This window comes from Marinobacter sp. Hex_13, assembly GCF_001566815.1.
GTDB lineage: Bacteria > Pseudomonadota > Gammaproteobacteria > Pseudomonadales > Oleiphilaceae > Marinobacter > Marinobacter salarius.
In genome coordinates this window covers 57,672-105,943 of the sequence record NZ_LSMM01000078.1, presented here as the reverse complement: position 1 = coordinate 105,943, position 48,272 = coordinate 57,672, and the positions used below count along the sequence as shown (strand labels likewise).

Below are 48,272 nucleotides of genomic sequence, written 5' to 3'. Positions count from 1 at the left end.
GCAGACAACATCGGGAGCGTAACCCGACGCATACAAAAAGCAACATTGAAGGCCGGCCGCAGCACGGGTTCCGTGCATCTGCTGGCGGTCAGTAAGACGCGCCCGGCCGACGAGCTTCGCACGGCTTACAGCGCCGGCCAACGGGCATTTGGTGAAAACTACGTTCAGGAAGCTCTGGACAAAATGGAGGAGCTGAAGGAACTGGACGCCATCGAATGGCACTTTATAGGCCCCATTCAATCCAACAAGACCCGCCAGATTGCCGGGGCATTTGCCTGGGCACACAGCGTTGACCGACTCAAGATTGCTCAGCGCCTGAACGATCAGCGCCCTTCCACTCTCCCGCCGTTGAATATCTGCCTTCAGGTGAACATCAACAATGAGGAGAGCAAGTCCGGTTGTACCCTGAAGGATCTCACCAACATGGCAGACGCCATCGAAGAGATGCCAAATCTCTCGCTCAGGGGGCTGATGGCGATTCCGGACCCGGATCAGCCCGAGGCGGAGTTACGCTCAAGTTTTCGCAAGTTGGCCAATGCGCTGAAGCACATGCGCCAGGAGGCTCCCGGCTGCGGTCCGCTGGACACCCTCTCCATGGGCATGTCCGGCGACCTTGAGATGGCCATTGAGGAGGGCGCAACCTGGGTAAGAGTCGGTACCGCCCTGTTCGGGCCTCGGTAACCGGAAGCTGACAGGCCCAGATCCTGTTATCATCAGCGGCAGACTGACAATTGACCACTACTGATCCAAACGTGGAGTGAACCTTGAGCACATCACCAACGATTTCGTTTATCGGTGCCGGCAACATGGCCAGCGCCATCATCGGTGGCATGCTGGACAGCGGCTTCAAGGCCGCCAACATCTGGGTCAGCGCCCCCGATGACAACCATCTTCAATCCATCCGCAAACAATTTGGTGTCAGCGTCACCACCGACAATCGTTACTGCGCCGAGCAGGCGGACATGGTGGTTCTGGCGGTGAAGCCACAGGTTATGGCAAGTGTTTGCTCAGACATCGCCCCGGTGGTGCAGAACACCCGCCCGCTAATGGTGTCGATCGCGGCCGGGCTGGAAGCTTCCACCCTGGACGAGTGGCTCGGTGGCGGACTGCCGCTGGTGCGCGTGATGCCCAACACGCCATCGCTGGTTGGTAAAGGGGCTGCCGGGCTCTATGCCAATGATCAGGTCAAGGAAAAGCAGAAGACCATGGTGGAGTCGGTCTTTAACAGCATTGGCTCGGCGCTCTGGGTGGAGGACGAATCCCTCCTGCATGCAGTGACTGCACTTTCTGGCAGCGGCCCCGCCTATTTCTTCCTGATGCTGGAAGCACTGGAAGAGGCGGCCACCGATGCCGGCATTGCCGGCGAGACCGCACGCGCACTGGCAATCCAGACCATGGCCGGCGCCGCCGAAATGGCAGGACGCAGTGAACACGACCCCGGCCAGCTCAAACGCAATGTCATGTCTCCCGGTGGCACCACAGAACAGGCCATCCAGACCTTTGAAGAAGGTGGCATGAGAGATCTGGTCAAAAAGGCCTACTCAGCCGCTTACAAGCGCTCCGGGGAAATGGCCAAAGAACTCGCCAATAAACAGTAACCAATAACGGGAGACACGGCTTCATGCTGGCTGACATTCTGATCACCATTCTGCTCATTGCCTCGACGTTCTACCTGACGATCGTGCTGCTGCGCTTTTTGCTGCAACTGGCCAGGGCGGATTTCTACAATCCGATCTCGCAGTTTGTTGTGAAAGCCACCAACCCGCTGCTGCGTCCGCTTCGCCGCTTTATTCCCGGTTGGGGCGGTATCGACGGCGCAGCCCTGGTGCTGGCGGTCATCATCCAGGCGATCACCTTTTTCCTCATTCTTGTGGCCCTGAACAGCAGCATACCGGCGATCAACCCGCTCACCCTGCTCAGCTGGGCTATCCTTAACGTTCTTGATCTGATCGTTAAGATCTACTTCTGGTCCGTCATTGCAGTCGTGGTCGTCAGCTGGATTGCGCCACAAAGCGGCCACCCTGCTATCCAACTGGTTGCGCAGATCACCGAACCCGTGATGCGCCCCGTACGCAATGTGATGCCATCCATGGGCGGCCTGGATCTGTCCCCGATTATCGTGTTCCTGATCCTCAATGTGGTTTCGGTGGTGATCGACCACATGAAGGTAGCCGCCGGCATGGGCTCCATCGTCGGAATGTAGACCACCTCTCAAAAACACATTCCGTTACATATCAGGACAATAAACTACTCTCACCTGCAGCTGGTTCATCTATCTGAATCAGCTGCACTTTTTTCCTTCTACACGTCGCCCTGCTATACAGACCCGTGATCGCCGCCGCAGATTTGCCGCGCCAATGCGGTAACATTAGCTATATTTTTGGCACAACTTTAACCAACCAAGATCCAACGCAGTCGCCCGGAAGTCGCGCAGAAGGATGGTCCGATGAACAAGCAAGGAACCCTGTCGCAGCAGGTAGAGGCCTACCACGGCTGGAAAAAAGAACTGATCAGGCAGATCGGTCGCTACCGTCTGTGGCTGCAGGACAACAACCTGTTTTCAGACGATGTCAGCAACCGCATTCGTCACGGCCTTGAGCTGCTGATCGAAGACGAACTCACCATTGCTTTCGTGGGTGAGTATTCCCGCGGCAAGACGGAACTGATCAACGCCCTCTTCTTTTCAGAATACGGCCAGCGCATGCTGCCATCCCAGGCGGGCCGCACCACCATGTGCCCGACCGAGCTGTTCTTTGACCGCACGTCAAACAGCAACTACCTGTTGCTGCTCCCGATCGAAACCAGGACCGGCGAGCTCTCCCTGCAGCAACTGCGCAAGCAGCCCGAACGCTGGGTCAAACACGACCTGGACGAGCGCGACCCGGAAATCATGCGGGAAGTTCTGGCGGAAGTGGCTCGCGTAAAGAGCGTCACTCCGCAGGAAGCCCGCAAACTGGGCTTCGACGAGGACATGCTGGAGCATGACCGCAACAAGCCGGGTAATGTCGTGGTGCCGGCCTGGCGCAACGCCCAGATCAGCATTCGCCATCCGTTGTTCGAACGCGGCCTGCGCATACTGGACACCCCGGGGCTCAACGCTCTCGGCTCAGAGCCAGAACTGACCATCAGTATGTTGCCTCGCGCCCACGCCATTATCTTCCTGTTGAGCGCGGATACCGGCGTCACTGCCAGCGACATGACGATCTGGAAGGATCACATCGACACCGAGCACGCCGACCACCGCGCTGGCCGATTCGCAGTGCTCAACAAGATCGACGTGCTCTGGGATGATCTCCAGGGCGAGAAGCATACCCAGGAAGCCATTGACCGGGTGCGTAGCTACACCGCCGACCACCTCGGCATGCGCCAGAACGACGTGATACCGCTGTCCGCCAAGCAAGGCCTGCTGGCCCGGGTCAAAGGCAACGAAGAACTGCTTGAACGTTCGAACCTCGCCCAACTGGAACAGTTGATCATCCAGCGCATCCTGATGCACAAGGAACAGCTGATTACACAGAGCCTGATCAACGACCTGTTGGGCATGCTGCAGAACAGTCAGGCCGCCATGCAAAACCGGCTGGACGCACTGGAAGAAGAGCTGCAGGCCTGTTCTGGCGTCACCATGGACACTGACGCACTGCGGCGCCTGGCCGACCGCGCCCAGCGGGACTATGACTTCTACTACAAGAAGCTGATTACGCTCCGGTCCAGCCGCCGGCTGATGGATTCCCAGGGCGAGATGCTCAAGGGGCTGGTTAGCGAGGATCGGTTTGAGTCCCATGCCGAGAAAGTCCGCCAGAAGATGTCGAAGAGCTGGACCACTGCCGGCATGAACCACAGCATGGATCATTTCTTCGAGCTGCTGGAAAATGATCTGAGCAACCTTCTCAGCGAAGGGCGGCTGGCCGAAAAAATGGTGGGCGCCATCTACCGCCGCTACAACGAAGACACCCGGGCCCGTCACCTGGAGCCAATTCCATTACGGGCAGGTCGTCACGTTATTGCCATCCGCGAACTGCGCAAGAAGGCAAAACGCTTCCGCATCAGCCCCAAAAATCTGTTGACGGAGCAGTCGCTGCTGGTCAGGCGCTTCTTCAACGTGATGGTGGGCGAAGCCCGAACACTGCATCTGCGCGTGCGGGCCGATGTCGAACGCTGGCCATCGGAAGCACTACTACCAATCATGCAGTACTCCATGGAACAGAAGCAGTTGCTGGAGCACCAGATCCGCCGCCTCCGGGACATGGTTCGCAGCGACCGCGACAGCCGGGCCGAACGCGAACGACTGCAGAACACCATCAGCGATCTGACACGCCAGCTTGAACTGGCTGACGCCATGCAGCGGCAAATCCGTAAACCAGCACCCACTCTGATCCAACAGAAGGTGGTCAACATTTCCGGCGCGGTCTGACCGGCGCCGGAAATGGCGGTTGCAGCCATGCAGGCCGGCCTTTAAACTGCTTGGCTGGCAATCGCCTGGCCATATCAGTTAGGCCTGCACTTACATGCAGGTTTCCGCCCGGCCATTGCCTGAAACGTCTTCCAGATAATACGGACTGAATCAGGAACCTGTCGCGCCAATGCCCGATCCCTTGCCAACGGATTCTGTCGGGATAGTCACCCCACAGACACTGCACTTCGATACACCGATCACTCTCGCCTGCGGTCAGACGCTGGAGAGTTACGATCTGGTGATTGAGACTTACGGCAAGCTGAATGCGGATGCCACCAACGCGGTATTGATCTGTCACGCCCTCAGCGGCCACCACCATGCCGCCGGTTATCACAGCAAGGAAGACCGCAAGCCGGGATGGTGGGACAGCTGCATTGGCCCCGGCAAGCCCATCGATACCAACCGGTTTTTCGTTGTCAGCCTGAACAATCTGGGTGGCTGCCATGGCAGCACCGGACCCGGCAGCGTCAATCCGAAGACCGGCCAGCCCTACGGCCCTGATTTCCCGGTGATCACGGTACGCGACTGGGTCCACAGCCAGGCGCTGCTGGCCGACCGGCTCGGCATTGAATGTTGGGCCGCCGTGGTGGGAGGTTCCCTTGGTGGTATGCAGGCACTTCAGTGGAGCCTGGACTACCCGGATCGTTTGCGTCACGCCGTGACCATTGCCTCTACCCCACGCCTGAGCGCCCAGAACATTGCCTTCAATGAGGTGGCGCGACAGGCGATTACGTCCGACCGTGAGTTCCATGACGGCCGCTACTATGAGCACGACACGTTACCGCGCCGGGGCCTGATGCTGGCACGCATGGTGGGCCACATTACCTACCTGTCCGATGCTTCCATGGGCGAAAAATTTGGCCGTGAACTGCGGGACCAGGCCTACAAGTTCGGCTATGACGCAGAGTTCCAGGTGGAGAGTTACCTGCGTTACCAGGGTGAGCGCTTCTCGGAGTCATTCGACGCCAATACCTACCTGCTGATGACCAAGGCTCTGGATTACTTTGACCCGGCCTACGAGCACGACAATGACCTGGCAAAGGCGCTGCTCCGTGCGCGCTGCGAATTCCTTGTCGTGTCGTTCAGCACCGACTGGCGGTTTACCCCGGCACGGTCCGAGGAATTGGTGAATGCCATGATCGCGGCCCGCTGCAAGGTCAGCTATGCCGAAATCGACGCACCCTGGGGGCATGACGCCTTCCTGATTCCCACACCACGTTACACCGCCATCTTCCATTCCTACATGGACCGGGTCGCACGGGAGGTAGGTGCATGAGAACAGACCTGAAAATCATCGAGCAATGGATCAGCGCCGGCAGCCATGTACTGGATCTGGGCTGCGGCGACGGCACCCTGCTGGACTACCTGCAGCGGGAAAAAAGTGCAACAGGGTTTGGCCTGGAAATCAATCCGGACCATATCACCACCTGCATGGGTCGCGGGGTGTCCGTCATTGAGCAGAACCTGGACACCCAGGGCCTGGGGAACTTCGAAGATCACTCCTTCGACACCGTGCTGATGACACAAGCCTTGCAGGCGGTCCGGCGCCCGGACATGGTCCTCGATGAGATGCTTCGCGTGGGCCGCGAGGGCATCGTGACCTTCCCCAACTTCGCTTACTGGCGATTGCGCTGGTACCTGATGCGCCGGGGTCGTATGCCTGAATCCGAAACGCTACCGTATAAATGGTACAACACCCCTAACATTCACCTGTGCACCTTCAAGGATTTTGAAGCCCTTTGCTTCCGCAAGGACGTCCGGATACTGAACCGCACGGTGGTGGATGGCGAGCACCAGGATCGCTGGCTCAGCCGTCTTTGGCCCAATATGTTGGGGCAGATCGCCATTTACCGGATAACCCGGGAGGAATCATGACCACACATAGTCACAATCGCTGGCAGGCGTTGTTGTCACTCGCATGCCTGGTTCTGCTGTTTACCAGCCAGAGCCATGCCGACTCAAAGGATTTTGGTGAATTCGAAGTACACTGGAGCGTTTTCCCAAGCACCTTCCTGGCCCCTGAAATTGCCCGCGAGAACAACCTTAATCGCAGCCGCGGCATCGGTATCGTCAACATATCCATCATGAGGGAAACCGAGGATGGCGGCCTGGAGCCGGTATCAGGCCAGGTGGAAGGCAAGGTCATGAACGATATCCAGCAGGCCCGGTTCCTGGCGTTTCGACGCATCCAGGAAGGCAACGCTGTCTATTTCATCGCCGAATACCAATACAGCAACGCCGAGTTGATGACCTTCCAGATCACCACCCGCCCCACGGGCGCCAGACAGGATCTGCCCATCCGTTTCACCCACACACTGTTTAACGACTGATGACTAACGCCACCAACAGACTGGTCATTGCCAGCAACAACAAGGGCAAGATCGCCGAACTCACAGACCTGCTCGGCCCACTCGGGCTGACGCCCGTAGCCCAGGGTGAATTGGGGGTTGGCGAGGCGGAGGAGCCAGCGGTCACCTTCGTGGAGAACGCCATCCTCAAGGCACGCCATGCCGCCCGGATCACCGGGTTGCCGGCCCTTGCGGATGACTCTGGCCTGGCGGTTGATGCCCTCGGCGGGGCACCCGGCGTCCGTTCGGCCCGTTACGCCGGTGACACAGCCAGCGACGCAGACAACGTCCGGGCACTGCTCGACGCGCTGAAAGACGTTCCCGAGGGCCAACGCACGGCCCAGTTCCACTGCGTACTGGTCTACCTGCGCCATGCCGATGACCCCACACCGGTGATCTGTCATGGCCGCTGGCCAGGAAGCATCCTGCCAGAGCCCCGGGGTGAGGGTGGTTTCGGGTACGATCCGGTGTTCCTGGTACCGGAAACCGGCACCAGTGCCGCTGAACTGCACCGCGCCGAAAAAGGCCGTATCAGCCACCGTGGGCGGGCACTGGCGCTGCTTCTGGATCAGTTGGGGAAAGAGCCGGGGTGACCATGACCCCGACGCACGACACAGCGGTGAGCACCCTGCCCCCGCTAAGCCTGTATATTCACGTACCCTGGTGCGTGAAAAAGTGCCCTTACTGCGACTTCAACTCCCACGCACTGACCGGCGACATTCCCGAGAACGACTATCTTGATGCAATCATGGAGGACCTTGCCGGTGACCTCGCATTAATTCAGGGGCGCCCGATCGAAACCGTCTTCATCGGCGGCGGCACACCTTCGTTAATGTCGCCGGACTTCTACAACATACTGTTCGACCGGCTGCGCACTCACCTGTCGTTTACTGACGATGCCGAGATTACACTGGAGGCCAACCCGGGCACAGTGGAACAGACTCGCTTTAACGGCTTCCGTGGCGCCGGCATAAACCGGCTTTCACTGGGCATCCAGAGTTTCAACCCCATGCGATTGAAGGCACTGGGGCGCATCCACGATGACAAGGCAGCCCACAGGGCTATCGAGGCAGCCCGCAATGCCGGCTTTGACAACTTCAACCTGGACCTGATGCATGGCTTGCCGGGCCAGACACCGGCAGACGCCCTGGATGACCTGCGGGCGGCCATGTCGTGGCAACCCCCGCACCTGTCCTGGTACCAGCTGACCCTGGAGCCCAACACCGAGTTCTACAGCCGCCCACCCCAACTGCCCGACGACGACCACCTCTGGGAAATCCATTGCCAGGGTGCCGACTACCTGCATCAGCAGGGGTTCACAGACTATGAGGTGTCGGCCTGGAGCCGACCCGACATGGAGTCCCGTCACAACCTGAATTACTGGATGTTCGGGGATTACCTGGCGCTGGGCGCCGGCGCCCACGGCAAGGTTACCTTTCAAAATGGCGAGATCCGGCGTTTCTGGAAAACCCGTCAACCCGAAGCCTACATGAACCGCATCGGCAGCCGTACCGCGGGGAGCCAAATGGTCGAACTGGAAGAAAGGCCACTGGAGTTTCTGATGAATGCCTTGAGGCTGACGTCCGGTGTGCCGGAAAACCTGTTCACAGAGCGTACAGGTTTACCGTTGAGCAGAGTTGCGGTAAAACTTGAGGCGCTAAGAAAAGAAAACATGCTGGAACCGGGACGGATACAGACCACGGAACTCGGACAGCGTTACCTGAACAGTCTGCTGGAGCGCTTCCTCTGATGTCACTGCCGCGCCTTATGACCCTGTTGCCCAAACGGCTCAACCTGAGCCTGGCGGCCACCGCCGTCCTGTTGCTGGTCCTGGTTGTGGTCAATCAGCCCCTGCAGACCGGTTCGGCTCCCCAGGGCATCGTCAGCCTTCAGATGGCCGCCACGGCGGACCAGTCCATGGCCATACTGCGCAGCTGGCGACAGGACGGCATGCTATGGGCACAGATATCCCTTTGGCTGGACTTCCTGTTTGTACCCGCTTACCTGGCCACGCTGATTTTCCTGACCAATCACCTGATGCGGGACCGGCCGGGCATTCGGGAACGTAACGTGGCACGCTGGGTGAAGGCCCTGTTTGTGACCGCGGGGGCCGGCGATCTAACGGAAAACATATTGCTACTCAATAACATGGACCCGCCCACGGATATGGTCAGCCTGTCCGCCACGCTCTGCGCATTGGTGAAATTCACCGGCCTGATGCTGGGCTGCGCCGGATTGGTGATCATTCGTGCCGCCCGGCGCCATCCGCTGGCCCACGAGTAGCAACTTCCGTCAGCGTACCGACAGCCTAGTTGGTGCGGTAAAACACCAGATCCCAGACGCCGTGCCCCAACGTCTCGCCCCGTTTCTCAAACTTGGTGATCGGGCGGTCTTCCCGGCGCGGTGAATATTCGCCGATATCCTGTGAGTTCGCAAAACCCTCGGACTCTCCCATGATCTCCATCATGTGTTCCGCGTAGTTTTCCCAATCGGTGGCCAGATGCAGGATCCCGCCCACGCGCAGTTTATGGCGCAGGCGCTGGACGAATTCGTGCTGGATCAGCCGGCGTTTGTGGTGACGTTTCTTGTGCCACGGGTCCGGGAAAAACACCATCACCCGGTCCAGCGCTGCATCGGGCAGGCACCGGTCGATCACATCGTTGGCATCAATGGCGTAGACACGAACATTCTCCAGCCCCCGGTCTTCAATCTCTTTCAGCAGTGCACCAACCCCGGGCAGGTGCACTTCCACGCCGATGAAGTCCTGCTCCGGTGCCGCTTCCGCCATGTCTGCCAGGGACTTGCCCATACCAAACCCGATCTCCAGGTTAAGCATGTTGTCCCGTCCAAAGATCTGGCGTGGGTCAATCATGCCCTGTTCACGGGTCAGGCCGTATTTGGGCCAACTGCGGTCGTAGGCCTTTTTCTGGCCTTCGGTCATCCGCCCCTGGCGCAGCACGAAACTGCGTACGCCACGGCGGGTCGTCACGGGTGAATCGCCGGAAACATCGTTGTGATCAGTCATCTGACGTCCTCAACCGCCCTGTGCGGTTTTCCTTCAATGGGTTATGGCGACAGTTTACCAGAGGCCGCCCAGCGGACTATACCGAAACCTGCGCATTCCGGGTCTGCTGCCGGTCCAGCTTGCGGTAACCCAACGCCTCAACCAGATGGCCATTGCCAATGTGGTCGAGGCCGTCCAGGTCCGCCAGGGTCCGTGCCACCCGCAGGATGCGATGCAATGCCCTGGCAGAGAGCCCCAGCCGCTCCATGGCGGCGGATAACATGGCCTCGCCTGCTGCATCCACGCGGCAGTGCGTCTGCAGCTCACCGCCACTTAACGCGGCGTTTCCGGATCCTCGCTGCATTTGCCGCTCGCGGGCCTGATACACCCGATCCCGCACAACCGTGCTGGACTCACCCCCACCGTCACGCTTCATCAGCACTTCCCCGCTCTGAACCGGCACTTCCACATGCAAATCGAACCGGTCCAGCAGTGGCCCTGATATCTTTGCCCGATAACGGAGCACCTGCGGGGGCGTACACTGGCACTCAATCGTCGGATGCCCCAGATAGCCACACGGGCACGGGTTCATGGCCGCCACGACCTGGAAGCAGGCCGGAAAAGTCACCTGCCTTGCTGCGCGACTGATGGCAATCTCGCCGGACTCCATGGGTTCCCGCAGCACTTCCAGCACCCGGCGCTCGAACTCTGGCAGTTCGTCGAGAAACAACACGCCGCGGTGCGCCAGGGAGATTTCTCCGGGGCGCGGACTGCTACCGCCACCCACCATGGCAACCGACGAGGCAGTATGATGGGGCGCGCGGTAAGGCGGCCGGCACCACTCTCCGTCCCGTACGGGAAGACCGGCCACAGAGTGGATGCTTGCTACCTCAAGCGCAGATTCGGTGGTTAACGGTGGCAAAATACCCGGCAGACGGCTGGCGAGCATGCTTTTACCAGTGCCCGGTGGACCAAACATCAGCAGGTTATGCCCGCCGGCGGCGGCGATTTCCAACGCCCGCCGCGGCACGCTCTGACCATGCACGTCCGCAAGGTCCGGACCGGCGTTCACGCCCGTTTCCGGCACCGCTGGCGGTACCGGGGAAATCCTTGCCCGATCACACAGGTGTTCGCAGACCGTCAGTAAATGGCCGGCTGGCAACACATCGTCCTGGCTGGCCAGTGCGGCTTCCGCGGCATTGGCCTGGGGGATCAGCAACCGACGCCCCTCGTTGCGAGCTGCCAGTATCGCCGGGAGCACACCTTTCAACGGTCTCAGCGCACCATCCAGGGAAAGCTCTCCCACGCATTCATACTGTGCGAGGCTTTCCGCCGGAATCTGTCCGGAAGCGGCAAGAATGCCCAGGGCAATGGGGAGATCGAAGCGGCCGCCCTCCTTGGGCAGGTCCGCAGGAGCCAGATTGATGGTGATTCGGCGGGCGGGGAATTCAAAGCCGGCGTTCATCAGCGCACTGCGAACACGCTCCCGGCTTTCGCGAACACCCGTTTCGGGGAGCCCGACGATGGACAGCGCCGGCAGGCCGCCTGACAGGTGGACTTCAACGGTAACGGAGGGTGCTGAAACGCCAATGCTGGCGCGGGTATGGACAACGGCAAACATGACAACCTTCCATGGTTATAGGTGATAGCGGCCTAGCCGCCTGACGGGCGTCCTGCCGGTCAGTTATTCGGGAACTGCTTTTCCAGGTCAGCCACGCGCTTTTCCAGCGCTTCGACCTTTTCGCGGGTTTTCATCAGTACAGCTTGCTGGGCATCGAATTCTTCTCGGGTGACCAACTCAAGGCGCGACAGAACCGTCATCACCGTGGCGCGGGCCTGAGCTTCAAAGTCCTCACGGGCGGCACGGGCCATATCGGGAACGAACTGGCCGAACTGTCCCTGAAGCTGGGAAAAGAAATCCTGTGGACCTTTCACGAATCACCTCTCAAAATCACCGGTCAAAATCGCTGCGCTGGACTATACCTCGTCCTCGGCGGGCTTTTCGTCGTGCCTGAACGACGGTTCGGAGTGTAACACTAATGCCTCCCCTGCCATACTGTGGCCGTCGACAGTATAATGTGGCTCAGGCACCCCTAATGCTTGCACCGAGTTCGTGCATCATTATGGTTCGCCCAAGACAGACAAGCCCCGAAATGGTGCGACCTGACGATCCATTCTGGATCAACAGACAGCCAACTGTCTGATAGTTATATTATTTTTTGCGTTGGCACACCCGATGCTAAAAGCCTTGTACGCAATCCGCACAATTGGTGTGCGAGGTGGCAGCATCCCGACCTCAACAACGGGCCGAAGAGTTCCAGATGTTGAGACGGCTTTACCAAGGAGAAAGCAATGAAACTTGTGACAGCGATCATCAAGCCTTTCAAGTTGGATGATGTCCGTGAGGCACTATCCGAGATTGGCGTACAAGGCGTAACGGTCACTGAAGTCAAAGGCTTCGGTCGCCAGAAGGGTCATACCGAACTCTACCGAGGCGCAGAATACGTGGTGGACTTCCTGCCCAAGGTCAAGGTTGAAGTTGCTATCGGCGACAACCTGCTGGATCAGGTCATCGAATCCATCACCAAGGCAGCCAACACCGGAAAGATCGGTGACGGCAAAATTTTCGTGACCGAACTGGAACAGGCGATCCGAATCCGAACCGGGGAAACCGGCGAAGAAGCGGTCTGATCGAAGACTGATCAACCAGACAGCCAACGCAAAAAATTTATAACTTGAAAAGCCTCGTGCGGAGGGCTTCACATGGAAAGCAATCTTAATCATATTTTTGAACTCCAGTATGCACTGGATACCTTCTACTTCCTTGTCTGCGGTGCTCTGGTCATGTGGATGGCCGCGGGCTTCTCAATGCTTGAAGCAGGCCTGGTGCGTGCCAAGAATACCACCGAGATCCTGACCAAGAACGTTTCCCTGTTTGCTGTAGCCTGTACCATGTACCTGATCTGCGGTTACGACATCATGTACGGTGGCGGGCTCTTCCTCAGCGGCGTTACCACGGTCGCTCAAATGGACGACGCGGCGATCGCCGGAGTCCTTGCCGCTTCCAACGAAGCCGGTTTTGGTGAGATGGGGGAATACGCCGGGGCTTCTGATTTCTTCTTCCAGGTTGTCTTCGTTGCAACCGCCATGTCCATCGTTTCCGGTGCCGTGGCCGAGCGCATGAAGCTCTGGGCCTTCCTGGCTTTCGCCGTTGTCATGTGTGGTTTCATCTACCCGATGCAGGGCTCCTGGACCTGGAACGGCGATGCCGTATTCGGTATCTATGAACTGAGCTACAGCGACTACGCTGGTTCCGGCATCGTACACATGGCGGGTGCCGCTGCGGCTCTGGCCGGTGTCCTGCTGCTGGGCGCCCGTAAAGGCAAGTACGGCGCGGATGGCCAGATCAAGGCCTTCCCGGGTGCCAACCTGCCGCTGGCGACTCTGGGTACCTTCATCCTGTGGATGGGCTGGTTTGGCTTCAACGGCGGTTCTACCCTCAAACTGGGTGGCATCGGCGTTGCCAATGAAGTGGCCAACGTGTTCCTGAACACCAACGCGGCCGCTGCCGGCGGCCTGATCGGCGCTCTGATAGTAGCCCGCATCATGTTCGGCAAGGCTGACCTGACCATGGCCCTGAACGGTGCATTGGCTGGCCTGGTTGCGATTACCGCTGAACCTGCCGATCCCTCGCCTCTGCTGGCAACCATTATCGGTGCCATCGGCGGCATCATCGTGGTGTTCTCAATCGTAACACTCGACAAGATGCGTATTGATGACCCGGTCGGTGCCATCTCCGTACACGGCGTGGTTGGTATCTGGGGTATCTTCGCGGTACTGCTGTCCGACGCGGACGCGACCTTCATGGGGCAGCTCGTGGGCATGCTCACCATCTTCATCTGGGTCTTCGTCACCAGCCTGATTGTATGGGGCATCCTCAAGGCGGTCATGGGTATTCGGGTGACCGAAGAGGAAGAGTACGAAGGTGTGGATCTGTCCGAGTGTGGTATGGAAGCCTATCCGGAGTTTGTCAGTTCCAAGTAAACCGGCCTGAAGGCCCGAAAGCAAGGGCGCCCATTGGGCGCCCTTGCTATTTCTCCTGAAAACCGTAGAATTTTGTGGCCTCAAACCGCATTGCAAAACAGCGAATCCTCGACCCGGCGCAAGTACCGTAGCAGTTCCATTTCAGCCTCCTAACTGCTTTCAAAAGGCCCCTTTAGCGCCCCTTCGCGAGTCTGGAAGTACCATGCGCCATTGATCAATTCAAATCTTTCGAATCGGAACCAGTTGCGCTCTGCTTCCCTTGTCGAACCGTCATCAGTGACCTCCTTCTCCATGCGCTTCGCAATCGGGCAACCGTTGCCCGATACCGGCAAGTGTAGTCAGAGGTATCGCGTTGTCTAATTTTCGACCTATTCTCCAACGGTAACCAATACCAACGCCACCACCGGCCAGCAGCCCTCACTTACGGTTTTAACAAACATGGGAGTCTGAAGAGGTGAATTACCAGCCTTCTTTTGGTACACCGTGTTTTTCGATGTAGTCGCTGTGTTCTTCAAGGTAGTTACGGGTGCCGACTTCGTAATTTGAAGCGTCCCCCTCCACCTCGTTAGCTTGCATTCGGCCTACTTCAATTTCATTGCCAATCTGGTTATTAATCCAAAGAACCATCTGCCCCCCGGGCGCCAAACCGATAGTCAGCATATCCCGTGGCCTGCTGAAGGTTCCCAGGCTGGTAGTATAAGTTGCGTGCTCGCGCATTTTTTCTTCCAGTCCCTCTGGCAGTGAAAACACGCGTTCGTAAAACTTTTGTTCAGCAAACGAGAACCAGCGTATACCGATATAGTCCGGGAAAGGCTGCGCTGTTCCTCCTTTGCCCCTAGGGCCACTGGGCCCTTTCCAGCAACACGCAACACTTCCCACCGGCATACGCCAGTGTCTTATGCCGGAGGCTTCAAGTTCCAGGTGCTCAACCCAGACTTCATAGTGCTTGGGTGCCCCTACACCCACATATGCCTTAAAAAGGCTATCAGGCCCAGAGGCACACCCCGATAGCATCAAACCAATGAGGAGGGCAAGCATGAATGTTATACGGCGCATATTACGTCTCCGGCTGATTGTTATAGACGATACGTTTCCGTTCAGGCGCAGGCCGGAATGGCGAGAGGAACCTGGCGTTCGAAAATGGGAGTTCGGAGCTCACGATGGTGTCCCCAATCAAAAACTCAAGCAGGTTGTAATGATCCGAATGATGCACATACCGCTGTTTTACCAGCTCCTTTTGCAGCGGCGGCAGTTCAGGCAGGTTCTTGCCCAGCGAGATATGCTCCCATAGTATCCGGTACGCTAGGTCGAGTTCTTTCGGAACTTCTGCGGCATTCTTGGCAGTACGAATGTCCTTCAATGGAACGCCTGCTCTTTTCGCCAAGTGATACATGCAGTGAAGATAAACCCGCGATAGCTCGCCGCGCACCTGCCGGTGCAGTTTCAGGTCGAGGCCCACTTCGCCATCCGGAACGGGGTGCTCGCGCACTGTTTTATGAATCCCGAGGCTGGCTGGCTCGCCCGTTGTCAGGGGTAGGCTGCGAGTCCCGATCCAGCCCTCGGCTTCGGTCACCCCTTTGAGGGTTGCGAGGTTGTCCCACTGCGGTGTCTGCTCCGGCCAGGCCGTAGCGCTGCCGCCAATGGTCAGTTTAGGCGAAAGCATCAGTTCCTCGGTCTGGCTATCATGGTAGCCGCCACCAATATCGGAGTGCGCGCCGGGCACCATGATTTCTCGGAAGTTGCGGGGAAGTGAACCATCCGGATTGCAGAGGCTGTTAAGCGCAAAATTTTCTCGACACTCGTCAACGGCCGTGAACTGTACAGCGGTGGAGACGGTGGCCGGGTCCAGGTACAGGTTCACCGGCGTGTTACGAGCATTGCTTGGAGAGAGATCGCCACCCGTGATATTTACGATGCCGGCGACGGTATCAAACAACCCCACAAAACGAATGGTAACTCGTTCCGGCCATTGAATACCCATGGCGGCCAAAGACTGTCCCAATTCGCCATCAGAGCCCTTGGCAATTTCATTCGCGGCATGGCGGGCGGCTGCGCCTCCCCTGCTAAAACCAAACAGATCAACTGTTAGCTTTGCGATAGGCCTTTCGTTAACCAGTATGGCTATGCGCTCTGCGACCTCAGTGAAACCATTTTTTACTTGCTCGGTGACACCCGTTTCACCAAGACCGGTTGTCATACCTTCCAGAGAATCCGGAGCTCCGGTTTTCGATCCTGCTCCCGGCGCATACACCGAAAAACTCTGGTTGATCATTGTTTCCGCCTCATTTTCGACCTCGGGATATAGATCCCGCAACTTGGCGACATTGCTGATCTCATTGGCGTAACTACCCCCCAGCAACAAAGCCAGCCGCCGTTCACACTCGGCATCGTCAATCTCGCCATTGCTGTGCGGCACGAGGCATGTCTCTTCCACCTGCTGCCGGTAAATCTCAATATTACCGGCATTGTTCAACGTGCCATCGGTGAAAATGCCCACTTCAAGATGAACCGGCTTTCTCTGTTCTTCTTTCTTTGCCTGACCGTTCTCGGGTGTTTGGGCTAGCGAGGCAGCGGGCACAAGGGGCGCAACCAACGCTGCTGTACCCAGCGGCAGGGTGGAGCGTCGGTCGGCTTCCTGTTTCGCCAGGTAACGCTCGTCGGCGCGGCGGTTGGTCATGGTGCAGTCAAAACCGCAGACGTTCATATGGCCGACACCGCCCGCCCCTACGTGGCTGATGATTTCAGGGGTGACTTCCCACTTGTTGAGAGACTCAATCTGGTTGCGAAGGCCCGGCCCGCCACCATCTCTCTTTAGGCGCCAGAACCCGCCGTTGGGGTGATCACTGTCCGTTTCCCAGACAACTATAGGCGATAAGGGCTTGCCTCCAATCAGAAACAGATGACCGTCCCTGAGCTCACGCTCCAGTGCTTTGACGCTCATTTCCTTTCCACTACGGTTTCGGGGCACGTCGGAGACAGGATGGTCAATCAGTTCGGCTGCATATGAGGCAGCGAAGAAAGGGCTTTCAATATAGGGCAGGTCCCGGAGTTCAAGCTCCAGGCGGGATTTTACTTTCATTGGCAGCGTTCCTTTGCGGCCGGTGTATTAGGCCCGCAAAGGTACTGACTAAAGCAGGCGCTCTCCTTGAGGGGCGGGCATGACCGCCACAAAGCCAAACTCTAATCAAAAACCGGGCGGCGAACAACGGCGCCCGTACCACCTTCAGAAATTCCTTGCCCCTGATGGCCTCCTAGCCCTCGCTCGACATCACCTCATCTTCCAATACATCCACCATGAACTGCGGCATCGCCAATGCCCCACGGTGGATGTCGGCGTTGTAATAGCGGGTCACAAACGGCCGCTGATCCGCGTCTTCCTCACGGAAGTACACCACCGGCTTTTCCTTACCCGCCATAGTGCAGCTCCACCAGCCGGTGGGATACACCGGTTGCGGGAACGGCAGGGTGCGGACGTGGTCGAAACCGGCCTTTTTCATGTCGTCGTGAATGGTTTTGATGATGGTGTTGGTGTGCAGCAGCGGCGATTCGCTTTGCTGGACGATGATGCCACCGTCGCGCAGGGCGATCATGCAGTCGCGATAGAAGTCCAGGGCGAACAGACCTTCGGCGGGACCGACCGGGTCGGTGCTGTCGATGATAATGACGTCGAGACTTCCGGGCACCGCATCGCGTATCCACTGGATGCCATCACCAAAGAAGAAGTTGGCGCGGGGGTCGGTGTTGGACTCGCAGAGTTCGGGGAAATACTGTTCCGAGAGACGAGTGACACGTTCGTCGATTTCCACCTGCCAGGCCTCTTCCACACCGGGGTGCTTGAGGACTTCTTTCAGGGTTCCACAATCACCACCACCAACGATGACCACTTTCTTCGGGTCTTTATGGGTGAACAGGGCCGGATGAGTCATCATCTCATGATAGAGGAAGTTGTCTCTGGTGGTCAGCATCACGCAGCCATCGAGCACCATCAGGTTACCGAAGGTTTCGGTTTCCCAGATTTCCAGTTTCTGGAACTCGGTTTGTTCTTCGTGCAGCTTTTTCTTTACCTGCAGGGAAAAGGCGGTTCCCTGGTCCTGGAATACTTCGGTAAACCAGCCATCGTTCAGTGCAGTCATGTCGTGTCTCCGGATGTGCGCGTTGAGCCTGTTCGTATTGAGGGTATTGTAGGTGCGTAACCACCACACCTAAAGGACTATCATTACCCTTGGGCCGTGTTTTTCGGGTGTTGTTCTTTTAGCGGGGCGGTGGAATCCATACAATGAGCGCCATAAGCCGGCCCGTTGCCGGCTGCGGATTCAGCACAGGAAAGCCCCATGAGCGAACCAACCCTCAGCGCCGCCCACAAGGTGTACAACATCGCCCACTGGAGCGATGGCTATATTGATGTGAATACCCGTGGCGAGGTACTGATAAGACCCGACCGGGGGCACAGCGGCGAGGACATCAACCTGCCTGACCTTGCCCGCTCCCTGGTCAGTGAGGGGGTTCAGCTTCCGGTGTTAATCCGATTTACCGATATTCTCCATGATCGGGTCAACAAACTGTGTGGCGCGTTTAACAAGGTCGCTCGCGAACACGGCTACCAGGGAGGCTACACCGCCGTCTACCCGATCAAGGTCAACCAGCAGCGCCGGGTGGTTGAGGAACTGCTCTGCGCCGAACCGGCCGCCAGCGACAACCAGATTGGCCTCGAAGCCGGCAGTAAGCCGGAGTTAATGGCGGTTCTGGCACTGTCGCGCCAGCAGGAGTCGGTGATTGTCTGCAATGGCTACAAGGACCGCGAATATATCCGGCTGGCGCTGATCGGGCAGAAACTGGGGCACCGGGTGTTCATTGTGGTGGAAAAACAGTCCGAGTTGCCGCTCATCCTCGAGGAAGCGCGCCGTCTGGGAGTGACTCCGCTGATTGGTGTGCGCGCACGGCTGGCCACCATCGGCAAAGGCAACTGGCAGAACACCGGCGGTGAGAAGTCGAAATTCGGCCTGTCCGCCAGCCAGGTGCTGGATGTGGTTGAGACCCTGCGCCGTGCCGGGGCCCTGGAATCCCTTCAGTTGCTGCATTTTCACCTGGGGTCGCAGATTGCCAACATCCGTGACATCCAGACCGGACTGCGGGAGTGTGCCCGTTTCTACAGTGAATTGCGCCACATGGGGGCACCGGTAGGCACGGTCGATATTGGCGGTGGGCTCGGCGTGGACTACGAGGGCACCCGCTCACGCAGCAGTTGTTCGATGAATTACAGCGTACACGAATACGCTTACAACGTGATTCATATCCTGCAATCGGAGTGCGATCGGGCGGGTATCCCCCATCCCAACCTGATCAGTGAATCCGGCCGTGCGCTGACGGCTCACCACTCGGTACTTGTGACCAATGTGATTGACCGGGAGATACCCGACAAGCGTCCGCCTGAACAACCGGTCAGTGATGCCCCGGCACCGCTGCAGGATTTGTGGCGCGACCTGGAGAGCCTGCGGGATGAGGCATCGCGCCGTTCCCTGGCTGAGATCTACCACGACGTGCTCCACGCCATGGCGGATGTCCACACCCAGTTTGCCCACGGCCTGTTGTCACTGGCGGACCGCGCACGGGCGGAAACGCTCTACACCACCTGCTGCCGGGCTCTGAGAAAACAGCTGAACTCCGCGAATCGCGCGCACCGGGAGATCATTGACGAGCTCAATGAAAAACTGGCGGAGAAGCTCTTCGTGAACTTTTCGCTGTTCCAGTCACTGCCGGACGTGTGGGGTATTGATCAGATCTTCCCGATCATGCCTGTGAACGGACTGAATCGCCCCCTCACCCGTCGTGCGGTCATCCAGGATATTACCTGTGACTCCGACGGGCGAATTGACCGGTACGTGGACGGCCAGGGCATCGAAACCACCTTCCCGCTGCCTGAAGAGGCGCCGGAAGAACCCATGCTGATGGGCTTTTTCATGACCGGTGCCTACCAGGAAATCCTCGGTGACATGCACAACCTGTTCGGCGACACCCACTCGGTGGATGTACGACGCAACCCCGGCGGCGGCCATACCGTCAGTGAGCCGATCCATGGCGACACCGTGGCCAAGGTGCTGCAGTATGTGAACTTCGAACCCACTGCCCTGCTTCGGGCCTATCAGCAGAAATTTGCCGCCAGCGGATTGCCGGAAGACATACAGACGAGCCTGCTGGAAGAACTGGAGAATGGCCTGGGCGGCTATACCTACCTGGAAGAGTAACCCGGATCAGGCCCTGCTTGCGCGCCAGGCTGAGGGTGACAGCCCCTCCCACTTGCGGAAGGCACGGCCGAAATTGGACGGGTCGCTATACCCCAGGCGATAGGCAATGTCATCGATCCCGAGGTCGGTGCGCCGAAGCAGCTCCAGTGAACGCCGGTGGCGGATGTCATCAAGGATGCCCTGAAATTTCAGGCCTTCGGCACTGAGCTGACGGCGCAGCGTCCTGGGTGACACACCCAGTTGCGCTGCCACGGAATCAATACCCGGAAGCCGGCCATCCCGTACCGATTCCAGCAACCGCCCCACGCGCTCGGGAATCGATGTGGTCGCCTCCAGCGATCGCATTTCCTCCTCGCATTGCGCTTCTGCTACCCGACGCGCCACAGGATTGGACAGGGAAATTGGCAGTTCCAGAAATTCCTTGCGAAAACGGAGCTGATTGGCGCCGGCGTCAAACCGGATACGATTGCCGAACAGCGACTCATAGGCCGGGGCATACTCCGGTGGCGGATAATTCAGTCGACAACTTCCACCATCAAGCAGGCGGCGTCCGAACAGGAGCAGGTTCACATCCATAAGCGAGGCCAGCACCACTTCTGCGTTGAACCAATGCAGATCATCCAGGGCGTGCACGATATCGAGTTGCAGCACAGCGTCGCTGCCCTCGGTAAAGAAACTCAGATTCATATACACGAACCGGATACGGAAATACTTGATCAACACCGTAAGAGCCTGGCCAATGTTGTCACAGCTGATGGCGGCCTGTGACAGGGAACCGTGGGTAGTGAACTTCAGGCGCTTGCCATATTCCAGCCCCAGGGCCGGGTCGTGACTCAATGCCAATGCCGAGCGACAAAGACGACTGAACTGCTCCACGGTGATGAAGTTGTCGGGGTGCCCCAACATGGCCGGACGAATATCGGCCGAGCGCAGCAACTCGGGACGCGCAGCACCCTTCTCTTCCGCCAACTGGCAAAGGATATCGGCGTAGTGGGCGCGAATAACGGGCAGATTGCCGGTCTTTCCGGGAGCATTCATGTTGGCCAAGCGTTCCTGAATAAATACCTGCAAAAGATTAGCCGTGATGATAGCGGTCGGCAATCTCCCTGCAGACGACACCGAGCGGCGGAGAAGCCAGCCAGTACAAGTGGGAAAAAATACCGCCCAACAGATCCGCCTGCCCATCGCCCCCGTAAATATCGTGACTGACAAACCCGGGGCGAGTGCATAGAATGATGAACACAACAATGCCAAATCATGCGACTGTCAAGGAGCGTCCGGTGTCCACACTGGATCAGAAGCCAGCACGAGCCGAGGGCCGCAAGGACCCCTGGAGCCAATTGCTGGAGAAAGTGGGAAAGAACCAGGATCGGCAGGCCTACCACGCTTTGTTCGAGCACTTTGGTCCTCAGATCAAGTATTACGCCATGGCCAATGGCATGGCGAGTCACGCCGAGGAGCTGGTACAGGAGGTTTTCGTATCGATCTGGCGGCGCTCCTGCTTGTACGACTGGAGGAAGGCAGCCGCGTCGACCTGGATTTTCACCATCGCCCGTAACCAACGCATTGACATGCTGCGCAAGATGAAACGCACGAGTGCGGAGATGCCGGTTGAAACGGAAGATCTGTGGCAGATTCCCGGCGAAAACGAAGACGAGCCGGTTACGTCGCTGCACCGCCTGATGTCTGAACGTCGCGTGCGAGAGTCCCTCAGCCACCTGCCGGAAGAACAGATTACAGTAATCGCCAAGGTCTACATGGAAAGCAAGTCACACCAGATGGTGGCGGACGAGCTCAACATACCGCTAGGTACCGTAAAAAGCCGGGTACGCCTGGCACTGAACAAACTGAAAGTGATTTTGCAGGACCAGAACGTATGACACGGCACCATCCAGACACACTTACCCTGATGGAATTCAGTGCAGGCAACCTCAGTGAGCCCCACGCACTGTGCATTCGTCTCCATCTGGACCAGTGCCCCCATTGTCGCAGCCGTGTGGATACGCTCGACAGCCTGGGTGCCGTCATGATGGAAAGTCAGCCCCAGGTCGGTGTTTCATCGGACATGTTTGACGCTATCCTGTCACGCATAGACAGCGAGCCTGACATGACGGAGACCTACATCAGTACACAAGCCAAGCGCATGAGCCCTCTTCAAAAGTTGTTGGGCGACGATCTCAACTCGCTGCCCTGGAAACGTCAGCTCGGCGATGTCAGTGTGCTGGATATCAGCGAACGGTTTCCCGGCCAGAGCGAGCAGGTGGTGCTTCAGAAACTGGCCGCCGGTGGGAAGGCACCCGCGCATACCCACAGAGGGAGTGAAACCACGATAGTTCTTCAGGGTGCATTCTCAGACCAGAAAGGTGTGTTCAACCAGTGGGACTTCGTGGTACTCAATCAGGAAGACGAGCACAAACCTGTGGCGGTTGGCTGCGAAGACTGCATCACCCTGTCGGTGCTCAGCGCACCGGTTAAATTAACCGGCACGTTCACTCGCTTATTGAACCCCTTTATACGCTGAGGCGGATGGACCGGAAACTGTACCGGCCTGGCCGAAGCCTTGGCCGAAAATGACCGGCCTTTGTCAGTTTGTGACCTTCCGGACGACACGTTGATAAACGATACTGATTACGTTGATTAGTGTCTCTGAACTAGTCCGGCCCACCCCCCGTCGGGTTGGGCACTTGCTTACAGGCCACGCTCTTGCGTGGCCTTTTTTATGCCTGCTCACTTCACCCCATGAATACGATATCCGACGACTGATTAGAGACAGCCGGCAGGGCTGGGTTACAATCGTGACTTTTCTCCGGAGATGCAGCATGACGGGTGACGACTTCCATTTCCGCTTCGGCGGTATCGAACGACTCTATGGCCGCCGGGCACTGGAGCACTTCCGTCACGCTCACATTGCCATCGTTGGATTGGGTGGCGTGGGCTCCTGGGCGGCTGAAGCCCTTGCCCGCTCCGGCGTCGGCACCTTGACGTTGATCGACATGGACGATATCTGCGTGTCCAATACCAATCGCCAGCTCCACGCGCTTAGCGGGCAATACGGGCGCACCAAGACGGACGCCATGGCAGACCGTTTGCGGTCGATCAACCCGGAGGGTGACATTCGGGTCCATTTCGGGTTCCTGAACACGAAAAACGTCGATGAACTGATTACCCCGGAGATGTCAGGGGTGGTCGATGCCATCGACAGCGTCAAAGCCAAGGCCGGGCTGATTGCACACTGTCAGCGTCGCAAGATTCCATTGGTGTGTGCTGGCGGCGCCGGCGGTCAGATGGACCCGACCCAGATCCGCGTCAGTGACCTGAGCAAAACCACACAGGATCCATTGTTGGCCAAGGTGCGTAATACACTCCGTCGGGAGTACGGGTTCTCACGCAATCCCAAACGGCGTTTCGGAATTGAAGCCGTGTACTCCCTGGAACAGCTCACGTATCCTGCAGGGGACGGTGAGGTTTGCCTACAGAAGCCTGCCACCGAAGGCCCGGTCCGTCTGGATTGCGCCTCCGGGTTTGGTGCTGCCAGCCCCGTCACCGCCAGTTTTGGTTTCTTCGCGGCGGCGCGGTTGCTGGCTCGCCTGGCACGCAAGGCCAATTCCGACAAGACGGCAGACTTTCCTGCAGGACTACAGAATTAAACCCATACTTCAACGGAACTGACCCCATTATGACCGTCAGCACTGTCTTTCTCCTTGCCTGTATCGGTGTGCTCTCCCTGTTTTGCCAGTGGCTCGCCTGGCGGGTTCGCATGCCGGCCATCCTGTTCCTGCTGGCCGGCGGCATTGCCGCAGGGCCGCTGCTGGGATTTCTGGACCCCGAAGTCGTGTTTGGAGACCTGCTGTTCCCGGTCATCTCCCTGGCCGTTGCCATTATCCTGTTTGAAGGCAGCCTGACGCTCCGCTACGACGAAATACGTGGCCATGGCAAGATGGTTCGCAATCTGATTCCCGTCGGCTCCATTGTCACCTGCATCATTGGTACCCTGGCCGCCCGCTGGATCCTTGATGTGTCATGGGAGGTGGCCCTCCTGTTTGGCGCCATATCCATCGTCACCGGCCCTACCGTCATCGCCCCTCTGCTCCGATCTGTGCGACCGGACGCAAAACTGGCCAACATTCTGCGCTGGGAGGGCATCATCATCGACCCAGTGGGCGCCCTGCTGGCGGTGCTGGTCTTCGAGGGCATTGTGTCCTGGGGCCAGGGCAACGTGTTCAGCCACTCGCTGTATATTTTTGGCAAGACCCTTGCAGTGGGTTTCCTGATTGGCGCTGTCGCGGGCTGGCTGAACGGCATTGCGTTGCGCAAGCACCTGCTGCCGCAATACCTGCACAACGCCGGCACCCTGACGTTCATGCTCGGGGTCTATGCCCTGTCGAATGAAATGGCCCACGAGTCCGGCCTGCTGACGGTCACTGTGATGGGCATCTGGATGGCCAACATGAAGCAGGTCCCCATCGACAGCATCCTGGAGTTCAAGGAATCCCTGAGCGTGCTGCTGATTTCCGCTCTCTTCATTATCCTGGCAGCACGGGTGGAGTTCGAAGCCATCGCTCAACTGGGCTGGGGGCTGGTGGCCGTGTTGGCGTTGCTGATGCTGGTTGCACGCCCGGCAAGCATCTTCCTGTCGGCCATTGGCACCAGTCTCAACTGGCGCGACAAACTGTTCCTGAGCTGGATCGCCCCCCGAGGCATTGTAGCCGCTGCCGTATCCGCCCTGTTTGCGTTTCAGTTGCAGAAACTGGGCTACGAAAGCGCCGGAGCCCTGGTGCCACTGATATTCATGCTGATCATCGCCACCGTCACCCTGCAGAGTCTTACCGCGAGGCCTCTGGCGAGGCTTCTGAAGGTCGCCGAGCCGGCGGAATACGGCTTCCTGATTCTCGGTGCCAACCCGGTGGCCCGAAAAATCGGCCTGGCACTGAAAAAGCTGGAGGTCCCCGTTACCCTGGCGGACACCAACTGGGAGAACGTCAAACAGGCGCGCATGGAAAACCTCCAGGTGTATTTCGGCAACCCCGTGTCGGAGCATGCGTCGACCCACCTGGATCTCACCGGCATTGGCAACCTGCTGGTTATTTCCCCTTACAAGCACATGAATTCCCTGGCCACCTACCACTTCCTGGACTGGTTCGGAAAAGACTCAGTGCTAACCCTGGCCGAAGGGGATCAGGACCAGAAGGCCCGGCACCAGACCGCCGAGAAAATACAGCTTACGAGAGGACTCTTCGACGGAGTGAGCTACGCCAAGCTGGCCAGTTTGGCCAGCCAAGGGTATACGGTGAAGACCACCCAGCTCAGTGACGAATTTACGTTCGAGGATTTCCTGGACAAGTACGACCGTCAGGCCATGGTGCTGTTCGTGGTGAACACGCGCGAACACATCACGCCGGTCAAGAGCATGGAGGCCATCAAGCCCGAGAAAGACTGGACATTGGTAAGCCTGGTGCCACCCCAGGCGAGGAAGGAACGCAAGGAGCGGGATACCGGGGAGTCGCCGGAACAGCCACCGGAACCCGCTCCAACCTGAGCGTATCAGCGGGCCCCGCAGTCCAGGACCAGTTTACCCCGAACGTGCCCACCCTCCAGCAAGCGGTGGGCATCAGCGACCTGATCCAGCGGGAAGGCCTTGTCGATATGGACACGCACCTCGCCGTCCTCGATCAGTTCGGCGATCTCATCGAGATGAAACACATCGGGGCGGACGGTCATGCCATGGGCTCTCAACCCAAGGGACTCAGCCGCGGTTATGATCTCATCTGCCGTCACGGTGGGAATCGTGACCAGTACGCCGTGCTCACTCAGGGTGTGCAGGGAACGCTTGCCCGCTTCGCCGCCGACCAGATCCAGCACCACGTCCAGACCATAGCACTCGTCTACAACGTCGGTGGTGTGGTAATCAATCACCTCATGGACGCCAAAAGCCGCCAGGAAATCGCGATTACTGGCTGAAGCAGTGGCGATCACATGGGCGCCCCGTTCAAGCGCAAACTGCACGGCGAAATGCCCGACTCCGCCAGCACCGGCGTGAATCAGCACTTTCTGACCAGCCTCCAGTTCCGCCACTTCGAACAATGCCTGCCAGGCGGTCAACGCGGCCAGCGGCAAAGCGCCGGCAGTCATCAGGTCCAGTTCCTCGGGCACAATGGCCAACTCGTCGGCGCGAGCCACTGCGTATTGGGAATAACCTCCTCCGCCAGCCGGGAAGCCCACCATGCCCATCACCCGATCGCCTGGCGCCAACGTCGTCACGTCAGCACCAACCGCAATCACTTCGCCCGAAACATCGTAGCCGGGCGTCCATGGCAGGTGGTCTTCAATCTGCCGGGCGGCAAATCCCAGGCCTTTCCGCGTCTTCCAGTCGATGGGGTTCAACCCCGCGCCCGCCACCCTGAGCAAAACTTCCTCGGCGCCCGGCTCGGGGATGGTGGAACTTTCGATCCGCAGTACGTCAGTATCGCCAAAGTGGTCATAGACCACGTGACGCATGGCATGACCAGAATTCGGATCAACGGTGTTTTCCATGGGGCTCTCCAGACAGCTTCAGGGACAGGATCATTTGTTCAGACTAGCAGAATCCTCAAGGTGTGGTATCAAAGCCGCGACCACCGGGCACCATCGCTCCACCGAGGATGTCGGCGTATTCCGCAGGCATCCGCGAGGGCCTCTGGCTCTTCATGTTGACACAGGCATGGGTGGATACCGCGCGCACCAGGGTCTTGCCATCGGATTCACGCACCAGTTGGAATTGCCGCGCCGAGCGAAAGCGCCCATCGAACCCAGTCAGCCAGGTGCCCAGCACCAGCCGGTCGCCGGCATTGGCGGACGCCAGGTAATCGATTTCAGTACGGGTAATGGCCATGGCTTTGCCGGTTTTTTCATGCAGCTCCCAGGTCATGCCGAGGCTGTCGATGTGCTGCCAGCTGATATCTTCAAGCCAGCGCACGTACACCACGTTATTGGCGTGCCCGAGCCTGTCAGTGTCCGCGTCCCGGACGTCGATGGTCATGGTGAATGGTTCGGGAAGATCCCAGTTCACCGGATCAAACTCACTCATTGTCGCTGTCTCCCAACCCCGGAATAGCCGACAAGGCTAGCCGGCCGATGCGGTCGTTGTGAAGTGAACCAAAGTAGAGGTGACCGTCATGGGGGTTGACCGACGTGATCTCCCGCAGATGGGTACCCTTGGTGTCGTGAAGACTGGTAATCACGCTGCCGTCCGCGTCCATGGCCACTACCAGCCCGTATTCCTGGGGCTTCGGCTTGAAGTAATCTGGCAGTTTGGCCAGCAGGTCTTTCAGCCATGGCTGCCGATGCAGGGCATCCACCTGGGCATTCCGGAGCGTGGGAAACGCAACCCAGTAGCGGCCCTCGTGGTCGACCGCCAGGTTGTCGGGGAACCCGGGCAGGTTGTCGGCAAACACTTCCGCCTGTCCGGGATAGCGGCCACCGATCCAGTACTTGAGGATTCGATACTTCCAGGTTTCATTCACCAACAGGTACTCGCCGTCCGGCGACACCGCCACACCATTGGCAAAATGCAGGTTGCTGAGCAACACCTCGGTTTTACCGGTGGCCGGATCATAACGAAGCAGGCGACCGTGAGGGCGCATCTCAAGCAAATCCAGCTGATACTCAGGCTGACGGAATCGCGAACTGGCATCCGTAAAGTAGATGCGGCCGTCCGGGGCAATATCCACATCGTCGGTGAAACGGAATGGCAAGCCTTCTGCCTCTCGGGTCAGTACGGTGACGGTCTTGTCCGGCGCTATGGAGAGAAGCCCCTTCCAGGCATCCGCCACGATGAGATTGCCGTGGCGATCAAACACCATCCCCAACGGCCGGCCTCCGGTTTCCAGCCACTTCTCCGTCTGGCCATCCGGTTTGACCCGGACGATCCAGCCATCCTGCGTGCCAGTGTAGAGAATACCGTCGTCATCCACCGTGGTGTCTTCAGGGCCGTACACCTCTCCCCTGGCCAGCAGGTCTGCCAGTCTCAGGCGTTCGTTGGGCGCCAGCTTACCGGTCAGTGGCTGCGGCGAAGGGGCGTTCCAGGCCTGGCTGTTAATGGGAGATGGCGACAACAGGAAGCCACCCAGCACCAAAAAACCAATCAGCAATGCGCCCAGAAGCCACTTCATAGAGGATGCCTGTTCCTGTCAGATACGATTCCGTAACCTTATCAGACACCCGCCAGCGGCTAAACTGGCAGGTACCCGTCGCTACCAGGCACTAATCCGTGAGGAAACGACGACACAGTGCCGCAAAGCTGTCGGGTTTCTCTGCGTGCAACCAATGCCCTGTGCCGTTGATGATTCGCAAATCCGCTGCGGGAAAGCGCTGACGGATGTCGTCGCGGTGTTTCTCCTGGATATAGGCCGAATCGGCCCCCTTGATAAACAATACCGGACCTTCAAACGGCCCGCTCCCCTCCGGTGCCTGCGCAAGGCGGGGATAACATTGCTCTATCACCGGCAGGTTCAGCCGCCAGCGGTACGGTCCGGGATGCTGGCCTTGTTCTTCATCCCCCACCCGCACCAGGTTCTTCAGCAGGAACTGCCTGACACCAAGCTCCTCTACATGGTCTGCCAGCACCCTGTCGGCATCCTGTCGCGTGCGGATAGAGCCCAGATCCACTGAGGTCAGCCCCTCCAGCACCACATCATGACGGGGTTTATAGGTCACCGGTGAGATATCCGCCACGATAATTCGCTCAACCCGGCCCGGAGCTTTCAATGCCACCTGCATCGCGGTCTTTCCGCCCATGGAGTGACCCAGAATAGACGCCTTTTCCAGCCCCTGAGCGTCCATGTACGCCAACACGTCGTCGGCCATAGCCGGGTAATCCATGGTGTCGGTATGGGGGGAAGCGCCGTGATTGCGCTGATCCAGAGCATGAATCTGCCACTGGTCCTGCAGGCGACGGGTGATACCTCCCAGATTTTCCAGCGAGCCAAACAGGCCATGGAGAAGGATCAATGGCGGGCCTTCGCCGGTAATGCGGTAATTGAGTTCAACACTCATGGTCATGACCTCCTAGAGTCGCCGGACAGGTTCGTGTGAGAACGGGCTGCTATCGTTAAACCGACTACATTACCATCGAATGTTATTGGAACAAGGGCAAGCCGCAGGCTTACCCGACAACCGGCCAGATATTTCAGGCAAAAAAAAGCCGGGGTCTCCCCCGGCTCAGGTCATAAACGTTTGCTGAAACTGATTAGCAGTAGTACATGCTGTTCAGGTACTCAGCCAAAGCGGCAATGTTGGAGCGCTCCAGCTCGTTATGGGGCACAAAAATTTCCAGTTCCATGAAAACACCTCCAATCCAGATGTGCGAGTGAGAATCCTCGATGACTTAATGCTATCGTTGTTAGGACAATAAACCGTTGACAGGCTGTCCCACAGGTTTGACATTTTGTATCAGTACCGATGAATTCCTGTTAACCCTCAATCATAGGTGACCGTGAACTCACCCCAGGCAAAAGCCACCACATCGCCACTGGTTGCAGCCTCGAGCACGCTGGCCCTGGTTCATTACCTGGACCGCCAGGGCGTGCTGGACATCCCCACCGTTGAGCGGATCGCCGGGTTCAACAAAAACGAGCTGGCAGACCCGGACCTGCGCATTCCGGCCGAGCGCCATTACCGCCTGTGGGAACACGCTGAAAAGGTCACCGGAGACCCTGCCGTTGGCCTCCATGCCGGCCAGGTGGTCGATCCTGACCGAATGGGCCTGGTCGGGCACGTGTTTTTCAATTGCGACACTCTCGGCGAGGCCGTTACCCAGTATGTTCGCCTGCACCGGTTGATTAACGAATCGGTGATCCTGAGTTTTGAACAAACCGGCGAGCAGGCCATCCTGACCTGGCAGGCGGACACCCCCGGGCACTACTGTCGCCAGGATATGGACCGGACGCTGGCGGCGGCTCTATGCCGCACCCGGCATTTCATCCACCCTTCCATCGTTGCCGAGTGGGCCGAGATCGCCCACCGGAAACCAGGCTATGCCGATGAATACCAGCGATTACTGGGTGGCCCGGTGTTTTTTGGCTGTAGTGCAACTCGCCTGGCCTTCAGTAGCCACCACCTGAGCCATCCGATTCCCCATCGCAACCCCTACGTTTATTCCGCCGTGCTGAAGCAGGTCAACGCAGTGCTGGCCCGGCTGCAAAGCAGGCGCACCTTCGGCCGCAAGATCCGGCGGCTGATTTCACGCCAGATGTCCACCGATCGCATCGACGCCGACACACTGGCGAAACAGTGCCATATGAGCCGGCAAACCCTGTATCGACGGTTAAAGAAAGAAGGGCTTGGATTTCACGAGCTGGTGGAGGAAGTCCGCAAGGACAAAGCCTTGCGCTACGTGGCGTCGGACCACTACGCATTGGGCGAAATCGCTTTCCTGCTGGGTTTTTCCGAGCTCAGCGCCTTCAGCCGCGCGTTCAAGCGCTGGACCGGGATGGCACCGGCCCAGTACCGCGCCCGCCACCTGAACATCGACAATGGAGACGCGCCGGAATGAGTATCGCTGACGTGCCCTGGCTGCCCCTCGCACTGGCCCTGATCTACCTGGCCGCGGCTGCCTGCATCTATCGGATACTGATGACCTACCGCGTGGCACAGGGAGCCATCGCCTGGATTCTGGCACTGATCGGCCTGCCCTATGTCGCCGTTCCCATGTTCCTGTTGTTCGGACGCAACCGGTTCGGCGGCTATATCAGGGCCAGACGCACCGGCGACGCCGCGCTGACGGAACTGCTCAACCATTTCGAACAGCAGACGGCAGCGGTCAGCAAACGCGACGACGAACATGTTCCGGACGAACTCCAGGTCCTCTGCAAGCTGGGCCGGCAGCCGTTTACCACCGGGAATCGATGCGACCTCCTCAAGAATGGAGAAGCCACCTTTGAGGCGCTGTTCGATGCCATGGAAAACGCCCGACACTACATTCTCCTGGAGTTCTACATTGTTCGCTCCGACAAGGTCGGCCAACGCATCAAGTCGATCCTGAAACGCAAGCTGGCCCAGGGCGTTCAGGTCTGGTTCCTCTATGACGACATTGGCAGTGTCTGGCTACCGCGGAAGTACCTCCGGGAACTGGCCGCCGCCGGTGCAAAGGTTGCCTCGTTCGGAGACGGCAATTTTCGTCGCATGCGCCTGCAGGTCAACTTCCGCAATCATCGGAAACTGCTGGTCTGTGATGGTGAGGTCGGATTTGTCGGAGGCATCAACCTCGGCGACGAGTATCTGGGCACTGCCATGGACGAGGAGCCCTGGCGTGACAGCCACTGCCGCATCACCGGCCCGGCGGTGACCGGGCTGCAACTGGCCTGGCTCGAGGACTGGAACTGGGCCAGTGAGGACTTCCCGACGCTCAACTGGACGCCTTCCCAACCGACGCCTGGCGATCAGGAAGTCCTGATTCTGCCCACCGGCCCGGCGGATACCTACGAAACCTGCACGCTGTTTTTCCTCAATTGCATCAACAATGCCCGTACGCGGATCTGGATCGCCTCACCGTATTTCGTGCCCGACGTTCAGATCATGAACGCCCTGCAACTGGCGGCCCTGCGGGGTGTGGACGTGCGAATCATTATCCCCGAGAAATCTGACAGCCGGCTGATCCGACTGGCTGCGTACTCATACCTGGTACAGGCATGCCGCGCCGGCATCGGCATCTATCGCTATCAGCCGGGCTTCATGCATCAGAAAGTCGTATTGGTGGATGACCGCTACGCGGCCATCGGCACCGCCAACCTGGACAACCGCTCGATGCGACTGAACTTCGAGATAACCGCCATCAGTACCGCCGTTGAGTTTGTGAGCGGCATTGAACATCTGCTGGAACAGGATCTCGCCACCAGTCGACTGATGACGGAACGGGATTACCGGGACCGTTCTGTGGCCTTCCGGTTGACGTGCCGCACCATACGGTTGCTTGGCCCCCTGCTCTGAAACCGTCCACCAGGGCCTGGCCCGTTTTGGTGTGCCCATTTTCCATACGCAAAGAATGTGAGAGTATTCCAGAACCATTGAGCCAGCATGCTGTAACGAAGCAGGACCATGACCACATTCAAGCCTCGCGAAACCCTGACCGAACAGGTCGCCCGTCACATCGAAAACCTCATCGCTTTCGGTCAGCTTCGCTCCGGCGAACGCATCTACGAAAGCGCCATGGCAAAGCAAATGGACGTAAGCCACGGGTCGATCCGCGAAGGCTTGCTGCTGCTTGAAAAACGCCATCTGGTACAGAACGTGCCCCGCAAGGGCGCATTCGTTACGCCGCTGGACGACTATTTTGTACGCAGCCTGTACGAAGTGCTGCAACTGTACCTGACCCATACCGGTCGCAAGCTGGTGCGGCAGTGGCAGGCAGCCGACATGGACAAACTCGAATCCCTCTACCAGCGTATGAAAGGCTGCCATGACAATAACGACCTGCTGGCGTTTCTGGAGCTAGGCATAGAGTACACTCAGGCCTCACTGGCCTATGCCGACAACTATTTCATCATTTCCGCCATTGAGGATCTGTGGCCATCGGCAAAACGTTGCGCCTTTGTGGCGTTCCAGCGTGGTGGCAACCGGGTGCTGGAAGACAACCTGGCCCATGTGCGGGAATCGATCGGTGCGATCAAGGAACGGGACGAGGAACGTCTTGCGGCCATTCTGGCCGGGTACGCGGAACAACAGTGTCAGCAGGTGCTTGACGCTATTCACAGCGCATCGGCTACGGCTTGAGCAACGGGCGGCTCATTCAAACAGCCGGGTAAACGAAAAGCCGACGTTGAGGTAGGCACTCCAGTCATCCCGGTTGTTGTAGGCCGTGGCAATCTGCACCGGTCCCAGGAAGGTTTCAACGCCGGCAAACAGGCTCCCAGAGCGCAACAGGTTGTTCCAGCGGGCCTCCCCCAGCGAGGACCAGGCGTTACCAGTCTCGAACCCGGCTCCGGCAAACCAGGGCACAAACGGCCCGCCAAATTCCTGCCGGACAAAGACGCCTGCCAGAGCCGCATCCTCTCCCGCCACTTCGCCCTGGCTGTATGCCGATAGCCGGTGAAAGCCGCCCAGCAGTACTGAATTCTCGATGCCGGCAACGCCCTTGGTGACCGCGTTGGCATACAACAGGCCGGTGATACTCGCCCGTCTCCAGCTTGCGGTGCCCAGGGCCATGACGGTGACCGATTCAAAATGACGGTCGGACCCAAGGCCCGGGCGCTCGAACCGGCCACGAATGCCGGCGAACCCGCCGGACTCCGGCAGGAAGGTATCGTCGAGGGAGTCGTGAACAAGCTGGAGCCGGAGACTGCCACTCTGGATGGAGCCGGAGGGCGCCATCGGTTCGCCGATCTGCTCGTCGACGGTGGCGTAGCCCCGCACATACTCAAGACGCACCTCTCCGTTTACACCCAGTTCGGTACCCAGGGCCAGATCCACCTGGCGATTGGTGATATCCACTTCGGTTATGCGCTCGCCTTCGCCATCGAACGCACTCAGGCTTTCACGGGAATAGGCACCGCCCAGCGTGAGGAATCTTTCGAAACCATAGTCCAGTGGCTGGAACCATTCGGTTCGAACCCGGGGCTGGGTGCCCAACTGAAGCCCGGTCGTCCACTCACCGCCCAGGGCATTCAGCCCCGTCATCCGCAACGACGTGGCGACATTAAACCGAGTATCGTTCTCGAAATTGTCTTCGTAGTTCAGGCCAAAGGACAGGTAGTTCGGCCCCCAGCTTTTCTCGCGAACCCGGATAACCAGATCCGTACCCGGTCCGTCGGTCGGCACCAGCGAATAGGAAACGGTTTCATAGTAACCGAGGCCGTAGATACGCTTGAGATCCTCCTCCAGTGCATCCACATCCAGAGGCTCACCCGTCTGCTGGCGTATGCGCTCACGAAGGAAATCCCCCGCCAGGCGAGAACGGTCGTCAATGCGAATATCGGTGATAACGCCCGGGTTGAACGAGTGCGCCTTCAGGCGACCGCGAAATCGATCCCACTCATCATCACTGACGCTCAGATGACGAAGTTCCCCTGCGTGACCACGAGCACTGCTGGCGCCCAGCTCAAACAGCGCCGGAGCCTCATAGAAATCTGCTGAGGACAAACCCTGCAGATCCGGTCGCATCAGGATGTCCTGATCATCCAGCAACTTGAGCTGCCGCTCGGTGTTTTGCCGCGTCATCATGGTGGTCAACTGACCAACCACAGAGAACGCCTCGCGTATGTCCTCCCGCTCCAACAGGGGATCGGTGATGTCCACGGCAATGACAATGTCGGCCCCAAGCTCATGGGCCACGCTGACCGGCAGGTTATTGGCCACACCTCCATCCACCAGCAAACGCCCATTCAGTGTGACCGGCGCATAGACGCCGGGAATACTCATGCTGGCGCGGATCGCTTCCGACAGGTTGCCACTGCCGATCACCACTTCCTCGCCGGTTTCCAGGTCCGTGGCGACGGCCCTGAACGGGATGGCCAGTTCATCAAAATCTTCAACCAGGGCTGCATCACGGGTGAGCTCATTGAGGATAAAACCGAGGTTCTGACCGGCGATGATACCGCCCCCCAAATGCAGACCGTCCATGCGCACACCGATGCCGGGCGAGACCGGGTAGCGCCAGTCCTGACGCTTGCGCCTGACAGGCTTGTAGGCACGGCCCGGGTCGTCACGAAAACTGGACACCCAGTCCATCTCGATAAAGCGCTCTTCAATCTCCTGGACCTCCATACCAGAGGCATAGAGTGCCCCAACCGCGGAGCCGGCACTGGTGCCCACCACAATGTCCACGGGCACCTTCAATTCTTCCAGCACTCGCAGCACACCCACATGGGCCATACCCTTGGCCCCTCCGCCGCTTAGCACCAGGCCCACTTTCGGCCGCCCTACGTCGGCCATAAGGGGCATAGCTGCGAGCACGGCAAGCAGGAGGGCGGTCAATCTGGCTGTTAACATCATCCCGTCCGACTGTCAGGCATCGTCTGTGGGATCCTCGTCCGCCAGGGACAGGTGAGAGACATCAGGTACAGCCGGTGGTGGAACCTCACGCTTCACGCCCAGGTCACTGCCCGGAGGCGCCAGTGTCCAGTCGTCCAAATGCTGGAACATGGGAGCGGGAGCCTCCCGGTGTTCCTCAAGCGTGACGCCAACGGGGTCAAGTGTCAGCCCGGACCCGGAAAGAATGCTGTCGACTTTATCGCCCGCCACTGGCAAGCGGTCGCCCGGCTCCACGGCAACGGCGCTCCCGGACCCGGCATCAGTACCCGCTGCCCCTGCTGGGGGTGTTGCAGGGGCAGGTTTTGGCTCAGCCTGTGGTTGAGCGGCGGGCGCCGCGCGCTCGGCTGCAGAGGCAACGGCGCCCTCCATGGGCTGCACATAAGCCACCATGCCGTGCTTTTGCAGCACCGCGCGGTACTTTTCCGCCTGGACTTCCTCCAGTTTGTTGCGGATAACGACTGGCTGACCGCTGAACATACGCTCAATCTGGTCCACCGTTGCCTTGAACAGGGTTCTGGCATTACTGCGGGCGGTTGCCGGGTCGGTTCCCGGTGTGCATTCACCTTTGAAGACGAGTTGGAACATCATCCTGCCTCTATGCGCTTCTGTTTTTATCCATAGTAGTTGATCCTGGCAGGCTGCGGAAATCCACACCCAGCCGATGGATTCTCTGAACATTGCAAACAATTGAAAAATTCGTGCAAAAAATACGCAAACCTGTTCGCACTCTGCGATAATCATCAGTAACTAAACGTTACATATGTTTACATTGATCGACGAACCGATTCCAAAGGAGCGGCTCTCATGGCCATCAAACGCATCACCGGCGCTCTCAGCCTGTTACTGGCACTGGCCTCGCAACCGGTCATGGCAGGCAACCTGGACGTGTTGCTAAGTGGAATCTTCCCCGATAAACAAGCTACTTACATTGGCTATGAAAGCATTGAGCGTGAAGACATTCCCGCCACATCGGCCGTCGAGCGTAAATACCTGATCGTCGATTTCAGATTCGAATCCGAGCCCCCTCAGGAACAGCTTCAGGCCAACGTACACCGGGTCTGCATGGCTCTGCTGAAAGATCGCGAGCTGATTCGCTCGCTGTCCGACTCGGGCTACGACATGGTCGCTGTCGCCTTTGACCGCAAGTCGCAGTTCGACTGCCTCTGACACTGTCCAGTCACTGATCCCGTCCTAGAAGGCGCGGAAAGGATTCGAGAGCACTGTTCACGGAATCCAGGTTAAACGCCTCCACGTCCGCCAGCAGTTTCTCTCCATATCGGGTAACCGAGGGCGAACGGAACCGCTTACCCCATTCCAGCACCCGGTTGGCAAAATCCTTCATCTGTTCCGGATCGCCGCTTTCACGTACCGTCTCCCACTCGTCGCCAAAATCCCGTGCAAGTTGCTCCTGCAACCATCCACGCTCCTGCATGCTGAGCGTCTGTGCCAGCAGTCGTTCCGACTCCTGGGGCGTACCATCTTCTTCGGCCTGGGCACCGGTTGCCTCAACCCGAGGAAGCTTGACCGTAAAGGTGGAGCCCGAGCCAGGCTCACTCTCAACCTGCAGTTCACCGCCCATCATGCGCACCAGCTTGCGGCTGATGGCCAGGCCCAGCCCCGTGCCCCCATAACGCCGCGTGTTCTGCCCTTCCTGCTGTTCAAAGGCGTCGAAGATCTGCTCCTGCTGGCCGGGAGGAATGCCGATGCCGGTATCGGACACCGTCACAACCAACCGGTAAAAGCAGCGACGATCTGCCTCACTGGCCACCTCTTCGACCGGCTGCTTCTCCGATGACTTCCGCGGTGTAGCCGTGGCGCGGACCGTCACACCACCTTCATGGGTAAACTTGATGGCATTGCCAACAAGATTGAAAAGCACCTGCCGCAGTCGTGTTTCATCCAGCATCATCGCCGCCGGCATCTTGGAGTCAACGCTGACTTCCAGCGAGATACCCTGCTCGGTGGCGCGCAGGTCGAATATGTGGCGTACATCACTGAGCAGCCGCCGCACCGACACCGCCGAATACTCCAGCCGCATCTTTCCTGCTTCGATGCGGGACAGGTCCAGGATGTCGTTGATCAGCATCAACAGGCTGCGGCTGCCCGCGCGAATGGCATCCAGGTAATTCCGCTGCTGGGGATCCTTGACGGTATTACTGAGCAAGTCGCTGTAGCCAATCACCGCGTTCATCGGCGTGCGGATCTCATGGGACATATTGGCGAGGAATTCGCTTTTCGTCAGGCTAGCCGCCTCAGCTTCCCGCGCCAGGCGTTCCGCCTCCAGCTTGGCCGCCCGAAGTTCGTCTTCGCTGCGGCGTAGTGCGTTTTCAGATCGGATTCGCTCGTCCACCTCCCGTGACAGTTTGCGGTTCCAGTACAGGAAGATCAGCACCACCACTAAGGCGATAAGCACGATCCGGCGCACCACGGTGTAGTCCGTTTCCTGCTCGATATCCAGGTGGATCCAGCGATTGTAGATCGACTCGGTCTCGGCCGCGTCCAGACTGCCCAACGCTTTATTGAGGATACGCTGCAGTTCGGGCCGCTCCTTGCTGACGGCAAACCTCAGCTCATACTGGTAAGGCGTAATGCTCGTTATCCGAAGGTTGGACAACCCCAGGCGGGCAACGGTATAGCTGACTGCCGGAATATGAGTCACCATGACGTCGAGGTCGCCGTTGGACAGGGCCAGCAGCCCCTCCTCGATGGATGTCATCGGATACAGATCGAGATTGGGGTGGTTGATCAATAGGTAGTCATGCCCCGCCTGGCGGTTAACCACACCCACCTTTTCGTCTCTCAGCTCCCTCAATTCGCCGATAAAGCGACCGTCGTCACGGATGGCAAGGGCAATGGGAACGGTCAAATAGGCACGGCTGAACAGGAAAGATTCCTCGACCCTTGGGGTTCGGGACATTGCGGGCAGTATATCCACCTCCCCCGAACGCAAAGCGTTTTCCTCATCGGCGCTGTTGTCCATCACCTGACGGCTGAAGCGAATGTTCAGTTGTTCTTCCAGGCGTTTGACCAGATCCGGCACGAGCCCGGCAGACTGACCATTCTGGGTATACTCGAACGGCGGCCAATCCGGCCGGAAGGCCACTCGAAGATTCGGGTTTTGATTGAGAAATGCCCTCTCGTCAACCGACAGGGAAATGGCGGAGGGATCCAGTTCCGGCAACTCGGTCTGCAACCACGACTGGCGGATCGACCGGTGCTCACCGTGGTCAATCGCCAGAACTGCCTGGTTGAGCACCCGATACAACTGGTCGCGCTCCTGGTCATTCTCCTGGTGACTCTCCGCTGCCATTTCCAGCACCACGTCGACCGATTGCTGGTTCAGCAGCGTGGCCACCCCAACCCCATTGACCATGGCAGACTGCAGATAGTCCGACACCACCGGAACCGGGCCCAGAAACGCATCCGCCTGTCCTGACAACACCCTGCCAACGGCTTCGCTGATACTGGAAACCGGCACGGGTGAAAAGCTATCGACAGGGTCAAGCAATGCGAACTGGTTGGGATCGTTGGTGATCAGGGCAATGTTCGCGTCCTCAAGGTCCGAGAGCGTGCGAATGCCTGCATCATCGGCACCAACGAATATGCCATAGGTCAAACTCATCAGCGGCGAGGAAAGCACTACATTGGAAGGAGGGGAACGATGGGCCAGATGGGTACTCAACCGGGCATCCAGGGTCCCATCCTGCAACCATTCACCGAGTTGTTCTTCCGGAGCCGACACCGGCTCAATAGGCACACCAAGCTTCTCTGACAGCCGATTGAGGTAATCAATGAAGATGCCCGCCAGCTCCCCCTCGCCGGTATCAAACACCAGCGGCACCTGACCACTTCGCACCCCGACCCGGAACGATTCTCTCTCCGCCAGCCAGCGCAGATCCTCGCTACCCAGCACCGGCGCCGGAGAGGGTTGCGGCGGCTCAGCAGCGGGCACGCCGGGCACCAGAATAGCGGTCAGCAACAGCACAAAATGAAAAACGGACCTCACTGGATATCCTCACCGGTTCGGCTACAGTTCAGGGAACCATACTCGTAAATTCTTCCGATTGCATTCAGCGGGTTACCCGATCTACTCTGATCGTGCCCACAGCGTTTTAAAGCACCGGCTACCTTGGGGAGAACCATAACCATGGATACCAGCAAACACGATTTCAGCACGCTTTTTGAACAACTCGGTATGCCATCCGACAGCGTCAGCATTGAGAGTTTTATCGCCCAGCACTCGCCACTGCCCCCGGAAATTGCGTTGCAGGATGCCCCTTTCTGGTCGGAAAGCCAGTCACATTTCCTCGAAGAGGGCCTCGAGGACGACTCTGACTGGGCGGAAATTATCGATGAGCTCGATGCCCTGATGCGGCACTGAGTCAGACATCACGTCCTGCAATAAGCACCTGGTCGCGGCCGGAGTCCTTGGCGAGGTACAGAGCCTTGTCGGCCCGGTCGAACACATCGTCCTCGTCATCGTCCCCATCAAATTCCGCCAGCCCTGCCGAAAACGTCACCGACACCGGTTCTCCCCGGAAATGGAACGGCAGCTCCGCGATATGCCCGCGCATGCTATCCAATACCGACCGGGCGTTGTCCACATTGGTTTCCGGCAACAGGATCACGAACTCTTCCCCGCCAAAACGGGCGATGAAGTCGGTTGCCCTCAGCCGCTCACGGAGGGCACGGGCAACCAGTTGCAACACGCGATCACCCGCCTTGTGGCCATAGGAATCGTTCACACGCTTGAAAAAATCAATATCAAGCACACAGACCGACAGTGAATGACGATAACGCTGCCAGCGCTGGTACTCGAACGACAGTCGCTCCTGCCAGGCTTCCCGGTTGGGTAATTGGGTCAGGACATCGGTAAGGGCTTTTTCACGTTCCTCCCGGAGTTTTTCCCGGACCTGTTCCGACTGGGCCTCCATCGTCACCAGTTTTTCCTGCATGAGCTCCAGTTGCAGCGACAGGTTACGCTCGCGCTCGGACTCCTGCTCCCGAAACCGCTCGACGGCCCCACTGATCGTCTCGAGGTGCTGGCTCACTGAGTCTTTCAGCCCGTCGAAGTCAACACTGCTTTCCACTTGCTGGCCGAACGACCATAGCTCCTGGCGGATATCGCGATCCAATTCCTGCGAGGCATCCAGTCGCCCGGCCTGGGCATTCGCCTGCTCGGTAAAACACTGGCGCAACGCGTCCAGCCGTTCATCGAGACGCCGAAGGAAGGCCTCAAACTCCCTTTGCCCCCGGGTAACCGCGGCGATTACCAGTTCCGCCACGCTGCTCAGCCCCTCCCGCAGCTCATCCCAGTTATCGCTGCTCAACAGCGATTCCTGTAGCCGTCGGGCTCTTGCCTCCGACGCAGCCTCCAGTGTCACCTGATCCAGCATATGCCCCAGCAGTTCACCAACCCGCCGTGCAATCTTCAGGCGTTCGCTGTCTTCTGTGCCAGGCATCGCCAGTTCAACGGCAGGCGAAGCCAGCGTGTTCTCGGCGGCTTCCGCCAACATCGGCTGGTCGGACGGCTCCTGGCTTCCCCGGCCACCAAACAGCCGGCCAAACCGACTTCGTTTGCGATCCTGCCCGTCACCGCTGCCCAGCCCAGTTTCCAACACCAATGCCAGATCGACCAACCATCCGGTCGCATCGAGCTGAAGGGTTTCCGGTTTCCGGAGTCGCTTCTCCAGGTCTCGAATACGGTCCTTGCCGGATTTGAACATAGGATGGGAGCGCAGTTCCGACAGCAACTGCTCGAATGTGGTTCTCAGCCGGTCCGTGGATTCAGATTTGCGGTCGTCCAGGGCCGCCACCTGACGGTCAATTCTCTCCTGCAAATCCCGCCAGCTGTCTGCGTTGAGAGGGGGCTTTCGTAACTCGTCACGAACCCGTTCCAGCAAACGGTCCAGCTCCGCAGTCTGCCCTTCGGACGCCAGACTGGTACGCACCAGCATACGCTGAAGCAGGTTTCTTTCAGCTTCCCAATGCGATTCACGCTGTTCTGAAGATTCAAGTGCCTGGAGGTACTTATCCTTCCAGGATGGGTCCGATGACATTTAGCGCTCCTGGCCCTTTTACTGGACGCCTGTTCCGTGACTGATGCCTCAACGATGCTCCGTTTCCTGCCTGTTACCGCGACGGCGAGCCCTGGGATGGCTCTGATCGTAGACCTTTGCCAGATGCTGGAAATCCAGATGAGTATAGACCTGGGTCGTCGCGATGTCCGCATGGCCCAGCAACTCCTGCACCGCTCGCAGGTCACCACTGGACTCCAGCATATGGCTGGCGAAGGAATGCCGAAGCAGGTGGGGATGCAGTCTTTGGTCCGCCCCTTTCGACATTCCCCACCGGCTGAGGCGGGACTGGATACTGCGAGTACTGAGCCGATCACCTCGCCGGCTCACATACAGGGCATTCTCTCCGTCTGGCGCCATCGCTCCGCGCACGTCAAGCCACCGAGCCAGTGCCTCCAACGCCCTTCGCCCAACCGGCAGGAGGCGTTCCTTGCGCCCCTTACCCAGCACCCGGACCTCCCCACCTCGGGCGTCTACGGATTGGAGATCCAGCCCCGCCAGTTCCGACAACCGCAGCCCTGAGGAATACATCAGCTCGAACATGCTCAGGTCGCGAATTTCCAGCGGATCATCGGGCGTTGCGTCCAGCAGGTGATTGAGCTGGTCCACATCCGCCACCTTCGGTAGACGCCTACCGGACTTCGGAGCCCGGATGTCCAACGCCGGATTGTCGACAGCCAGGTGTTCCCGTAACAGGTATTCGTAGAACCGGCGGATGGCAGACAGGTGACGGGCAATACTCCGACCGCCCAAACCTTCACGGCTGAGCTGGGCAACGTATCGTCGCAAGTCGTGGCTGGTGACCGACCGCCAGGCCGGTGACGGTAGATGCTCAACCCACACAGCAAAGCGGTTCAGGTCATCGCGATAACTGCCGCAGGTGCGTGGTGAGTGTCGCTTCTCCGACGCCAGATAACGCAGGAACGCGGCCACAGGCTCTGCCAGTGTGGCAGCCGGGCCGGTTTCCTCGTCAGCCAGCGACATGGTCAGCGGGACTCCGCGACCACATCGGTGACAGGCAACGTGGCGGCATGCCTTTGCAGGATAGGCGGCAACAGACGGCTCAGGGTGTCGCTGATGTAGGTCAGGAAGAGTGATCCCATACTCTGGTCGAAGTACCCGGGTTCGCAACTACCCACGGCAAACACCCCGACCAATTCGTTGTTACGCAGTGGCACTAACGCCACGGAGGCAATGGGTTCCTCCCGGTCCGGGAACAGGAAACTGCGCTCGCTCTCACGGAACTGGCCACAAACGGCGCGATCCCCTTCCAGCAAGCCACCCAGGCGCGCTTTCGCCTCATCCGGCGACACCACGTGTAGGGCGCCTTGCGCCGCTGCCGGCAACTCGCTGTCGGTGAAGAGAATCACCGAGGCCGCGTCCAGACCGAAATCACCACGGATACTGTCATCAATCGCGGCGGCCATATCATTCAGGTTGCGGGCCTCGATCACCTGCATCAGCAGGCGCTTGCTCTTTTCGAACAGACGGTCGTTGTGGCGTGCAATGGACACCAGCTCTACCAACTCGCGACGCAAGGTGTCGCGCTGTTCGCGAAACAGGTGCACCTGGCGCTCTACCAGCGAGATCGCCCGGCCGCTGTCGTGGGGCAGGGTCAGGCTGCGCAGGAGCTCGTCCTGATCAATAAAGAAATCGGGGTTATTCCGCAGATAATCTGCGACGGCTTCCCGGGTGAGCCCTTCGGCCTTCTTGTGGGCCGTTTGTTCTGTCATGCTGCTCTCCTGATGGTCAGGGCCTTGATGTGGCCGGCTGGCGATGGCGATTGTTCTGTCGGTTGGTACCTGATTTTGCATCGCTGTGCCGCGTGCTCTTACGTCGTTTCGGGGGCTGGTCTGCCGGCAGGCGAAGCTGACCCTCGAAAACGCTGGCCGTCGGGCCTTCCATCATAACAGGGGCCCCCTCACCCTGCCATTCGATGACCAGGCGCCCGCCTTTCAGCTCGACGTCCACCCGGCTGTCCAGCAGCCCTCGCAGGCAGCCGGCGACCACCGCCGCACAGGCGCCACTGCCGCAGGCCATGGTTTCGCCGGAACCACGCTCGAACACCCTCAGGCGAACGCGGGTCCGGTCAATAATCTGCAGGAACCCGATGTTGGCCCGCGCCGGGAACCGCGGATGGCTCTCAAGCCTGGGGCCAAACTCGCCTACCGGGGCGGTATCCACGTCATCCACCAATAGCACCCCATGGGGATTGCCCATGGAGACGGCACTGAGTTCCACGGTATCACCGCCGAGTTCCACCGTGTACACGTCCTTGCGGCGGTCGGCAGCGAACGGGATGGCCGGAGGATTGAGTTCAGGAACCCCCATATCGACGGTGACCATGCCTGCACGTCCGACTCTCAATTCGATAACGCCCTTGGCGGTCTGAACCCGGATCACCTTCTTGTTGGTCAGGCGCTGGTCGCGGACAAAGCGGGCAAAACAGCGGGCCCCGTTGCCGCACTGCTCGACTTCCGAGCCATCGCTGTTGAATATCCGGTAGCGGAAGTCCACATCGGGAAGCCCCGGGGGTTCAACCACCAGCAGCTGATCAAAGCCAATGCCGAAATTCCGGTCGGCCAGTTCGCGGATCATCTCCGGGCGCAGGCGAAAGGGCTGGCTGATGGCGTCCACCACCATGAAGTCGTTCCCAAGACCGTGCATCTTGGTGAAGTTAAGCATTGGGCCCTGATTGCGCCGGGACTGACTCATCTCCGCCTCTCCACTCATTCCGGCAAACAGCTTTCTGGGCCAAGCTGTTCTTCCAGGGTTTCCCGCCGACGCACAATGTGCACCTGTTCACCATCAACCATCAGTTCCGGTGGACGGTTACGGGTGTTGTAGTTGGAGCTCATCACAAAACCATAGGCCCCGGCGGACCGAACCGCCAGCAAATCGCCCGCCTGGAGTCTCAGCTTGCGATCCTTGCCGAGGAAATCACCGGTCTCACACACCGGCCCAACCAGGTCCCACGCTTTCTCGTCACCGTCGTTGCGGGGCGTTACCGGGACAATGGATTGCCACGCGCTGTAGAGCGCGGGACGAATCAGGTCGTTCATTGCCGCATCTATGATGGCGAAGTTGCGATGTTCAGTGCACTTGAGGAATTCCACCCGCGTCAGCAAGATGCCGGCGTTGGCGGCAATGGACCGCCCCGGCTCCATGATCAGCTCCAGCGACCGATCGCCCAGGCGTTCCGCCAGCGCGGTCACATAATCCGACGGTTGCGGCGGCTGCTCCTGATCGTAGGTGACCCCCAGGCCACCGCCCATGTCCAGATGCCGGATATTAATATTCTTTTGCGCCAGGGCATCGATCAGTTCCAACACACGGTCCAGCGCATCGAGGAAAGGTGACACCGACGTGAGCTGCGAGCCGATGTGACAATCCACACCTTGTATGTCCAGGTTTGGCATGGCAGCGGCACGCTCATAGACGGCCGGAGCTTCCGCAATGTCGATGCCGAACTTGTTCTCTTTCAGCCCCGTGGAAATATAGGGGTGGGTACCGGCGTCCACGTCCGGATTCACACGCAGGGAAACCGGCGCCCTGACACCGAGCTCACCCGCCACTTCGTTCAGGCGATCCAGTTCGGTGTCGGACTCCACATTGAAACAGCGAACACCGGCCTCGAGGGCGCGGCGCATTTCCCAGCGCTGTTTGCCGACCCCGGAAAAGACGGTTTTCGCAGGATCCCCGCCAGCACGGATCACCCGCTCCAGTTCTCCGGCAGACACAATATCAAAACCGGCGCCGAGCCTTGCCAACACGTTCAGCACGGCGATATTACTGTTGGCCTTGACGGCGTAGCACACCAGGTGTGGCCGACCGGCAAGCGCATCATCATAGGCGCGGTAATGGCGCTCGAGGGTGGCGCGGGAATAGACATAGGCTGGCGTACCAAAACGCCGGGCAATGTCCTCAACCGCCACGTTCTCAGCGAACAATTCACCGCTGCGGTAATTGAAGTGATCCATGGATTTCCTGAGCCTGTTATCGGGGCAGCCTGCCGAACCTAGTGGTCTTCAGCCGGTTCGCTGCTGTCGTGTTCGCTGGATTTCTGACTGGGTGCGGCCTGCTCGGTTGCGGCATCGTCACTGGCAGGTGCCTGACGATACAACGGCCCCTTCTGGCCACACCCAACCAGAAACACGACCATCACCAGCAGGAACGTAAGTGTCTGTCCTGGCTTCATGGGTAGCTGCCCCCGTTGTCTGTATGCACGCAGTATACCTGAGTGAGGCCGCGCCCGGCGAGATGCTACCACCCACGATTCCGGATACTACAGATGCCGGTTCAGCAAATCTTCCAACTCGGTACGGTAGTAGAGATACTGGATGGTCTGGATATGCTGCTGGTATATCTGTGGATCCAGGTCATGGGGTAGGTGAACATCCGTCAGGTAGACCGGGTAGCGCTCGTCACTTTGGCGGAGCGAACGAATATAGTGGGCCACCGCGGGTATCAGCTGGTCTCCATACTCCTGGACGGTAAATTCCTGGTCGCCACAGAAAATATCGAAACGCACCTGAGAGTCACCCTCCTGAATACCGATGGCCTGTACATCCAGCCCGGGCAGGCGCACGTTGCTGTCGGCGTCCGGCCGCCTCTCCGCACGCCACTGACTGTCGCGAAGCACCATCTCATAGCACTGGACACCTGCAACATCGGTCACGGCGTCCAGTTGTCGCAACTGCCGGCGTTCAATCAGGTTCTCCAGGAATCGCAGCAAGGGCACCAGCAGGAAGCGACGATTGGTGTAACCCTGCTGCCAGCAGAACACCGATCCCAGTTCATCCACGACCCACACCTTCGCGGTCTCTCCTGTGACCCGGTAGAACACCTGAATGTTATCCGGCTCGCTGGCATGGCACACGGCGCGTAATGGCAGGTCATCCAGCAAGGCGTATTGGTCAAACACCACTGGCACGTAGGATTCCTGCGGTTTGGACAGATACGCCATCAGTGCTTCGTTGCTGTCCAGGGCCACGAATCCGGGCTCAGCGCCACTGAATTGAAGCAGGAAGTATCGCCGATCCATCTCGATGACGTAACGCAGGGGATGAGGGCCAACACCGCCGGCGAAGAAATAACGCATCACGTCCATGAACAGCTCGCGTACGCGCCGGGCTATGGCGGCTCCGTGGCCTGTGCTGTGGCTATGAACCATGATATCCGGCAACCGGTCCGGAGCGTTGGCGACTGATGCCAGCACGTTTTTGAGGCACTGCACCAGCGTGTCTCCGGCAGCGTAGTGCTGCAAACTCACCTCGTGCCAGCTATTGAAGGTGACCTGGTCAATGGTATTCACCAGGTTTTCCCGTCCACCGCTGAAGCCCAGTGAATCGTGACGGGCGCTAAGCTTGTGCAAGCCCCGCTCGGTCAGATAGGCCTGAGGGTCGACCCCGACATTGACAAACAGCAGGTTGCGCAGCGGGTGCACACCCCGGGAAAGCGCCTCCCGGCCAGCCGGCTCCACCGGGAATGGCAGGAACGCACCAAGTGCATCCAGCATTTCCCGCAGTTCTGCCACCGAGGCAATGCTGCTGCCGGCTCGCACATTCAACCGTGTGGCCCGGGTCAGCAAGCCGTTGTAATAGCCCCACACCAACAGTTCACTGAGATTGCCCGAACGGCGTATGACCGGTTGCCAGAGCGCATCTGACGGGTCCTCAAGATCACGGTATAGCAACCAGCCGTCGTGACCAGCCGAACCACCCTGTTCCGACTGGTGATGGAACGCAAGATTCTCTTCTGCCAGGGAGGGGGCTAGCCCGGGGTTGATCTGCTCTACCTTCCCGGCCTTACGCTGAAACGCCGCATACAACTTACGCCCCAGCAGGTTCATGTCATTGCTGGTGATGGCCGCACGGGTGCCATGATCCCGAGCCAGCCGAGACAACAGCCGGTAGCTGTGGGTCAACTCGGCCACCACGGCCCGCCGAAGGGTGACCACGTCCTCTGCGCGCCAGCGGATCCGGTTGTCCAGGTTTTTCAACTCAGCAGCCGACCAGCCCCAGGAGTCCACCAGGGCCTGCAACAGCCTGGCTCTCCAGCCTGAGAGGGTCTGTGCCGAACGGGTAAGCGGCAGGCCTGCCTTGAGATAAAGGCTCTGACGCACCAGGACCAGGCGTTGGGGGGCATCTTCTTCAAGCAGCCACTGCTCAAGGCGTTCGTAAAGCAGTACGTAGGGATCGAGCCGGTCAGGGTTGGTTTCACCGGAATACACCGCCGCCTTGAAGACCCGGGACAGCAGTGGTTTCTCATCGCTCTCTTGGCCCTCATTACTACGGGCATAACACTCGATCAGCAGCAGCTTGAGGATCGACTTCCAGGGCATGTCGATGCCTTTGTACAACTGCCAGACTCCAGCCCCCAGAAACTCTTCCTGCGGTATCGAGAACACGGGGCCGAAATCAATGTACTCATCACCCCGGATAAAACGGCAGTCAATCAGCTGCCGGGCGCACTCGTCATAGCGTCGCTCATCCTCCACGGGGACCAGCCACCACAATGGATAACGGCCGCCAAGATGAATGCTCGTGCGGTAGAATTCGTCCAGCAGCAAATAATGCTGTGAACTGCCGCAGTTTTCCCCGGTCACTTCCGCTCGCTGCCTTCCGGCACGCCAGTCAGCGGCGGAAAACACAAACACATGAAGCTCAACCCCCAGGCTTTCGGCCCAGATGGACAGACTTTGAGCCTTACGTTCCAGGCAACGCACGCCCCGCTCCGAGAGATCCGGGCGATGACACAGCCAGATATCCAGATCACTGGCCACCGAATGGCCCAGGGTCCCGGGGCTGCCCATCAGGAAGAGGGCTTCCAGGTCTGGTTTTCTGCGCCCCTCGTCCTTGAGTGAAAAGGTTCTTGCCAGGCGCCGGGCAGCGTTCAGCGTGGACTCAGGGGGCCGATAGTGGCTCAGTCCGTAAGGGCAGTCGCTGTCGAGATAGCCGGGCAAAGCCGGGTGATTAAGATGGAACACCAGTGGCAACACTTCCAGAACAGCCTGTTGCCGATAGGTCAGGGCCGAATGGGCACGATCCCAGCGCTCCCGGTTGACAGCCATGAACCGGTCCCGCAGCCGGCGCAGCGTTTTTC

Annotated in this window: 43 protein-coding genes and 1 pseudogene (1 of these 44 only partly in view); 22 read left to right on the top strand and 22 right to left on the bottom strand. The window is 58.9% G+C overall.

Annotation, left to right across the window (positions count from 1 at the left end):
• The 10 genes and pseudogenes from AXW11_RS18790 to AXW11_RS18745 form a co-directional block, all read left to right on the top strand.
• Positions 1 to 681: YggS family pyridoxal phosphate-dependent enzyme (locus AXW11_RS18790; protein ID WP_286792553.1), on the top strand; the 681-nt coding region annotated here is incomplete at its 5' end.
• 83 nt (positions 682 to 764) lie between these two features.
• Positions 765 to 1,598 carry a pyrroline-5-carboxylate reductase gene (gene proC / locus AXW11_RS18785; protein WP_036203143.1) on the top strand — a complete coding sequence of 278 codons (834 nt, stop codon included), beginning with the start codon at positions 765 to 767 and terminating at the stop codon, positions 1,596 to 1,598.
• 23 nt (positions 1,599 to 1,621) lie between these two features.
• Positions 1,622 to 2,203, top strand: a complete 582-nt coding sequence (locus AXW11_RS18780) for a YggT family protein (RefSeq protein ID WP_036203140.1) — start codon at positions 1,622 to 1,624, stop codon at positions 2,201 to 2,203.
• Between the two features lie 243 nt (positions 2,204 to 2,446).
• Positions 2,447 to 3,256 (top strand): annotated as a pseudogene (locus tag AXW11_RS20865) (dynamin family protein); the annotation flags it as partial.
• Between the two features lie 1,324 nt (positions 3,257 to 4,580).
• Entirely contained in the window at positions 4,581 to 5,729 is a 1,149-nt protein-coding gene (metX, locus tag AXW11_RS18770) for a homoserine O-succinyltransferase MetX (protein ID WP_036203135.1), read from the top strand.
• Entirely contained in the window at positions 5,726 to 6,328 is a 603-nt protein-coding gene (gene metW, locus AXW11_RS18765; protein WP_075195028.1) for a methionine biosynthesis protein MetW, read from the top strand. The genes metX and metW overlap by 4 nt, the downstream gene beginning before the upstream one ends.
• On the top strand, positions 6,325 to 6,783 hold the full coding sequence (locus AXW11_RS18760; protein ID WP_075195027.1) for a DUF4426 domain-containing protein: 459 nt from the start codon (positions 6,325 to 6,327) through the stop codon (positions 6,781 to 6,783). The genes metW and AXW11_RS18760 overlap by 4 nt, the downstream gene beginning before the upstream one ends.
• Positions 6,783 to 7,394 (top strand): RdgB/HAM1 family non-canonical purine NTP pyrophosphatase, encoded by a 612-nt coding sequence (rdgB, locus tag AXW11_RS18755; RefSeq protein WP_075195026.1) that lies wholly within the window; start codon positions 6,783 to 6,785, stop codon positions 7,392 to 7,394. Before AXW11_RS18760 ends, rdgB begins: the two co-directional genes overlap by 1 nt.
• Positions 7,395 to 7,396: 2 nt before the next feature.
• Positions 7,397 to 8,551, top strand: coding sequence for a radical SAM family heme chaperone HemW (gene hemW, locus AXW11_RS18750; protein WP_091642238.1), 1,155 nt, complete (start codon positions 7,397 to 7,399; stop codon positions 8,549 to 8,551).
• Positions 8,551 to 9,084: a hypothetical protein gene (locus AXW11_RS18745; RefSeq protein WP_091642235.1), complete on the top strand. Its 534-nt coding sequence runs from the start codon at positions 8,551 to 8,553 to the stop codon at positions 9,082 to 9,084. Before hemW ends, AXW11_RS18745 begins: the two co-directional genes overlap by 1 nt.
• A gap of 25 nt (positions 9,085 to 9,109) precedes the next feature.
• On the opposite strand, the gene trmB is transcribed toward AXW11_RS18745, so the two are convergent.
• The 3 genes from trmB to AXW11_RS18730 form a co-directional block, all read right to left on the bottom strand.
• Entirely contained in the window at positions 9,110 to 9,826 is a 717-nt protein-coding gene (trmB, locus tag AXW11_RS18740) for a tRNA (guanosine(46)-N7)-methyltransferase TrmB (RefSeq protein ID WP_075195024.1), read from the bottom strand.
• Positions 9,827 to 9,902: 76 nt separating this feature from the next.
• Positions 9,903 to 11,426: a YifB family Mg chelatase-like AAA ATPase gene (locus tag AXW11_RS18735; RefSeq protein ID WP_075195023.1), complete on the bottom strand. Its 1,524-nt coding sequence runs from the start codon at positions 11,424 to 11,426 to the stop codon at positions 9,903 to 9,905.
• Between the two features lie 59 nt (positions 11,427 to 11,485).
• Entirely contained in the window at positions 11,486 to 11,740 is a 255-nt protein-coding gene (locus tag AXW11_RS18730) for an accessory factor UbiK family protein (RefSeq protein ID WP_075195022.1), read from the bottom strand.
• Between the two features lie 417 nt (positions 11,741 to 12,157).
• Between AXW11_RS18730 and glnK the strand changes: the two genes are divergently transcribed.
• On the top strand, positions 12,158 to 12,496 hold the full coding sequence (gene glnK, locus AXW11_RS18725; RefSeq protein ID WP_004578958.1) for a P-II family nitrogen regulator: 339 nt from the start codon (positions 12,158 to 12,160) through the stop codon (positions 12,494 to 12,496).
• A gap of 72 nt (positions 12,497 to 12,568) precedes the next feature.
• Positions 12,569 to 13,849, top strand: coding sequence for an ammonium transporter AmtB (locus AXW11_RS18720; protein ID WP_075195021.1), 1,281 nt, complete (start codon positions 12,569 to 12,571; stop codon positions 13,847 to 13,849).
• Between the two features lie 149 nt (positions 13,850 to 13,998).
• Here the strand turns inward: AXW11_RS18720 and AXW11_RS18715 are convergent, their stop codons facing one another.
• The 4 genes from AXW11_RS18715 to speE all read right to left on the bottom strand — a co-directional run bounded on the left by AXW11_RS18715 (position 13,999) and on the right by speE (position 17,982).
• A complete protein-coding gene (locus AXW11_RS18715) occupies positions 13,999 to 14,142 on the bottom strand; it encodes a DUF6316 family protein (protein ID WP_221886060.1) in 144 nt (47 codons plus the stop codon).
• A 166-nt stretch (positions 14,143 to 14,308) separates the two neighbouring features.
• Positions 14,309 to 14,905 (bottom strand): DUF2931 family protein, encoded by a 597-nt coding sequence (locus tag AXW11_RS18710; RefSeq protein ID WP_075195020.1) that lies wholly within the window; start codon positions 14,903 to 14,905, stop codon positions 14,309 to 14,311.
• A gap of 1 nt (position 14,906) precedes the next feature.
• Positions 14,907 to 16,928, bottom strand: a complete 2,022-nt coding sequence (locus AXW11_RS18705; protein WP_075195019.1) for a T6SS phospholipase effector Tle1-like catalytic domain-containing protein — start codon at positions 16,926 to 16,928, stop codon at positions 14,907 to 14,909.
• 172 nt (positions 16,929 to 17,100) lie between these two features.
• The gene (speE, locus tag AXW11_RS18700) at positions 17,101 to 17,982 is read right to left on the bottom strand and encodes a polyamine aminopropyltransferase (protein WP_091642232.1); all 882 of its coding nucleotides are present in this window, start codon (positions 17,980 to 17,982) and stop codon (positions 17,101 to 17,103) included.
• A 198-nt stretch (positions 17,983 to 18,180) separates the two neighbouring features.
• Between speE and speA the strand changes: the two genes are divergently transcribed.
• The gene (gene speA, locus AXW11_RS18695; protein ID WP_075195017.1) at positions 18,181 to 20,091 is read left to right on the top strand and encodes a biosynthetic arginine decarboxylase; all 1,911 of its coding nucleotides are present in this window, start codon (positions 18,181 to 18,183) and stop codon (positions 20,089 to 20,091) included.
• A 6-nt stretch (positions 20,092 to 20,097) separates the two neighbouring features.
• Here speA and AXW11_RS18690 read toward each other — a convergent pair whose 3' ends face one another.
• Complete coding sequence (locus AXW11_RS18690) at positions 20,098 to 21,129, bottom strand: AraC family transcriptional regulator (RefSeq protein ID WP_075195038.1); 1,032 nt, start codon at positions 21,127 to 21,129, stop codon at positions 20,098 to 20,100.
• Between the two features lie 242 nt (positions 21,130 to 21,371).
• On the opposite strand from AXW11_RS18690, the gene AXW11_RS18685 reads away from it, so the two are divergent.
• The 4 genes from AXW11_RS18685 to AXW11_RS18670 all read left to right on the top strand — a co-directional run bounded on the left by AXW11_RS18685 (position 21,372) and on the right by AXW11_RS18670 (position 25,627).
• A complete protein-coding gene (locus AXW11_RS18685) occupies positions 21,372 to 21,971 on the top strand; it encodes a sigma-70 family RNA polymerase sigma factor (protein WP_036203098.1) in 600 nt (199 codons plus the stop codon).
• The gene (locus AXW11_RS18680) at positions 21,968 to 22,612 is read left to right on the top strand and encodes a ChrR family anti-sigma-E factor (protein ID WP_041332624.1); all 645 of its coding nucleotides are present in this window, start codon (positions 21,968 to 21,970) and stop codon (positions 22,610 to 22,612) included. Before AXW11_RS18685 ends, AXW11_RS18680 begins: the two co-directional genes overlap by 4 nt.
• Before the next feature lie 298 nt (positions 22,613 to 22,910).
• Positions 22,911 to 23,738 carry a tRNA cyclic N6-threonylcarbamoyladenosine(37) synthase TcdA gene (gene tcdA, locus AXW11_RS18675; RefSeq protein ID WP_041332623.1) on the top strand — a complete coding sequence of 276 codons (828 nt, stop codon included), beginning with the start codon at positions 22,911 to 22,913 and terminating at the stop codon, positions 23,736 to 23,738.
• 29 nt (positions 23,739 to 23,767) lie between these two features.
• The gene (locus AXW11_RS18670; protein ID WP_075195016.1) at positions 23,768 to 25,627 is read left to right on the top strand and encodes a cation:proton antiporter; all 1,860 of its coding nucleotides are present in this window, start codon (positions 23,768 to 23,770) and stop codon (positions 25,625 to 25,627) included.
• A gap of 5 nt (positions 25,628 to 25,632) precedes the next feature.
• Here the strand turns inward: AXW11_RS18670 and AXW11_RS18665 are convergent, their stop codons facing one another.
• The 4 genes from AXW11_RS18665 to AXW11_RS18650 form a co-directional block, all read right to left on the bottom strand.
• On the bottom strand, positions 25,633 to 26,622 hold the full coding sequence (locus tag AXW11_RS18665) for an NADP-dependent oxidoreductase (protein ID WP_036203087.1): 990 nt from the start codon (positions 26,620 to 26,622) through the stop codon (positions 25,633 to 25,635).
• Positions 26,623 to 26,677: 55 nt separating this feature from the next.
• Positions 26,678 to 27,154, bottom strand: coding sequence for an acyl-CoA thioesterase (locus AXW11_RS18660; RefSeq protein ID WP_036203084.1), 477 nt, complete (start codon positions 27,152 to 27,154; stop codon positions 26,678 to 26,680).
• On the bottom strand, positions 27,147 to 28,238 hold the full coding sequence (locus AXW11_RS18655) for an SMP-30/gluconolactonase/LRE family protein (protein ID WP_075195015.1): 1,092 nt from the start codon (positions 28,236 to 28,238) through the stop codon (positions 27,147 to 27,149). Before AXW11_RS18655 ends, AXW11_RS18660 begins: the two co-directional genes overlap by 8 nt.
• A 91-nt stretch (positions 28,239 to 28,329) precedes the next feature.
• Positions 28,330 to 29,121 (bottom strand): alpha/beta fold hydrolase, encoded by a 792-nt coding sequence (locus AXW11_RS18650; RefSeq protein WP_041336437.1) that lies wholly within the window; start codon positions 29,119 to 29,121, stop codon positions 28,330 to 28,332.
• A gap of 433 nt (positions 29,122 to 29,554) precedes the next feature.
• Here AXW11_RS18650 and AXW11_RS18645 point away from each other — a divergent pair, with 433 nt between their 5' ends.
• The 3 genes from AXW11_RS18645 (at position 29,555) to AXW11_RS18635 (ending at position 32,835) form a co-directional block, all read left to right on the top strand.
• Positions 29,555 to 30,619 carry an AraC family transcriptional regulator gene (locus tag AXW11_RS18645; RefSeq protein WP_091642229.1) on the top strand — a complete coding sequence of 355 codons (1,065 nt, stop codon included), beginning with the start codon at positions 29,555 to 29,557 and terminating at the stop codon, positions 30,617 to 30,619.
• Positions 30,616 to 32,052 (top strand): cardiolipin synthase, encoded by a 1,437-nt coding sequence (gene cls, locus AXW11_RS18640; protein ID WP_091642225.1) that lies wholly within the window; start codon positions 30,616 to 30,618, stop codon positions 32,050 to 32,052. The genes AXW11_RS18645 and cls overlap by 4 nt, the downstream gene beginning before the upstream one ends.
• 108 nt (positions 32,053 to 32,160) lie before the next feature.
• Positions 32,161 to 32,835: a GntR family transcriptional regulator gene (locus tag AXW11_RS18635; protein ID WP_036203076.1), complete on the top strand. Its 675-nt coding sequence runs from the start codon at positions 32,161 to 32,163 to the stop codon at positions 32,833 to 32,835.
• 12 nt (positions 32,836 to 32,847) lie between these two features.
• On the opposite strand, the gene AXW11_RS18630 is transcribed toward AXW11_RS18635, so the two are convergent.
• Positions 32,848 to 35,052: a patatin-like phospholipase family protein gene (locus AXW11_RS18630; RefSeq protein WP_091642222.1), complete on the bottom strand. Its 2,205-nt coding sequence runs from the start codon at positions 35,050 to 35,052 to the stop codon at positions 32,848 to 32,850.
• 12 nt (positions 35,053 to 35,064) lie between these two features.
• Complete coding sequence (locus tag AXW11_RS18625; protein WP_091642313.1) at positions 35,065 to 35,676, bottom strand: hypothetical protein; 612 nt, start codon at positions 35,674 to 35,676, stop codon at positions 35,065 to 35,067.
• 219 nt (positions 35,677 to 35,895) lie between these two features.
• On the opposite strand from AXW11_RS18625, the gene AXW11_RS18620 reads away from it, so the two are divergent.
• On the top strand, positions 35,896 to 36,258 hold the full coding sequence (locus AXW11_RS18620; protein WP_036203070.1) for a hypothetical protein: 363 nt from the start codon (positions 35,896 to 35,898) through the stop codon (positions 36,256 to 36,258).
• Positions 36,259 to 36,268: 10 nt separating this feature from the next.
• Here AXW11_RS18620 and AXW11_RS18615 read toward each other — a convergent pair whose 3' ends face one another.
• Positions 36,269 to 39,097 carry a transporter substrate-binding domain-containing protein gene (locus AXW11_RS18615; protein ID WP_091642220.1) on the bottom strand — a complete coding sequence of 943 codons (2,829 nt, stop codon included), beginning with the start codon at positions 39,095 to 39,097 and terminating at the stop codon, positions 36,269 to 36,271.
• A gap of 141 nt (positions 39,098 to 39,238) precedes the next feature.
• Here AXW11_RS18615 and AXW11_RS18610 point away from each other — a divergent pair, with 141 nt between their 5' ends.
• Positions 39,239 to 39,472 (top strand): DUF2789 domain-containing protein, encoded by a 234-nt coding sequence (locus AXW11_RS18610; protein WP_036203064.1) that lies wholly within the window; start codon positions 39,239 to 39,241, stop codon positions 39,470 to 39,472.
• 1 nt (position 39,473) lies between these two features.
• On the opposite strand, the gene AXW11_RS18605 is transcribed toward AXW11_RS18610, so the two are convergent.
• The 7 genes from AXW11_RS18605 to AXW11_RS18575 all read right to left on the bottom strand — a co-directional run.
• Positions 39,474 to 41,150: a GGDEF domain-containing protein gene (locus tag AXW11_RS18605; RefSeq protein WP_041332620.1), complete on the bottom strand. Its 1,677-nt coding sequence runs from the start codon at positions 41,148 to 41,150 to the stop codon at positions 39,474 to 39,476.
• A gap of 48 nt (positions 41,151 to 41,198) precedes the next feature.
• Positions 41,199 to 42,152, bottom strand: coding sequence for a tyrosine recombinase XerC (gene xerC, locus AXW11_RS18600; protein WP_075195010.1), 954 nt, complete (start codon positions 42,150 to 42,152; stop codon positions 41,199 to 41,201).
• Positions 42,153 to 42,154: 2 nt separating this feature from the next.
• Positions 42,155 to 42,901, bottom strand: coding sequence for a DUF484 family protein (locus AXW11_RS18595; RefSeq protein ID WP_036203058.1), 747 nt, complete (start codon positions 42,899 to 42,901; stop codon positions 42,155 to 42,157).
• 16 nt (positions 42,902 to 42,917) lie between these two features.
• A complete protein-coding gene (gene dapF / locus AXW11_RS18590; protein WP_052479657.1) occupies positions 42,918 to 43,883 on the bottom strand; it encodes a diaminopimelate epimerase in 966 nt (321 codons plus the stop codon).
• Positions 43,884 to 43,897: 14 nt separating this feature from the next.
• A complete protein-coding gene (gene lysA, locus AXW11_RS18585) occupies positions 43,898 to 45,148 on the bottom strand; it encodes a diaminopimelate decarboxylase (protein ID WP_036203055.1) in 1,251 nt (416 codons plus the stop codon).
• Positions 45,149 to 45,186: 38 nt separating this feature from the next.
• Entirely contained in the window at positions 45,187 to 45,366 is a 180-nt protein-coding gene (lptM, locus tag AXW11_RS18580; RefSeq protein WP_041332617.1) for an LPS translocon maturation chaperone LptM, read from the bottom strand.
• A gap of 87 nt (positions 45,367 to 45,453) precedes the next feature.
• Positions 45,454 to 48,272 carry the 3' portion of a class I adenylate cyclase gene (locus AXW11_RS18575; RefSeq protein WP_075195008.1) on the bottom strand. The gene runs 52 nt beyond the window's last position, so the window shows 2,819 of its 2,871 coding nt (coding positions 53-2,871); its start codon lies off the right edge, out of view; the stop codon is at positions 45,454 to 45,456.

What these genes read in the sequence shown, in the direction of transcription:
- rdgB (WP_075195026.1), top strand. Translation starts at nt 6,783, where the DNA reads ATGACTAACGCCACCAACAGACTGGTCATTGCCAGCAACAACAAGGGC.
- AXW11_RS18720 (WP_075195021.1), top strand. Translation starts at nt 12,569, where the DNA reads ATGGAAAGCAATCTTAATCATATTTTTGAACTCCAGTATGCACTGGAT.
- glnK (WP_004578958.1), top strand. Translation starts at nt 12,158, where the DNA reads ATGAAACTTGTGACAGCGATCATCAAGCCTTTCAAGTTGGATGATGTC.
- AXW11_RS18760 (WP_075195027.1), top strand. Translation starts at nt 6,325, where the DNA reads ATGACCACACATAGTCACAATCGCTGGCAGGCGTTGTTGTCACTCGCA.
- tcdA (WP_041332623.1), top strand. Translation starts at nt 22,911, where the DNA reads ATGACGGGTGACGACTTCCATTTCCGCTTCGGCGGTATCGAACGACTC.
- AXW11_RS18690 (WP_075195038.1), bottom strand. Translation starts at nt 21,129, where the DNA reads ATGAATGCTCCCGGAAAGACCGGCAATCTGCCCGTTATTCGCGCCCAC.
- AXW11_RS18625 (WP_091642313.1), bottom strand. Translation starts at nt 35,676, where the DNA reads ATGTTCCAACTCGTCTTCAAAGGTGAATGCACACCGGGAACCGACCCG.
- AXW11_RS18655 (WP_075195015.1), bottom strand. Translation starts at nt 28,238, where the DNA reads ATGAAGTGGCTTCTGGGCGCATTGCTGATTGGTTTTTTGGTGCTGGGT.
- AXW11_RS18670 (WP_075195016.1), top strand. Translation starts at nt 23,768, where the DNA reads ATGACCGTCAGCACTGTCTTTCTCCTTGCCTGTATCGGTGTGCTCTCC.
- xerC (WP_075195010.1), bottom strand. Translation starts at nt 42,152, where the DNA reads ATGTCGCTGGCTGACGAGGAAACCGGCCCGGCTGCCACACTGGCAGAG.
- AXW11_RS18620 (WP_036203070.1), top strand. Translation starts at nt 35,896, where the DNA reads ATGGCCATCAAACGCATCACCGGCGCTCTCAGCCTGTTACTGGCACTG.
- AXW11_RS18635 (WP_036203076.1), top strand. Translation starts at nt 32,161, where the DNA reads ATGACCACATTCAAGCCTCGCGAAACCCTGACCGAACAGGTCGCCCGT.
- AXW11_RS18735 (WP_075195023.1), bottom strand. Translation starts at nt 11,426, where the DNA reads ATGTTTGCCGTTGTCCATACCCGCGCCAGCATTGGCGTTTCAGCACCC.
- AXW11_RS18660 (WP_036203084.1), bottom strand. Translation starts at nt 27,154, where the DNA reads ATGAGTGAGTTTGATCCGGTGAACTGGGATCTTCCCGAACCATTCACC.
- metW (WP_075195028.1), top strand. Translation starts at nt 5,726, where the DNA reads ATGAGAACAGACCTGAAAATCATCGAGCAATGGATCAGCGCCGGCAGC.
- trmB (WP_075195024.1), bottom strand. Translation starts at nt 9,826, where the DNA reads ATGACTGATCACAACGATGTTTCCGGCGATTCACCCGTGACGACCCGC.
- AXW11_RS18665 (WP_036203087.1), bottom strand. Translation starts at nt 26,622, where the DNA reads ATGGAAAACACCGTTGATCCGAATTCTGGTCATGCCATGCGTCACGTG.
- lptM (WP_041332617.1), bottom strand. Translation starts at nt 45,366, where the DNA reads ATGAAGCCAGGACAGACACTTACGTTCCTGCTGGTGATGGTCGTGTTT.
- AXW11_RS18705 (WP_075195019.1), bottom strand. Translation starts at nt 16,928, where the DNA reads ATGAAAGTAAAATCCCGCCTGGAGCTTGAACTCCGGGACCTGCCCTAT.
- AXW11_RS18610 (WP_036203064.1), top strand. Translation starts at nt 39,239, where the DNA reads ATGGATACCAGCAAACACGATTTCAGCACGCTTTTTGAACAACTCGGT.
- lysA (WP_036203055.1), bottom strand. Translation starts at nt 45,148, where the DNA reads ATGGATCACTTCAATTACCGCAGCGGTGAATTGTTCGCTGAGAACGTG.
- AXW11_RS18595 (WP_036203058.1), bottom strand. Translation starts at nt 42,901, where the DNA reads ATGACAGAACAAACGGCCCACAAGAAGGCCGAAGGGCTCACCCGGGAA.
- AXW11_RS18630 (WP_091642222.1), bottom strand. Translation starts at nt 35,052, where the DNA reads ATGATGTTAACAGCCAGATTGACCGCCCTCCTGCTTGCCGTGCTCGCA.
- AXW11_RS18650 (WP_041336437.1), bottom strand. Translation starts at nt 29,121, where the DNA reads ATGAGTGTTGAACTCAATTACCGCATTACCGGCGAAGGCCCGCCATTG.
- dapF (WP_052479657.1), bottom strand. Translation starts at nt 43,883, where the DNA reads ATGAGTCAGTCCCGGCGCAATCAGGGCCCAATGCTTAACTTCACCAAG.
- cls (WP_091642225.1), top strand. Translation starts at nt 30,616, where the DNA reads ATGAGTATCGCTGACGTGCCCTGGCTGCCCCTCGCACTGGCCCTGATC.
- AXW11_RS18680 (WP_041332624.1), top strand. Translation starts at nt 21,968, where the DNA reads ATGACACGGCACCATCCAGACACACTTACCCTGATGGAATTCAGTGCA.
- AXW11_RS18710 (WP_075195020.1), bottom strand. Translation starts at nt 14,905, where the DNA reads ATGCGCCGTATAACATTCATGCTTGCCCTCCTCATTGGTTTGATGCTA.
- hemW (WP_091642238.1), top strand. Translation starts at nt 7,397, where the DNA reads ATGACCCCGACGCACGACACAGCGGTGAGCACCCTGCCCCCGCTAAGC.
- AXW11_RS18715 (WP_221886060.1), bottom strand. Translation starts at nt 14,142, where the DNA reads ATGGAGAAGGAGGTCACTGATGACGGTTCGACAAGGGAAGCAGAGCGC.
- speE (WP_091642232.1), bottom strand. Translation starts at nt 17,982, where the DNA reads ATGACTGCACTGAACGATGGCTGGTTTACCGAAGTATTCCAGGACCAG.
- AXW11_RS18605 (WP_041332620.1), bottom strand. Translation starts at nt 41,150, where the DNA reads ATGTCATCGGACCCATCCTGGAAGGATAAGTACCTCCAGGCACTTGAA.
- speA (WP_075195017.1), top strand. Translation starts at nt 18,181, where the DNA reads ATGAGCGAACCAACCCTCAGCGCCGCCCACAAGGTGTACAACATCGCC.
- metX (WP_036203135.1), top strand. Translation starts at nt 4,581, where the DNA reads ATGCCCGATCCCTTGCCAACGGATTCTGTCGGGATAGTCACCCCACAG.
- AXW11_RS18745 (WP_091642235.1), top strand. Translation starts at nt 8,551, where the DNA reads ATGTCACTGCCGCGCCTTATGACCCTGTTGCCCAAACGGCTCAACCTG.
- AXW11_RS18780 (WP_036203140.1), top strand. Translation starts at nt 1,622, where the DNA reads ATGCTGGCTGACATTCTGATCACCATTCTGCTCATTGCCTCGACGTTC.